Source organism: Paenibacillus sp. S29 (genome assembly GCF_049319765.1).
In the GTDB taxonomy this organism is placed as follows: Bacteria; Bacillota; Bacilli; order Paenibacillales; family Paenibacillaceae; genus Paenibacillus; species Paenibacillus polymyxa_B.
Map to the genome: position 1 here is coordinate 1 of NZ_JBMOUI010000017.1, position 57671 is coordinate 57671.

At 48.2% G+C, this 57671-nt stretch carries 34 protein-coding genes (1 of these 34 running past the window's edge); 1 reads left to right on the forward strand and 33 read right to left on the reverse strand.

The features are described 5' to 3' along the window. Positions 1 to 550 precede the first annotated feature (550 nt). The gene (locus ACL9RM_RS22890; RefSeq protein WP_069290773.1) at positions 551 to 1585 is read left to right on the forward strand and encodes an alpha/beta hydrolase; all 1035 of its coding nucleotides are present in this window, start codon (positions 551 to 553) and stop codon (positions 1583 to 1585) included. Between the two features lie 110 nt (positions 1586 to 1695). On the opposite strand, the gene ACL9RM_RS22895 is transcribed toward ACL9RM_RS22890, so the two are convergent. The 33 genes from ACL9RM_RS22895 to spoIIE all read right to left on the reverse strand — a co-directional run. After that, on the reverse strand, positions 1696 to 20058 hold the full coding sequence (locus tag ACL9RM_RS22895) for a non-ribosomal peptide synthase/polyketide synthase (RefSeq protein ID WP_422759397.1): 18363 nt from the start codon (positions 20056 to 20058) through the stop codon (positions 1696 to 1698). After that, the gene (locus ACL9RM_RS22900; protein WP_414126571.1) at positions 19979 to 25408 is read right to left on the reverse strand and encodes an amino acid adenylation domain-containing protein; all 5430 of its coding nucleotides are present in this window, start codon (positions 25406 to 25408) and stop codon (positions 19979 to 19981) included. Before ACL9RM_RS22900 ends, ACL9RM_RS22895 begins: the two co-directional genes overlap by 80 nt. Positions 25409 to 25501: 93 nt before the next feature. Then, entirely contained in the window at positions 25502 to 25909 is a 408-nt protein-coding gene (locus ACL9RM_RS22905) for a 3-hydroxyacyl-ACP dehydratase FabZ family protein (protein ID WP_025721676.1), read from the reverse strand. Between the two features lie 4 nt (positions 25910 to 25913). Then, the gene (gene fabF, locus ACL9RM_RS22910; protein WP_250267126.1) at positions 25914 to 27155 is read right to left on the reverse strand and encodes a beta-ketoacyl-ACP synthase II; all 1242 of its coding nucleotides are present in this window, start codon (positions 27153 to 27155) and stop codon (positions 25914 to 25916) included. 23 nt (positions 27156 to 27178) lie between these two features. After that, complete coding sequence (locus ACL9RM_RS22915) at positions 27179 to 28879, reverse strand: thiamine pyrophosphate-binding protein (protein WP_250267125.1); 1701 nt, start codon at positions 28877 to 28879, stop codon at positions 27179 to 27181. Beyond that, positions 28876 to 30099, reverse strand: coding sequence for an aldehyde dehydrogenase family protein (locus ACL9RM_RS22920; protein ID WP_103049295.1), 1224 nt, complete (start codon positions 30097 to 30099; stop codon positions 28876 to 28878). The genes ACL9RM_RS22915 and ACL9RM_RS22920 overlap by 4 nt, the downstream gene beginning before the upstream one ends. A 44-nt stretch (positions 30100 to 30143) precedes the next feature. Further along, positions 30144 to 31604: a class I adenylate-forming enzyme family protein gene (locus ACL9RM_RS22925; protein WP_250267122.1), complete on the reverse strand. Its 1461-nt coding sequence runs from the start codon at positions 31602 to 31604 to the stop codon at positions 30144 to 30146. A 12-nt stretch (positions 31605 to 31616) separates the two neighbouring features. Beyond that, on the reverse strand, positions 31617 to 32387 hold the full coding sequence (gene fabI, locus ACL9RM_RS22930) for an enoyl-ACP reductase FabI (RefSeq protein WP_013308164.1): 771 nt from the start codon (positions 32385 to 32387) through the stop codon (positions 31617 to 31619). A 590-nt stretch (positions 32388 to 32977) separates the two neighbouring features. Next, complete coding sequence (locus ACL9RM_RS22935; protein ID WP_250267120.1) at positions 32978 to 33511, reverse strand: hypothetical protein; 534 nt, start codon at positions 33509 to 33511, stop codon at positions 32978 to 32980. A gap of 293 nt (positions 33512 to 33804) precedes the next feature. Next, complete coding sequence (locus tag ACL9RM_RS22940) at positions 33805 to 35142, reverse strand: TrkH family potassium uptake protein (protein ID WP_061831233.1); 1338 nt, start codon at positions 35140 to 35142, stop codon at positions 33805 to 33807. 90 nt (positions 35143 to 35232) lie between these two features. Next, complete coding sequence (gene lysS, locus ACL9RM_RS22945) at positions 35233 to 36753, reverse strand: lysine--tRNA ligase (RefSeq protein WP_250267119.1); 1521 nt, start codon at positions 36751 to 36753, stop codon at positions 35233 to 35235. Positions 36754 to 36863: 110 nt separating this feature from the next. After that, positions 36864 to 37340 (reverse strand): transcription elongation factor GreA, encoded by a 477-nt coding sequence (gene greA / locus ACL9RM_RS22950; RefSeq protein WP_013308160.1) that lies wholly within the window; start codon positions 37338 to 37340, stop codon positions 36864 to 36866. Positions 37341 to 37554: 214 nt separating this feature from the next. Beyond that, positions 37555 to 38583: a tRNA dihydrouridine synthase DusB gene (dusB, locus tag ACL9RM_RS22955; protein WP_250259961.1), complete on the reverse strand. Its 1029-nt coding sequence runs from the start codon at positions 38581 to 38583 to the stop codon at positions 37555 to 37557. A gap of 45 nt (positions 38584 to 38628) precedes the next feature. Next, a complete protein-coding gene (locus tag ACL9RM_RS22960; protein ID WP_235306857.1) occupies positions 38629 to 38829 on the reverse strand; it encodes a helix-turn-helix domain-containing protein in 201 nt (66 codons plus the stop codon). Then, positions 38781 to 39329: a 2-amino-4-hydroxy-6-hydroxymethyldihydropteridine diphosphokinase gene (gene folK, locus ACL9RM_RS22965; protein WP_250259962.1), complete on the reverse strand. Its 549-nt coding sequence runs from the start codon at positions 39327 to 39329 to the stop codon at positions 38781 to 38783. The genes ACL9RM_RS22960 and folK overlap by 49 nt, the downstream gene beginning before the upstream one ends. Before the next feature lie 9 nt (positions 39330 to 39338). After that, complete coding sequence (gene folB, locus ACL9RM_RS22970; protein ID WP_023986457.1) at positions 39339 to 39701, reverse strand: dihydroneopterin aldolase; 363 nt, start codon at positions 39699 to 39701, stop codon at positions 39339 to 39341. Positions 39702 to 39745: 44 nt separating this feature from the next. Continuing rightward, entirely contained in the window at positions 39746 to 40612 is an 867-nt protein-coding gene (gene folP, locus ACL9RM_RS22975) for a dihydropteroate synthase (protein WP_165179767.1), read from the reverse strand. Next, a complete protein-coding gene (locus tag ACL9RM_RS22980) occupies positions 40609 to 41505 on the reverse strand; it encodes an aminotransferase class IV (RefSeq protein ID WP_250267116.1) in 897 nt (298 codons plus the stop codon). Before ACL9RM_RS22980 ends, folP begins: the two co-directional genes overlap by 4 nt. A 3-nt stretch (positions 41506 to 41508) precedes the next feature. Further along, the gene (gene pabA, locus ACL9RM_RS22985; protein WP_013308153.1) at positions 41509 to 42084 is read right to left on the reverse strand and encodes an aminodeoxychorismate/anthranilate synthase component II; all 576 of its coding nucleotides are present in this window, start codon (positions 42082 to 42084) and stop codon (positions 41509 to 41511) included. A 5-nt stretch (positions 42085 to 42089) separates the two neighbouring features. Beyond that, entirely contained in the window at positions 42090 to 43712 is a 1623-nt protein-coding gene (locus tag ACL9RM_RS22990; RefSeq protein WP_414126572.1) for an anthranilate synthase component I family protein, read from the reverse strand. 126 nt (positions 43713 to 43838) lie between these two features. Beyond that, positions 43839 to 44777 (reverse strand): cysteine synthase A, encoded by a 939-nt coding sequence (cysK, locus tag ACL9RM_RS22995; RefSeq protein WP_061831241.1) that lies wholly within the window; start codon positions 44775 to 44777, stop codon positions 43839 to 43841. A 120-nt stretch (positions 44778 to 44897) separates the two neighbouring features. Further along, positions 44898 to 45065 (reverse strand): hypothetical protein, encoded by a 168-nt coding sequence (locus ACL9RM_RS23000; protein ID WP_422759400.1) that lies wholly within the window; start codon positions 45063 to 45065, stop codon positions 44898 to 44900. Beyond that, positions 45028 to 45960 (reverse strand): peptidyl-prolyl cis-trans isomerase, encoded by a 933-nt coding sequence (locus ACL9RM_RS23005; RefSeq protein WP_414126573.1) that lies wholly within the window; start codon positions 45958 to 45960, stop codon positions 45028 to 45030. Before ACL9RM_RS23005 ends, ACL9RM_RS23000 begins: the two co-directional genes overlap by 38 nt. Before the next feature lie 20 nt (positions 45961 to 45980). After that, positions 45981 to 46865, reverse strand: a complete 885-nt coding sequence (gene hslO / locus ACL9RM_RS23010) for an Hsp33 family molecular chaperone HslO (protein WP_061831243.1) — start codon at positions 46863 to 46865, stop codon at positions 45981 to 45983. Positions 46866 to 47084: 219 nt separating this feature from the next. Next, positions 47085 to 47852, reverse strand: coding sequence for a type III pantothenate kinase (locus ACL9RM_RS23015; protein WP_013368697.1), 768 nt, complete (start codon positions 47850 to 47852; stop codon positions 47085 to 47087). A 6-nt stretch (positions 47853 to 47858) separates the two neighbouring features. After that, positions 47859 to 48749: a carboxylating nicotinate-nucleotide diphosphorylase gene (nadC, locus tag ACL9RM_RS23020; protein ID WP_061831244.1), complete on the reverse strand. Its 891-nt coding sequence runs from the start codon at positions 48747 to 48749 to the stop codon at positions 47859 to 47861. Further along, a complete protein-coding gene (gene nadB / locus ACL9RM_RS23025; RefSeq protein ID WP_414126574.1) occupies positions 48739 to 50352 on the reverse strand; it encodes an L-aspartate oxidase in 1614 nt (537 codons plus the stop codon). The genes nadC and nadB overlap by 11 nt, the downstream gene beginning before the upstream one ends. A 277-nt stretch (positions 50353 to 50629) precedes the next feature. Next, positions 50630 to 52669, reverse strand: coding sequence for an ATP-dependent zinc metalloprotease FtsH (ftsH, locus tag ACL9RM_RS23030; protein WP_254327492.1), 2040 nt, complete (start codon positions 52667 to 52669; stop codon positions 50630 to 50632). A 97-nt stretch (positions 52670 to 52766) separates the two neighbouring features. Then, the gene (hpt, locus tag ACL9RM_RS23035) at positions 52767 to 53306 is read right to left on the reverse strand and encodes a hypoxanthine phosphoribosyltransferase (RefSeq protein ID WP_025721686.1); all 540 of its coding nucleotides are present in this window, start codon (positions 53304 to 53306) and stop codon (positions 52767 to 52769) included. Positions 53307 to 53353: 47 nt separating this feature from the next. Beyond that, a complete protein-coding gene (gene tilS, locus ACL9RM_RS23040; protein ID WP_250267110.1) occupies positions 53354 to 54802 on the reverse strand; it encodes a tRNA lysidine(34) synthetase TilS in 1449 nt (482 codons plus the stop codon). A gap of 65 nt (positions 54803 to 54867) precedes the next feature. Beyond that, positions 54868 to 55806 carry a protein kinase domain-containing protein gene (locus tag ACL9RM_RS23045; RefSeq protein WP_061831248.1) on the reverse strand — a complete coding sequence of 313 codons (939 nt, stop codon included), beginning with the start codon at positions 55804 to 55806 and terminating at the stop codon, positions 54868 to 54870. Further along, entirely contained in the window at positions 55790 to 56539 is a 750-nt protein-coding gene (locus ACL9RM_RS23050) for a VWA domain-containing protein (RefSeq protein WP_023986444.1), read from the reverse strand. The genes ACL9RM_RS23045 and ACL9RM_RS23050 overlap by 17 nt, the downstream gene beginning before the upstream one ends. A 126-nt stretch (positions 56540 to 56665) precedes the next feature. After that, positions 56666 to 57671 carry the 3' portion of a stage II sporulation protein E gene (gene spoIIE, locus ACL9RM_RS23055; RefSeq protein WP_250267108.1) on the reverse strand. 1502 nt of this gene lie beyond the right edge of the window, so 1006 of the gene's 2508 nt are visible here — the last part of the coding sequence; its start codon lies off the right edge, out of view; its stop codon occupies positions 56666 to 56668.

Genomic DNA, 57671 nt, shown 5'->3' on the forward strand with positions numbered 1-57671 from the left:
AAAAATATCTCTTGTTTGATTTTGCAAGCAAAATCGTTTTACTCACTCGTTGTTCAGTTTTCAAAGATCAAACATTCTTTTCTCATTGATTCAGTTTTTCGCTTCATCAACTCTTATATCATATCATGTCCGAACCAACTTTGCAAGCATTTTTTAGAATCTTTTTTTGAAACACTCGCTCGCAATATTGTATTTCTTGGCCGGAATTAGAGTATACCATTCTGCATATTTAAATGCAACCCTTTTTAATGAATAGTTTTTACTATCTATATTGTTGTAATTTTACCCTGTGTACACTGTACTTTTGCCAAATGGACTTAGTTATCCGCATCCAAGAACGACGTGATATCCATTCAATGATCAAGAATACGCGGGTTGCTCATTACAACTCAAGTGCATATTCTGTTTTTTTCTTTAATATTGATGATTTGACAAAGAAAGGATGGGTAAAAAGATAAGGAGCTAGCCACAAACCATACGGTAGCAGCTATTGTTTCACGCAACTTTAGGTAATGATTAATTATAGCTGTATAGAGGAGTAGATTTTCTAATGAAGCAACGAAGGCGAACATGGACGAGAATTGTGTTTCTTATCATCTCTTGCTTATTGCTTTTCGTGATCTCCGGATTTGTGTATGAGTGGATTGCATCCAAGAAGGATAAATCACAATACCCACCTCCGGGGGAATTGGTCGATGCCGGGGGCTATCGACTTCATATTCGTAAACTCGGTAACGGTTCTCCAACAATATTGCTTGAATCAGGGAGCGGGGAAAGTAGCCTCTCCTGGAGAGATATTCCCGAAAAGCTGTCATCATTCGCCACCGTTGTATCCTATGATCGGGCAGGCTATGCATGGAGCGAGGAGGCAAATACACCACGCACCGGGGAAAACATCGTTCGGGAGCTTCATACTGCTCTAAAGAATGCGGACATCCGACCTCCTTATATCCTTGTAGGTCATTCCCTCGGGGGGATGTACTCAAGACTGTACGCGCAGACGTACAGAGACGAAGTGGCAGGATTGGTTCTGGTGGATGCCAGGCCTGAGAATGACGCCCGACGGACAAATAAGATCTATGCCAAGGAACGGCCTAAGGCCAATCCCTCCCCGTTAATATCCATTCTCCTAGAAAAATCAGGGGCTTTTCGCCTGTTCCCCAATTTTATGCTGACGGGTCGGGTCGAATATCAAGATAGAAAATCTTTTGTGAATATTGTCGCTTCTTCTAAATACTTTCGGTCTGTTGCAGAGGAGGGTGACCTAGCGAGCACTACCGAAGATGCCATACGGGGACAGCATCTGGGTAATCTCCCTGTACGTGTAATTGCTCGGGGCATTCAACAAGATTTGACTCAGTTCGGTATTAGTAAACGCGGAAATGATCAGATTGAACAAAGCTGGCAAATCGGACAGCGCGAGATGCTTAACATCTCTACAAACAGCAAATTAATTGTTGCCAAGAAAAGCGAGCATATGATCATCCATGATCAACCAGAACTTGTCATCCAAGTCATCCGTGAACTCATAACCAACACCAGTCACTTTCAGTCAACCACGTCTAAAGCATACACAGATGATTAGGGACTTTATATGTTAAGGACAGCTTAAAAAAACAAAAGACGCCCGAGTTCCTTCTATATAAAGGAATCCGGGCGTCTTTGCTGCCTAACACTTATTATGCTTGATTGAGCTTAGGACAAAATGGGCTTGTTATTAGATGAAGCCTCTGTGACCTTGCCAAGTATCTGTCTCAGTACTTTAGCATTTTCCCCAATAAAACCGGAATCAAGCAGCACATCATGCGTTCCGATGACTTCGTATTCTTTGTATTGACCAAGTGTCGCCTGTTGCCATAACAATTTATCTAATGATGTATCTGGACCAATACTATCATCCTCTGCAATCAGAGCATGGATATTCGCATGAACTTCACCTGCGTTAATAAGCTCATCGCGGTAGGTGGAGTACACCAACATTTTGTCCATGACTCGCTCCCTGTCCACTGGATCGGCGAGGAATGCTTTGTACTGGTCCCTAATGCTGTCCAGTACCGTCTCGACAATCTCTTCGAGCTCCTCTGGTGTCGATTCATCTTTGGACATCTTTCTCATAGCATCTACCATAATAATGTCGCTAACATGGTGACCTCGGCTTTCCATGGCTTTAGCTACCTCGAAGGCGAGATTTCCTCCAAGTGAGTACCCTAGGAATACATATGGGCCCTCTGCTTGAATATCCACAATGGCATCAATGTATCGATCCAGCATATCTTGACCCTGGTACCGATCGCCGATAAATTCCATTCCGTACACCTCGCAAAACCCTTCCAGCTCCTTGGCCATCTCATAGTACCCCAGAGAGTGGCCTACCCGTGGAGGGAAGCAAAACACTTTAATCGTTCCTTTTCCTGGGAAGCGTATAATTTCCATTTCTTGTTCGTCGGCAGCAGTTGTTGCCTGCAGCTTGAAAATTTCATGCGCCATTTCTTCCACAGTCGGCAGATTAAACACGGCCTGGAGTGGGAGATGGACGCCCATATTAGACGAAATCCTTTGGATCAAGCCCAATACTTTCAGGGAATGGCCCCCAAGGTCGAAGAAATGATCTCTGATCCCGATTTCCTGTACGCCGAGCACCTCGGACCAAATCTGAGCGAGCTCTACTTCTGTCTGCGTACGCGGCGCGATATACTCCGCTGTGCTCCGCAGAAGGGTTTCCGGTGCCGGTAGCGCTTTGCGATCCAATTTGCCATTCGGATTCAGCGGCATTTGTGCGAGCTGTACGAAGGCAGACGGAATCATGTAGCTTGGCAGCTCGCTGGCCAGTGCCTCGCGTAGTACGCCCGCTGCGAGCCCTTCCTCGGCCACAAAGTATGCGCAAAGCTGAGTACTTCCGCTGGAGTCAGCCAGTGCTAGAACAACCGCTTCTTGTACCGACGGCACCTTCAGAATTTGTGCTTCCACTTCTCCCAACTCAATGCGGTAACCGCGGATTTTTACCTGGTGATCGATCCGTCCCAAATACTCAATATTCCCGTCTGGCAACCACCGGGCCAAATCGCCTGTTCGGTAAATCCGTTCTCCCGGTTTGTACGGATGAGGAATGAACTTCTCTGCTGTCAGTTCAGGCTGATTGAAGTACCCCCTTGCTACCCCTTCGCCTGCAATACACAGTTCTCCTGGTACACCTACTGGTGATACCTGAGAGGCGCCGTCTATCATCCATACTTGGACGTTAGCGTACGGTTTGCCGATCGGCACATGCGTTAGAGCCGCAGTCTCAAGGCTCGTTGTATACCGAGTCGCATATACGGCTGCTTCCGTAGGACCGTAGATGTTTTCCAGTACTGCGTAAGGAGATACTTTATAATACTCTTCCACAAGTTTGGCAGGCAGCGTCTCGCCGCAGGCAAACAGGTATTTCAGAGTAAGGAATCCTTGGGTGCCGCTTTCTTTCAAGTATTGAACGAGCACACTGAGCATCGACGGCACCAAATTGAGATGCGTGATACGGTTCGTATCCACGGCCTCTAGCAGTGCCATCGGGTCTTTGTCCACGCCTTGTGGCAGGATCACGAGAGTCCCTTGTCCAAAGAACCAGCAGAACAGCTCCGGCACGGAGAAGTCAAAGGTGAATGTCGTTTTGAGCAGGAAACGGTCGCCTGCCAACATCGGATATTCAGCTTCCAACTGACTCAGCGTATGGACGGCAGCGCGATGTTCAATCATTACCCCTTTCGGCTTGCCGGTTGAACCTGACGTGTAAATGATATACGCCAGATGCTCCGGCCCCGCCATTGGCTCCAGATTCGAGCTATCCGCATGATACGCCTGCGGATCATCAAGTGCCAGGATCGTGCCAGTGAACGGAAAACGATCTTGGAGATGGTTCTTCGTCAGCAGAAGCTTCGCTCCCGAATCCTCCAGCATGTGGCGAATACGATCTTCTGGGAACTCCGGATCAATCGGTACATAGGCCCCGCCAGCTTTTAGAATGGCATGAATACCAATGATCATCTCAAGCGAGCGCTCGACCATGATGCCGACTGGTTGGTCCGGTCTAACCCCTTGGGCACGCAGCGTACGTGCGAGACGGTTCGCCTGCTGATCGAGTTCTCCATAGGTAAGCTCCGTTTCACCGTAAATAAGTGCTGTACGATCCGGTGTGAGCGCTGCTTTTTCCTCAAATATACCGTGAAGGGTCTGCTCACGCGGATAAGGAACTGCTGTATCGCCCCACACCTCTATAATCTGCGATTTCTCTTCTGGCGTGATCAACTCCAGCTCATCAATACGGATGGTAGGTTGAACAGCTACGCTTGTCAGAATTCTCGTCAAGTGTCCTTGAATGCGTTCCACGCTCTCCCGATCATAGACGCGGGCATTGTAACGGTACAAGAACTCCAGATTACGGCCCGGCAGCACAATGAGGTTAAAATCATAATTCGTCTGTTCAAACATCTGAACATCCGTAATTCTGTATTCAGCCTCTTCACTGGAAATTTTCTCTTCCAGATGCTCTTCTACCGGGTAATTTTCGAACACCATAATATGAGAAATCAAATCTTGCTTTTGTTCGCTCTGTGCTTGAATCTCATAGAGCGGATAGGAATCATAAGCATGTCCTGCCAAATATAATTCCTGCTGTCTTTTCATCACATGGGAGAACGAATCACTTCCCTCGGCCTGAACCCGAACCGGAACTGTATTGATGAAGAGACCGATCATACTTTCGATACCCGGAATCTCGGCAGGTCTCCCCGATACTACACTTCCGAAGACGATATCCTGGCTTCTATTGTAGCGCTGCAACACGATTCCCCAGGCTGCTTGCATCAATGTATTCATCGTCACCTGATGCTGTTTGGCCACCTGTTCCAGGCGATTGGTCAATTCCGCATCCAACGTGAATACCAGCTTCTCCGACACATAGGCTTCTGCTTTTGCTGATGGCTGTGTGATGGCTTGTGGCAGCTTCGTCTGCTGCTCGTAGCCTTCCAGGTACCCTCTCCAGTAAGAGGATGCCTCTTCCTCACCTTGCTTCTCCAACCATTGAATGTACTGGCTGTACGATGCTGCTGCAGGAAGCTCAGGTTCCCTTTGCTCACGTAGAGCTCCGTATGTTTCAAACACTTCCTGGAGCACAAGCGGCATACACCAGCCATCCAAAATGATGTGATGAGAGCTCCACAACAGATGGTAATGCTCTTTTGCAGTACGTAGGATAGCAACTCGCAGCAAGGCTTCATTCGCAAGATCAAAACCTCTCGCTTTGTCTTGGGCAACATAAGCTGCAAGACGCGCTTCTATTTCAGCGGATCCCAGCTCATGCAGATCCTCGTATACGAAGTCGCATGCTCTTTCTTTGAACACAATCTGTATAGGGAAATCGCCCCACCCGGCATGGAAATTCGTTCTCAATATAGCATGCCGTTTCATCAGATGTTTTAAGCTGCGTTTGAAATCCTCAGGATAGAATGCTCCCTGAATTTCAAATTTGGCCTGCTCAAAGTAGACTTCCGAATGAGGCTCCAGCAAGCTGTGGAACAACATTCCTTTTTGCATCGGCGTCAGTTTATACATATTTTCAATACTGCCGATATGCCGTGTCTGCTCTTCTATCTCCTCGATTTTTTCCAAGCTGATATCTTTGAGGAGTACATCGCTTGGTGTAAGTTCTGTTCTTTCCTTACTTACGCAATGTCCAATGACTTCGCTGAGACGGTTCTTCAGAATGCCAACAAACTTAGTCACGGACTCCCCGTCGAGCTGATGACGGTTATAGCTGACCGAAAGTTGAAGCTGTCCTTCGGCAATCAGTCCATTAATGTTCAATGCCTGATGCTGGACCATCTGCTCACTGACCTCAGGTCCTACTGAGTAAGGCGATACTTCCATCGTCCCTCCTGCAAGATCCTGGTCGAACTGTCCCAAGTAGTTGAAGGTAATCTCAGGTTCAGCCGAGAAGGAGGAGACGTCGGAACCGTCGCTTAAATATTTCAAAATACCATATCCGACACCTTTGTTCGGGATACGACGCAAGCCTTCCTTGACGTGCTTGATTCTGGCGCCGATCTCCAATTCCCCTCCCATCTCAAGGGCGACAGGGTATTGACTTGTAAACCAGCCTATTGTGCGAGTAATATCCAGTTCCGGCACAACAGGCTCCCGTCCATGTCCCTCCAGAAGGATGCCTACACGTTCGATTCCCGTCCACTCGTGAACAGCCATACCCAGAGCCGTCAGGAGCAGATCGTTGACCTCCGTATTGTAAGTGCGGTTCGCTTCTTTCAGGAACTGCTCTGTCTCTTCTGGTGACCATCTCACCGTGACAGCCTCACTGTCTTTGATGAGAAGAGCGCCGTCTACCTTGTCTTTGGGAAGAGGGACAAAACCATCTCCCTCTACCTCTGCCCAATAGCTGCGTTCTTGTTCAGCCGCCAGACTATTCGCAAATTGTGTGATTCCCTCAACCCATGCACGGTACGAATCGGTCTTCTGTGGAAGCTTGACCGCTTCTCCACGTGCTGCCTGCTCGTAGCCATCCTGCAGGTCCTCAAAGAGAATACGCCAGGATACGCCATCCACAGCCAGATGATGAATAACGATCAACAGATGTTCGCCTTCCGCACAACGGAACAGACCCAGTCTAAAGAGAGGTCCATCCTCCAGAGAGATGCTGCGCTGAATGGCTTCCGCACCTGCTTCTATTGCTGAAGCCGGGTCTGTCTCATCCCGCAAATCGTGGATTTGGAGGCTATAGAGCTCACCCTCACCCATGCTCCGGTTCCAGGCCTCCAATCCCTGCTCTCCTTGGCGGAACACCAGTCGTAAAGCATCATGATGCTCTGCAATTTTCCGAACAACCTCGGCGAGCGCATCGGTATTGAAGCCATCACGTCGGTACAACATGACCGACTGATTAAAGTGATGCAGATCCATCGACTGTTCATCGAAGAATCTGTGCTGGGCAGGTCCCAGTCTTACCGCTCCGTGTACCTCGCTTTGGTCCGCAATTCGGCTGACCACACTAACGCGCTGTGCCAGCTCTGCAATTGTCGGATAACCGAACAAATCCTTCATTTCAAGCTTATAGCCTGCTTGAAGAAGCCTTGAGGATACTTGAATGGATTTGATCGAGTCACCTCCAAGCTCAAAGAAATTATCATGAATGCCGACAAGCGGCACGCCGAGTACACCCTGCCAGATTGAAGCCAAAATGTTCTCCACATCCGTGCGCGGAGCGGTAAAGTCTGCTCCCGCCTTTATACCCGAGTTCGGTTCAGGCAGTGCCTTGCGATCCAGCTTACCATTCGGTGTCAGAGGCATCACGTCCAGTTGGACGAAGTAAGACGGAATCATATATGCAGGCAGTCCGGCAGACAGTTCGTCTCTCAGCTCGCTGACAGACATTTCGCGATTAGCTACAAAGTAAGCACACAGCGATTTCTGCCCATGAGCATCTGCCCACGCAACAACGAGAGCTTCCTCGACAAGTGGGATATCCAGCAACTTGGCCTCAATCTCACCAAGCTCAATACGATAGCCCCGTATTTTAACTTGATGGTCAATGCGTCCAATGTACTCAATGTCTCCATTAGGAAGGCGACGAGCCAAATCTCCGGTGCGATACATATTTCCTTCCGCAGCGAACGGATTTCTAATGAATTTATCTGCGGTAAGCTCAGGACGGTTCAGATATCCACGGGCTACCCCGTCCCCGGCGATGTACATTTCGCCCTCCACGCCTAACGGTACGAGACGAAGCTGATCATCCAGGATATGAATGTATATATTGTCTGACGGCAAACCAATCGGTACGGATTCACGTATATCCTTCGCAGGATCGTACAGGTGAATCATGCAACCGACGACGGTTTCGGTTGGACCGTATTCATTGTAGATTTTGATATTGCCACCAAAGAGGTCGGTAATCGTTTTTGACAAATGTGTGGTCAGATTCTCTCCACCTACAATGAGCTGCTGAATGCGACTTTCTGCTGGAATGGTCATATCTTTAATCAGACTGAGATGCGTCGGCGTCAGCTTGAGAATATCCACCGCATTTTCGCGCAAAATATGCTGAACAACCTCCGCCTTATCTATGCCATCATAAATCCGTACTATTCCTCCGTTAATTAATGGAGTAAAGATCGATGTCATCGTCAAGTCAAAGGAAATGGATGAATACAACGGGAAATCCGTTGGTTTTCCAGCACAATAGACCTTATTGGCCCACCAGATGTAGTTCACGATCCCTTTGTGGTTAATCATGGTTCCCTTCGGATTTCCGGTTGTACCCGAGGTATAGATTAAGTACACCAGATCGTTTCCTCCAACAGGAATATTGGGATTATCCACCTCGGTTCCGTAAATGTGCGGGGAATCCAATTCCATAACCGTCCCCTCAAATGAGGCTAACTCCGTCAGGTGGCTCTGTGTGAGCAGAATTTCAGCGCCAGAATCCTTCAGAATATACTGAATCCGCTCCTGCGGATATTCAGGATCAATAGGTACATAGGCTCCACCCGCTTTGAGCACACCCATGATGGCGACAAGCAGCTCTACAGACCGATCTGCCAACAGACCTACCACTTGTTCACTCCGTAGTCCTTGGTCTATCAAGGTGGAAGCTAGTCTGTTCGCCTGCTCGTTCAGCTCCCGATACGTGATCTGAGTGTCCCCATTTACAGCCGCAATCTTATCCGGCGTACGGACAACCTGTTCTTCAAACAAGGTATGCAGACCCTGATCACTTGGATAGGTATGGGCCTTGCCGCCCCAGTCAAGCAGGTTCATCCGTTCCTCGGATGTTACAATCTCCAGTTCCTGTATCGTCGCCTGCGGACGAGCAGCCACCTGATCGAGCATCTGCAACAAGTGTCCTCCGATACGTGCAATGCTTTCTTGCTCGTAAACCGAAGCATTATAGCGAATGCAGACCTTGATGTCTTCGCCTGGAATCACAACCAGGTTAAAGTCATAGTTGGTTTGTTCAAACATGGTGAAGTTGGCAACTTCGAGATTGTCCTCCGTTTGATTACCCGATTGCTCCACCTGCTCGTCGAGCGGGTAATTTTCAAAGATCATAATATGAGAAATCAGGTCCTGCTTTTGGGTTGTTTTCCCCTGAATCTCATACAGTGGATAGGTGTCGTAGGCACGACCAGCCAATGACTGTGCCTGTGTACGTTTCATCACTTCGACAAAGGCTTCGTCTTTGGATGACTGTACACGGATAGGTACTGTATTGATGAACAGACCCACCATATTTTCGATCCCTGCAATCTCAGCGGGTCTACCCGACACAACGCCGCCGAAAACGACATCCGAGCTTGCATTATAACGTTGAAGAATCAGTCCCCAAGCTGTCTGCATGAGTGTATTGACGGTTACGTGATTGCGCTTCGCGACAACATCCATTTTACCTGTCAAAGATGCACCCAGATGGAGAACATGCTCTTTTAGAACATAGCCCGCTTCTTTTGCTTGAGATTTCGTTTTACCTTCCGGCAATACAGTATTCCCGTCATAATCTTCGAGATATTGGCTCCAATACGTTGAAGCTTCTTGATCATCCTGTGCATCAAGCCACTCGATATAACGGCTATAGGGCTGAGCTGGCGGTAGGACAGGCTGTACTTGCTGTTTCTTGGCAGAATAATAATCGAACAGCTCCTGTGTAATGATCGGGATACACCAGCCATCCATGACAATATGGTGGAAGCTCCACAATACAAGACAGCTTTGATCCTTCTGCAAGACGGTCACCCGCATCAGCGGATCTTCTGACAAGCTGAACCCCTTAACCATATCTTCAGCAATATAAGCCTTGATTCGAGCTTCTTGTTCCTGCATAGATGCGTCGCGCAAATCTACGTAGTGCAGAGGGATTAACCGTTGCTTAAAGACAACTTGCAGCGGTACATCAGCAATGTTGTTGTAAAATCCGGTACGTAGTATGGCATGTCGTTGCACCAAAGCCTGGAAGCTCTCGAAGAAGATATCTACATCGAAGCTACCACGCAGCTCAAACGTTGCCTGTTCGAAGTATGAAGAGGAGTCCGGCTCCAGCAGGCTGTGAAACAGCATTCCCTTCTGCATTGGCGTCAGCTTGTACACATCCTCAATCTCTCCGATGTGAGCCGTCTGCGCCGTGAGTCGATCAAGCTGCTCCAATGTTAATCCTTGGAACAGAACATCACTTGGTGTAAGCTGTGAACGCTCCTGAGCCACACAATGACGGATGACCTCACTAAGGCTTGACTGTAATAATTCAGCAAAATGACTCACCGTCTCTTTACGATACTGCCTGCTGCTGCACGTAATCGTCAGTGATAGCTGGCCTTCAGCAATCATGCCATTCACATCCAGAGCATATTGCTGTGGTGTGAGGTCGCTGAGCGCCTTACCAACTGAATGTGTGGATAGGCTAAGGGCATTACCCTCCAGATCCTGATCAAACTGCCCAAGATAATTGAAGGAAATTTCCGGCTCCACGCCAAATCCGACACTTTTCTCCGGTGCCATATACTTCAGAAGACCGTAGCCGATTCCTTTGTGCGGAACCTCTCGCAAATTCTCCTTGATGCGCTTGATGCGCGCAGATACTTCCTGTCCGCCTTGCAGGTTCAGCAGAACCGGATACTGGGTTGTGAACCAACCGACGGTACGGGTAATATCCAGGTCTGGTACGATCATTTCCCGTCCATGCCCTTCAAGATTGACCAAAATCTGCTCCATGCCTGTCCAGCGCTGAATGGCTGCCCCCAGAGCAGTCAAGAGCAAGTCGTTCGTCTCCGTATGATACGCCCGGTTCGCTTGCCGCAACAGCAGGTCTGTTTCCTGCGCAGACCACGTTACCGTAACCGATTCAGTATCCCGGATGGTGCCCGGCTTCTGATCCTCATCCTTCGGCAGTGGGGCCAAAATCGCCTCTTCGATCAGCTGCCAGTATGCACGCTCCTTGTCCAGAGCAGGCCCTGCTGCATACTTCGTCGCTTGCTCAGACCATACAAGATACGAATCGGTCTTTTGTGGAAGGACGATTGCTTGTCCATTCAATGCCTGCTCGTACCCCGCTGCAATGTCCTCAAACAGGATGCGCCAGGATACGCCGTCAACCAAGAGGTGATGAATGACAATCAACAAATGATCGCCATCGTCACAATGGAACAGGCCTAGCTTGAACAGTGGGCCACCTTCCAAGTCAAAGCTTGCCTGAATGGCATCGGCTTGGGCCTGAACCGCAGCTGTCTGGTCTTCCGCCTGCCGCACATCGGCAATGTCCAATGTGTAGAGCTCGCCTTCGTCCGTTCCCCGATTCCAAGCTGCATACCCAGCTTCTGTAGACCGGAAAACCATACGCAGCGCGTCATGATGGATCGCAATTTGGTCCATTGTCAACCGGAGTGCAGCCTCATCAAAGCCGTCTTTCCGATAGAGCATGACGGCATGATTATAATGATGCGGCTCCGCTGTATGGCGTTCAAAGAACCAACGCTGAATGGGCATTAACTCTGCTGCACCTTTAATTTCGCCCTGTTCCGCTATACGTCCGGCTGCCTGAAGATACGGACTTAGCTCGGCAATTGTCGGATATTTGAAGAGATCCTTCATCTCTAATTTATATCCGGCTTGGAACAATCTCGAGGACACTTGGATCGCCTTGATGGAATCACCACCCAGATCAAAGAAATGATCATGGATGCCGACCTGGTGCGCTCCCAGCACACCTTGCCATACGGAAGCCAAGGCTTCCTCAGTCTTCGTCCTTGGCGGTTCATAAACCGCTCCAGTCTGCACATTGGCCTCTGGAGCCGGAAGCGCTTTGCGATCCAGCTTGCCATTTGGCGTCAAAGGCATCTGTTCCAATTGCATAAAGTAAGATGGAATCATATAAGTCGGCAGTTCGGCAGCCAAGGCTTTTCTCAACTCGCCTACCGTCAGCATCTGATCGGCAGTGAAATAGCCGACAAGCACTTTTTGTCCACTTCCATCCTCTCGGGCGAGCACAACGGCCTCCCTTACAGACGGAGCATGGAGCAGCTTCGCTTCCACTTCGCCCAGCTCGATACGGTAACCACGGATTTTTACCTGATGGTCAATCCGTCCCAAATACTCCATGCTGCCATCCGGCAACCAGCGTGCCAAGTCACCCGAGCGGTACATGCGCTCGCCCGCTTCAAACGGATGAGCGACAAACTTCTCTTCCGTCAATTCCGGTCGGTTCAGATAACCTCGCGCCAGACCTACGCCCGCTACATAGAGTTCACCTGGAATGCCAATCGGCTGTGGACGGCGTTGTTCATCTAAAATGTACGCTCGCAGCGTCGGAATCGTGGTGCCGATATTGCTGCGGCCCTGTTCAATTTCCAACTCTGTGATTTCCTTGTAGGTTACATGCACGGTCGTTTCGGTAATGCCGTACATGTTAATGAGCTGCACTTGCGGATACTTCGTTCTCCAGTCCTTGAGCAGGGCCGGGGCTAATGCCTCTCCACCGAAGATAATCATACGGAGGCTCAGTTCTGACGCTTGATGACCGAGCTCTTCCTGTAGCAACTGGTAGAAGTACGTCGGTGTCTGGTTCAAAACGGTGACCTTCTGATCCTTAAGCAATTGCAAGAAACGATCTGGACTCTTCGCGGTAAGCGATGGAACGATGACCAACCGTCCTCCGTTCAGCAATGCTCCGTACATTTCCCATACAGAGAAGTCAAAACAGAATGAATGGAACAGTGTCCACGTATCCTGAGGACCAAAATCAAACATATTTTTATCATTAAAGAGCAAGCGAACTACATTTTTATGCTCAATCAGTGTTCCCTTTGGCTTGCCTGTCGTACCCGATGTGTAGATGACGTAGGCAAGATGCTCCGGTCCGGCTGCAGGCTGCAGGTTTGAGACATCCTCCTTGTAGGAAGCCGTTTTGTCCAGACTTACGATATCCCCGGCGAAGGAGACACGTTGCTCCAGATGCGCTTGTGTCAGCAGTAGCTTGGCTCCCGAATCCTCAAGCATAAAGCGAATGCGGTCCTCTGGATATTCAGGGTCTACAGGGACATAGGCCCCGCCTGCCTTCAAGATGGCTAAAATTCCGACCACCATTTCAAGGGAACGATCCGCCATAATTCCAGCCAAACCGTCTGATTGCAAACCACGTTCCCTCAGCGTTCGGGCAAGTGCATTGGCCCGCTCGTTCAGCTCGCTGTAGGACAGGGTTGCATCTTCACATACGACTGCCACTGCATTCGGAGTACGTGCGGCCTGCTCCTCGAACAGCGCATGGATCGTCTTGTCACGAGGATAATCTGCCTTGGCTTCGTCCGGCGCTTTCATCAGCCTTGATTTTTCCTGAGGTGTCACGATATCAAGGGATGACAACGGCAGTGCCGGATTGGCGATGGCTTCCCGAATAAGCTGTACAAAGTGGCCTGCCATCCGCTCAGCAGTCTCTTGCTTGTAGATCGCAGTCGCATACTCAAGCGTGCAGTTCAATGCCCCGTCTGCTTCACTCACGGTCAGCGTAAGATCGAACTTGGCAGCCGGATGTACATTATCGTAAGGAGTGAAGCGCAATCCTTCTATTTCTTGTTCTCCCTGCTCGATATTTTGCAGGACAAACATGGTATCAAATAGTGGGTTACGGCTCAAATCACGCTGAAGCTCCAGCTTTTCTACCAGCTCCTCGAACGGGTAATCCTGGTTTTCATAGGCCCGCAGCGCTGTTTCCTTCACTTCCTGCAGATAAGCCTCGAAAGGCTTCTCTCCTTCTGGATAAGTACGAAGTGCCACTGTGCCGACGAACATACCGATGAGGCCTTCGAGTGTCGCATGGGATCTTCCTGCCACAGGTGAACCGACGATGACATCTTCCTGACCTGTGTACTTGTGCAAGAGCGCTGTATAGGCTGCCAGCAGTACCATGAACAGAGTGGAACCCGTTCGGGTAGCCAGCTCCTGAAGTGAAGCACTCAGAGAAGAATCAATTTGGAAGTCGATTCGATCGCCCGCAAAGCTTCGCACCGCAGGACGAACTTCATCTCCTGGCAAATCCAGCACTGGCAAGCTTCCACGGAAAGCATCCAGCCAGTAAGCTTCCTGGGCCTTAAGACGCTCGCTTCCGAGCTGCTCTTGCTGCCATACAGCATAGTCTGTGTACTGGATCTGTAGCTCAGGAAATACGTCCTCCTCTTGGTAGAAGCGGAGAAACTCTTCTATGAGAATATTCATAGAAGCCCCATCTGAGACAATATGGTGCATGTCAAACAATAGTAAATGGCGCTCATGTGCAATTCGAATAAGGCCGACCCGCAGCAATGGAGCTACACCTAAATCAAAAGGACGGACGAACTGCTGAAGGGTAGCTCCTGCCTCTTCCTCGCTCAACTCCGCATATTCCACAGTAAACGGAACATCCGTCAGGAGCTGCTGTACAGGTTCACCGTTCACAGTCACAAAACGAGTTCGCAGCGAACCATGACGATAAATTAGACGACGGAATGCCTGCTCTAGCCGTTCCCGATCCAAAGCTCCCTCAACGGTAAGGATACCCGGCATATTGTAGCTCAGCTCTCCACCTTCCAGCTGACTTAGAATAAACAGTCGTTTTTGGGCCGAGGACAATGGATAATGCTCTCTCGCTCCCGCTGTAGGAATTTCTTCGAAATTCAGCGGTGTATAGCCCTCAATGGCACGAGCCAATTCTTCAATAGTAGGAGACTCGAACACTGCTCTCAGACTAATCTCGCGATTCATTTCCTTGCGAATTCGTGAGACTAGCAGGGCTGCACGCAGTGAATGACCTCCAAAATGGAAGAAATTATCCTTCACTCCCGCGCTCTCTACACCCAGCACCTCTTGCCAGATTTCGGCTAATTGAATTTCCACAGGTGTCCTTGGAGCCTCAGATGAAGCCGCTGCCCATCCATGCTCGCCCTGCAGCGCTTTTCGGTCGATTTTTCCGTTCGACGTCAGAGGCATGTCCTCCAGTTGTATGAAGCGGGAAGGGATCATATATCCAGGTAACATCTCCGACAGAACAGCCCGAAGTTCGGATACCTCAAGTTTCTGAGCGGCTACGAAGTAAGCGACTAGATCTTTATAGCCGTCTTCGCCCTCTACAGCCATGGCTACGACTTCCTGAACGGACGGCACTCTGAGCATTTGTGCTTCCACCTCGCCTAGCTCGATACGGTAGCCGCGGATTTTGACTTGGTGATCTATTCGACCTAAGTACTCGATGGTTCCATTCGGTAACCAGCGAACCAGATCACCCGTCCGATACATGCGCTCTCCTGGAGCAAACGGATTGTCCACGAACTTCTCATCCATTAACTCAGGCCGATTATGATACCCCCGTGCTAACCCGATACTCGAAATGCATAGCTCTCCAGCTACACCTACAGGTTGCAATCTAAAATGGTCATCCAAGATGTACACACTATGGTTAGCAATAGGTCGTCCAATAGATACAATATCCGTTGCTTCCTCACTGTCCGGGACAGACCAGATGGTGGTGCATACGGAGTCCTCTGTTGGGCCATAGCCATTAGAGTAACGTACATGCTTCCTCCACTCTTCGATCAACTCGACCGATGCGGCCGATCCAGCGGTTAGCAGGCACCGCAGTGTTGGCAAACGCTCTGGATCAAGGTGGATAGCGTAAGCGGGTGGCAAAGTCGCTACCGTAATCCCCTTATCGTTCATGAACTGCTCGAACAGGGCATGATCTAAAATATCTTGTGTAGAAGGGATGCACAGAACAGCCCCGTGGCTCAGCGCCGTTAGAATTTCCGAAACCGATGCATCAAACGACAGGCTTGCAAACTGAACGATCCGATCCTGCGGTGTAACTTCGAAGTGTGCCCCATATACGTCCGAAAGATTTGGTAGTCCCCGATGCTCGACTAATACGCCCTTAGGCTGACCCGTCGTACCTGAAGTGTAGATCACATAAGCCAGATCATCCGGGCTAGCAGTATCCTCCAAATTCGAGGTGTCGGCATCATAGGTCGATGATTCATCCAGCAGCAAAACATTTTCCGTCCATCCGAGATGCTCCAAGAGATGGGCCTGTGTAAGGATCAGCTTCGCCCCGGAATCTTCAAGCATGTAACTGATTCGTTCTTTCGGGTACTCTGGATCGATTGGAACATAGGCACCCCCGGCTTTCATAATGCCGTAGATCCCAACGATCATTTCGAGCGACCGTTCAGCAATCAGTCCCACCAGGTCTCCCGTCTTGATTCCCTGAGTACGGAGCCTTCTCGCCAGTCCGTTGGCTTTTGCATTGAGCTCGGCATAGGTCAGACTCTCGTCCTCGAACCAAAGGGCAGTCGCATCCGGCGTTCGTCCCGCCTGTTCCTCCAACAGCCCGTGGAACGTGTTACAGTGCTCGTAAATGCCTTTTGTATTTCCCCATACGTTCAGAATCTGTTCTCTCTCCTGCGGTGTGACTAATTCTAGTGCATCCACGGAAATGGCAGGGTTCTCTACAATTTGTTCCATGAGGTGAACCAGATGGCCCTTGATTTGTTCAATTGTCACTGGGTCATAAACAAGTGCATTGTACTGGAACAGCAATCTCATTTCTTCGCCAGGGAGGACAATTAAATTAAAATCATAATTCGTTTGCTCAAGAAGCTCCGCTTCTTCAATCTCAAAGGCAGCCTCGCCACCACCCAGACGCTCTACCTCCTCCTCCACAGGATAGTTCTCAAACACCATAATGTGGGAGATTAGATCCTGCTTCTGATCCGTCTGAGCCTGAATCTCAAACAACGGGTAGGTGTCATACATATGAGAAGCCATATATTGTTCCTGCTGCTGCTTCATCAGAACTGTGAAGGGAAGATTCTCCTCTGTCTTCACACGAACAGGAATCGTATTGATGAACAAACCGATCATCCGATCAATGCCCGGAATTTCTGCTGGTCTGCCTGATACTACACTTCCGTACACGACATCTCGGCTACCGTTATAGCGTTGAAGCGCAATGCCCCAGAGGGACTGCAGCAATATATTCATCGTGACATGAGCATCCCTGGCCACCTTTTCAAGGCACCCAGTCAATTCCCTGCTGAGAGGATAATTCAGCTTTTCTGCTACGTAGCCTTCTCCCTTACTTGCCCCACCGACTTGAGGTAAAAGCGTCTGCTGCTCGTAACCGGCCAGATATCGGCTCCAATAGTTGGACGCAACTGCTTCATCCTGCTGTTCGAGCCATTCGATATATCGACTGTACGGATGAACCTCTGCCAACTGCGGCTCTCTTCCTTCCAGGAGGGCAAAATAGTGTTCAAATACCTCCTGCGTAATTAACGGAACACACCACCCATCCATGACGATGTGGTGAAAACTCCATAAGAGACGGAAGCTCTCTTCATCTGTTTGTAAAATGGATACACGGAGAAGCTCGTCTTCAGCTAGGTTGAAGCCCAGTGCTTTGTCCTTAGCACCAAATGTCTTCAGGTAAGCTTCGCGCTGCGATGCATTCATCTCCCGCAGGTCTTCGTACACCAATTTAGCGCCTCTGTGCCGAAATACAACCTGCAAAGGCTCGCTGCCCCATCCGCTGTAAAAGTTCGTGCGCAGGATAGCATGACGCTCCACTACTGCATCCAGACTGTGCCCGAAGGCGATCGGATCAAAGCTACCCTTAAAATCAAAGGCGGCCTGCTCAAAATAAGCACCTGTATGCGGCTCAAACATATCATGGAACAGCATGCCCTTCTGCATCGGCGTCAGACTATATACATTCTCAATATCGCCTATGTGGCTGGTCTGCGTAGAAAGCTCCTCCAGATCGGCAATGCTTAGACCCTTCGCAAGCACGTCGCTTGGTGTCAATACGGTTTTTTCTTGGGTTACGCAATGCTGGAGAAGTTCCCGCAGGCTTTCTTCAATATATCCAGCGAGCTGTTCCATCGTAGATGACTTATATTGTTTTCCGTTATAAGTAATCGTCAGAGTCAGGGCTCCGTCCGTCACCATGCCATTGATATCTAGCGTATAGGCTGGTTCCTCCAACAGGCTTTGCGCGCTTCCGGTCGGATAAGGAGAAATCTGCAATGAGCTTCCTTGCAAATCCTGATCAAATTGCCCCAAATAGTTAAAAGAAATCTCAGGCTGCAAGCTGAGGCTGCCTTCGTCCAACTGACTTGCCATCGTTTTGAGCAACCCGTAGCCAATACCTTTGTTCGGAATTCGGCGCAGCCCTTCTTTCACAGACTTGATCAATGAGGCCACTTCCGGGTTATTCCCCAAGTCTAAAATCACCGGATATTGACTTGTAAACCAGCCTACGGTACGGGTGATGTCGATATTCGGTATAATCGGCTCACGACCGTGTCCTTCCAGATTCACAGCAACCTTTCCGATGCCAGACCATTTGGATACCGCCATGCCCAGAGCAGTCAATAGCAGATCATTCGTCTCTGTTTGATAAGCACGATGGGCTTTTCTCAACAATTGGTCGGTTTCTTCTAGAGTCCATTGTGCTGTTACTACTTTGCTATCCTGTAAAAGAAGGCTTTCCACAGCCTCATCCTTCGGCAACTGTTCGAGTGGCTGATCCTCCAGCTCTCTCCAATACGCCCGATGAGTCTCCATTTCTGGACCTTCCGAATAATGAGCAAGGGCGTCTCCCCAGTCACGGAAGGAATCCGTCTTCTGCGGGAATGTCAGCGCTTGTCCTTGAATCACCTGCTCATAGCCTGCTGCAATATCCTCAAACAAGATCCGCCAGGATACTCCGTCCACCACCAAATGGTGGATCACGATCAGAAGGTGGTCTCCATCCTGACAATGGAAAAGTCCTAACTTCAGCAGCGGACCTTCTGCCAGATTGATACTGCGCTGAATGTCATCCGACAGCGATGTAATGGCTGCAGTCGGATCGGATTCATTCCGTAAATCAGCGGTGAACAGGCTATACAGCTCTCCTTCTTCAAGATCACGATTCCAAGCTTCGTAGCCATGCTCTGTCTGACGGAAAACCATGCGAAGGGCGTCATGATGCTCAGCGAGTTTTCTTAGCACCTGATGCAAGGCCTTTTCCTCAAATCCCTGTTCACGATACAACATAACCGCTTGATTGAAGTGATGAGGCTCTGCCTGCTTCCGTCCAAAGAACCACTGTTGGACTGGAGTCAAGCGAGTCGTTCCACGCACAACTCCCTGTTCAGCCATATGCACAGCCGTTTGAATTTCCGCGCCTAGCTCGGCAATGGTTGGCGATTTGAACAGCTGCTTCATCTCTAACCGATAGCCGGCCTGCAGTAACCGTGACGACACCTGAATAGCTTTTATGGAGTCTCCACCCAATTCAAAGAAATTGTCATGGATACCCACCTGTTCGGCACCCAGCACCCCTTGCCAGACAGATGCCAAAGCTTCCTCAGCCGGTGTACGAGGAGCTGTATACTTCCGTCCTGTATGCGCGCCTACTTGAGGAGCCGGCAGAGACCTGCGGTCCACTTTTCCGTTTGACGTTAATGGCATACGATCCATCTGGATAAAGTAGGATGGAATCATATAGCCTGGAAGTACCTGCGATAGGGAAAGACGTACTTCGCCTGCCGTGAGCGTACGATCCGCCACATAATAAGCGCAAAGCTGCTTCTCGCCAAGCTCATCCGCGCGAACGACCACTACGGCGTCGATTACTGACTCCACCTTGGCCAGTTGGGCCTCGATTTCAGGGAGTTCGATGCGGTAACCACGTATTTTGACCTGCTCATCAATTCTTCCTTTAAACTCCAAATTGCCATCTGGAAGCCAGCGTACCAGATCCCCCGTTCTGTAGCAGGATTCTCCGTCCTTCACAGGACTAGGAACAAATTTCTCTGCTGTGAGATCAGGACGATTGAGATATCCGCGCGCTACACCTTCACCGCCGACAATGAGTTCACCCCAAGCACCAATAGGCTGTAATTGCAGCGATCCATTGACCACATAAGCGGTAGAATTACTAATTGGACGGCCAATCGGCACGACCCAGAATCTTGTAGGTGGTGGAGAAGGTCGTATTCTCTGTCGGACCATAGCCATTGATAGGGACAAGATCAGGATTAGCCTCGATTACACGGTTCATATGAGATATGGACAGTACGTCTCCGCCGACCAGCAATGTTTTTAGCCCTTTGAACAGGTACTCATCCTGCAGGGAAAGCTGATTGAAAAGCGGTGAAGTGAGCCACATTGTTGTAATCCCGTACTTGGTAATGGCCGCTTTGAGCCTATCGGCAATCAGGATATCGTCGTTCTCCACGAAATAGAGCTGCCCACCGTTGAGCAACGCTCCCCATATTTCGAATGTAGAAGCATCAAAGGCCACGGCTCCTGTTTGCAAAATTCGTGTGGATTCATTCAGTTCCACATAGTTGGTCTCTTTGACCAGACGGACCACGTTCCGGTGTTCAACCATAACGCCCTTCGGTCTACCCGTCGTACCCGATGTATAGATGACATAAGCAAGCCCCTGCGATCCCTGAGCAGTCTCCGGCTGGGCAGGTTCAGCTGCATAGGCCTCTTCACTGCTAAGATCGACAATCGGTATACCGTAGTCTACACTTATAAGCTCGCCCTTTTGCACCAATAATAGCTTGGCGTCGGAATCATTAAGCATATAACGAACCCGATCTTCCGGGTAATCAGGATCAATCGGCACATAGGCTCCACCCGCTTGAAGCACCGCGAGCATACCAATGACCATCTCGATGCTTCGTCCGCCCATCACGGCCACAGGCTGCTCCCTCAACGTTCCCAAACGACGCAGTGTTTGGGCCAGTCGGCTCGCCTTGTCTTGCAATTCAAGGTACGTTAGCTGGACATCGCCGAATACAAGCGCCGTCTGCTCTGGTGTACGCATGACTTGTTCTGCGAACAGCTCATGAATGGTCTTGTCCCTTGGATAAGGAGCCGATGTCGCGTTAAATACTTCAACGATCTGTACTTTCTCCTCCGGTGTGATCATTTCTATCTCGGCCAGTTGCAACTGAGGATTGGCCGAGACTGCATGCAGAACCCGGAGCAAGTGCGTTGCAAGTCGCTCTACGGTTTCACGCCGATATAAAGCCGTACTATACTCGAGGCCAAAGGCTAATTTTGACCCCTTCTCCTCTACATTGAGGGACAGGTCAAATTTGGCTGTGACGGTGTCCATCAAGTAAGGAGTAAAGTGCACTCCGTCCATTTCCTGCTCTTCCTGCTCGGTATTTTGTAATACCAATAAGGTGTCAAAGAGCGGATTGCGGCTGACATCACGTCCTACGCCCAGCTTTTCGACCAATTTTTCAAAAGGGTAATCCTGATGCTCAAACGCCTTGAGCGCCGTTTCCTTGATTTCCAGAAGATAATCCTGAAAGGTTTTATCTCCTGCCGGGTAACTGCGCAAGGCCAGTGTGTTGACAAACATCCCGATGATGCCCTCAAGCTCAGCCTGCGGTCTTCCGGCTACTGGAGAACCTACGACGATATCCTCCTGTCCTGTATATTTGTGCAGTAGTACCGAATAAGCGGCCAGCAATACCATATACAGTGTAGTACCTGTACGGGATGCAAGCTCTTGTATCGCCTTATTGCCAGGCTCATCCAATGTAAAATCAATTCGGCTACCCTCGAAGCTCCGAACTGAAGGTCGTTGGAAGTCTGTAGGCAAATCCAATACCGGCAACTCTCCTTCAAAGGATTGCAGCCAATATTTCTCAAGATCTTGCCATTGGTTCTCTGACTGTTCCCGTTGCCATACGGCATAATCCTTGTACTGGATGTGCAGCTCTGGTAGCTGTTCTCCTTGATACAAATGAGTAAGTTCCTCTATCAATATTTGAATAGAAACCCCATCTGAAATGATGTGATGCATATCAAACAGCAACAGATGACGCTCCTCCTGGAGCTTCACCAAGCTAACACGCAGTAATGGAGCCTGGCTCAGATCAAAGGCACGAATAAAGTTGTGAATGAGCGTATCCGTCTCCTCCACCGAGGCCTCTGTGTAGTTCAACACGAACGGCACATTCCTATGCACACGCTGAACAAGTTCTCCATCCTGCATATAAAAGCCGGTTCTCAGGGATTCATGACGCTGGATCAGTGCCTGGAACGCAGACTCCAGCCGCGTGCGATCCAATGGTCCATCCACTGTGAAGACCCCTGGCATATTGTAGCTGAGCTCTCCCCCGTCCATCTGTCTCAGCACGTATAAACGCTTTTGCGCTGAGGACACTGGGTAAGCTTCGCTTTCCGTTGCCTGTGGGATGGATTCGTACATGGTCGGAATGTGTTTCTTCACAAGTTGCGCCAAGGATTCGACCGTAGGTGACTGAAACACCTCACGCAGCGAAATGCTACATCCCAACTCTTTGTGAATCCGTGAAACGAGCACTGTTGCCCGCAAAGAGTGACCACCAATTTCAAAGAAATTATCTCTGACACCTACGCGGGCAACGCCCAAGATATCTTGCCAGATGAGTACCATCTGAGCTTCCACAGCAGTTCTCGGAGCCAAATAAGCCTCGCCGGATTGTACGCTGCTTTCAGGAGCCGGCAACGCACGGCGATCCAGTTTGCCATTTGGTGTAAGCGGCATTTGCTCCAGCCGGACAAAATAAGAAGGAATCATGTAAGCGGGGAGTTCCGCCGCCAGCTGAGACCGCAATTCCCCCGGCGAAAGATCACTGGAGGCTACATAGTAGGCGCACAGCAATTTTTGGCCCTGTTCGTCTTCCCGTGCGAGGACAATCGTTTCTCGTACGCTTGGAGCCTTGAGAATTTGGGCTTCTACCTCGCCAAGCTCAATTCGGTAGCCGCGAATTTTGACCTGATGGTCGATCCGCCCCAAATATTCAATATTGCCATCAGGCAACCAACGAGCAAGATCCCCAGTTCGGTACAGCCGCTCTCCCGCCCGATACGGATGCTCAACGAATTTCTCAGACGTCAAATCCGGCCGATTCAAATACCCACGGGCAAGACCGTCCCCCGCAATGTATAGCTCTCCTGGAACCCCAACAGGCTGCAGGCGTCTTTGCTCATCGAGAATGTAAGCGCTAAGTGTGGGGATCGTTCTGCCAATATTGCTTTTCCCCGCTTCAATCTCATGTTCCGTGATTTCCTTATAGGTGACATGGACCGTTGTTTCCGTAATTCCGTACATATTAATCAGCTGCACATCAGGATACTTGACCCGCCAGTTTCTCAGAAGAGATGGACTTAAGGCCTCTCCACCAAAAATGATTTTTCTAAGGCCAAGCTCTGTCGAAGAGTGCGTTAACTCTTCCTGTAGCACCTGATAAAAATACGTCGGCGTCTGATTTAAGATGGTGACTTGGTTGTCTTTCAACAACTCCAGGAAAGCTGCTGGGCTCTTGGCTGTGAGAGATGGAACAATCACCAATTTCCCTCCGTAAAGAAGCGCTCCGTACATCTCCCAAACGGAGAAATCGAAGCAGAACGAATGGAACAGCGTCCACGTATCCTGAGCGTTGAAGTCAAATAAATTTTTATCGTTAAAAAGCAGTCGAACTACATTTTTGTGTTCAATCAGCGTGCCCTTCGGCTTGCCGGTCGTACCCGACGTGTAGATAACATAGGCCAGATGGCTTGGTCCCGAAATACTCTCCAGATTGGAAGCATCTCCTGTATACGTTGCAGCTTCGTCCAGATTCACAAGCTTTCCGTCAAAAGTGGTGCTCTCCCATAGATGACTTTGGGTGAGCAACAGACGGACACCTGAATCCTCCAGCATATAATGGATACGTTCTTCGGGATAATCGGGGTCAATCGGTACATAGGCACCACCTGCTTTCAAAATGGCCAACATCCCGATGACCATCTCCAAGGAACGGTCAGCCATAATCCCTACGAGCGTATCTGCTCCTACTCCCTCGGAGCGCAAATATCTCGCAAGCTGGTTAGCCTGCTCGTTTAGAGCTTGGTATGTAATGCTCTGCTCGTCCATCTGAACGGCTACGTGATCTGGCGTGCGCTCGGCTTGTTCCTCGAATAAGCCATGGATGGTCTTCTCACGTGGATAATCGACTGCGGCGCCTTCCGAAAGAGCCAAAATGGACTGCTCTTCTGGTTCACCCAATAAGTTTACCTCTGCAATAGAAAGCTGAGGTGAATGAATGATCTGCTCGGCGATCGTAAGCAACTGGGAAACCATGTCCTTAACTTCACTGCGTTCAAACAGCTCTGTCCGATAATCGACATCCAGTACCAGTTCGCCTTCATCCAGGATCTCTACAATATGAAGCACGAAATCGTTCACTTCGTCCCCGCAGAAATCATAATCTGTCAAAATACGCACATCATCCAAATCAACCCAATTGATAAGACGATATTCCATTGAAACGCCAAAAAGCCGCTGAATATCCTTGTTCCCATGCATTTCTCTAAGATCCTGAATTAACTGATTGTATGGATATTTCTGATGCCGCAGGACTGACATCTGATCTCTGGCTACATCCTGCAGGAAGCTCAACACATCCATTTCCTTTTTGACGTATGTTCTGGCAGCAGCGGTGCTGACGAACATACCTATCTTTTGCTTCTCTTTTTTGTTCCCTCGGTTAGCGAACGAAGTTCCAATCACCACATCCGGCTGATTCGTCATTTTGTGTATGTAGATATACATCGCACCCATGAAGAACTGGAACAAAGAAATTCTGTTCTGTTGGCAAAATGCTTGCAGCTCGTGATATAGCACTTCTGGTACGGTAAAATGCTCCCGAACAGCGTGGGTACTTAAAGATAACGGATTATATGACTTCCAACCCGTAAGCTCAGGCAAATCAGAAAATTTATCCAGCCAGTAAGCCTTATCCTTTTGGTATCTGTCAGAAAGTTCGTATGCATTCTCATCTGCAATATATTGAATATACGAGCAATCGTCGCCCAGCTTCGGTTCATTTCCTTGAATTAACTCCATGTAAAATGCTGTCAGCTGATTGCCATAGACCACCATTGATATTCCGTCAGAAATAATATGGTGCATCTTAATATTAATCCAATACTCTTCCTCGCTAATCTTCACAATTAAAAACTGGAAGAGCTCAGAATCCAGCAGGGGCAAGGGTTTTCTTTTGTGTTGCTCAAGTAAGGCTTCCACCTCAGATACACTTTCATAGTGGCTAAGATCCAGGCATTCCAACTGTCTCTCTTCATAAGGAACGACGTACTGCTGAGGCACTCCATCCACTGAGGTAATACGGATGCGGAACGCATCATACTGTTTGATAATCAAATTAATGGACTGCATAAAGGCTGCAATATTGATATGCCCCTTCATCTTAGCTGTACCGGAAAGCTGTGACACTGACGTATCTGGGTAGAGTAATTCGGTATACCATATACGCTTCTGCGCATTTGTTAAATCATATAACTGCATGTCATTCATCTCATTCACTCCTATTCCATGATGTGAATATCCTCCCGCTGCACCTGGCAGTCAGGAGGACAAAAGGACAGTTTAACGTGCGCTTCCACCCCGTCATTGATCCAGTGAAACAATTTCTTCCGCCTCAACCACCAATCGATCCCCTACGGAAGCCCGACCGCTTCCGAGAATATAGCCCCGCCGACGCTTGATAACTTCAAAATAGAGATCAATTCGGTCTCCAGGCTTGGCCAAGCTGTGGAATCGAATTCCATTGAGGTTAGTCAGGTATGAAATGCCTTTTTTATCAATCGCAGCGAATGCCGCTAATTGTGCAAGCGACTCCACAATCAACATAGGAGGCATGTATGGGTTAGTGTCAGTAATGAACCACTCACTCCAGGTGACAAGCTTGTATCCCTTCGCCCATTGCGACGTTTCGTACCCGGTCACGCCATCCAACAGAAGAAATGGGTACCGGTGCGGAAGCACATCCGGGATATGGATTAGCTCTTCGCTCACAGGCTTATTCCCCTTCCCACTTGCGAACAGCAAGGCAGACGTTGTGCCCTCCGAAACCAAATGAATTGCTAATCGCCGCGCGGACCTCGCGTTCCTGATATACATGCGGCACAAAATTCAATTCAGGAGCCTCAGGATTGTCGCAATTGAGTGTCGGTGGTACTTTGCTGTGAATCATACTCTGCACAGTCGCAATTAATTCGACTGCCCCTGCACCGCCCATTAAATGACCAGTCATGGATTTAATAGACGATATCGCCAAACGGGGGGCATGCTCCCCGAATACTTTTTGAATAGCATTAATCTCCATACGATCATTAAATGGCGTACTCGTACCGTGGGCATTGACGTAGTCGATTTCCTGCGGTGTTAAGCCGCCATCCTGCAGTGCGATATTGATCGCTTCTGCCGGGCCGGAGCCAGAGGGATCTGGAGCCGTGATATGATACGCATCAGTTGTGCATCCGTAACCCACAACTTCGGCCAGAATGGTGGCTCCGCGGTTCAAAGCATACTCCAACTCCTCCAGCACCAAGACTCCTGCTCCTCCACCGATGACGAATCCATCGCGATCCACATCAAACGGACGACTAGCCTTCTGCGGCTCTTCATTACGTCTGGAGAGAGCATGGATATTCGCAAAAGATGCCAGATCAAGCTGACTAAAATTGGCTTCTGCTCCACCGGCAACCACGACATCAGCCGTGCCGTACTGGATCGTACGTAATGCCTCACCAATGGCATTACTTCCTGTGGCACAAGCCGTAACCACAGCAAAAGAAGGCCCCTTGGCTCCAATAGCAATGGAGATTTCACCAGGTGCTGAATTAATCATCATCGAGGAAACAAAATAAGGAGAAACTCTTTTGGGACCAAGCTTTGTTAATTTCCCAAAGTTCTCCTCTATAACGTCGAGGCCGCCTGCCCCAGAGCCGACAATAACCCCCACGCGACTTGCATTCCGCTCATCAATCACTAATTTTGATTGCTCCATTGCCTGCCGGGCAGCCGCCAAAGCAAACTGAGTGAACTGTGCGACTTTATTAGCTTCCTTCTTGCTCATATATTGCAAGGGGTCAAAGCCCGTAACCTGTGCACCGATCTTTGTCGGAATGTCCGCTGTATCGAAAGCAGTGACAGGTCCGATTCCACTTTTTCCTTCCAACAGTGAATTCCAGAAATCCGTAAGATTAAGCCCGACCGGCGTTACGACTCCCTGTCCAGTCACTACAACACGTCTTCTCACTGTATCCACGTCCTTCATTGAAATTAATTCTTAGAAGCCTGTTGCTCGTAGAGAGGAAAGTCGCCATACACATGACTGATTTTTTCATGCACATCCGCAAGATCAGCATATACCTCGACGACCACAAGCTTGTTCTCCTGATACTTTTGCCAAGCAAGCTGAAGCTGTTCGCGTGCCTCTCCCTTACTCCGAATTGCAAGGCTTTCCACAAACTCGTACTGAGGAATTTGAATTCCTGTCTTGGCCGCCTCAGAAACAAACGGGAGGGACTGCCCTGTGAGATGCTTATAATTCATCTGATTCTGTAACCAACCATACCCACCATTATTGAGTACGAGATAGATTAACGGTATTTGATACTCCACCGCCGTCATAAAATCCGAACAGAAAAGATTGAACGCACCGTCACCTACGAGTGCTACTACTGGACGTTGTGTTGCCACGCTTGCTCCCAGAGCAGCAGCCGCACCGAATCCAAGACTCGTTTGATCACTAGGAACAATCGAAAAAGAGCCTTGGGCAAAGCGAAAATATGGATAAAAATAGGACCACATATCCTGCAATCCATTCTCTTGAAGAAGCACCAGATTTTCAGGGAACTCCGTCTGAATCATGTCCAACAGCTCAGGAACGTGGATTCCAGGGGTCTTTTTCAGCTCTTCCAAATAAATAGCCCTGTGAGAAAAAGCCTCCTGTTTACAGCTCCTAATCGTTTCAAGCCACACTCCATCAGGCTCCTGGCCGCGCCGTTCAAGCCACTGCTCCACCGCTGCATATCCATCACCAAGCACCTTGATACCCCTGTACTCGTGTGCAAAATCCTCCAGATTTACATTGACTTGAATCAAAGGTGTATCCTGTAGCAAAATATCCCACTCAAAAGTAGCCGTTTCTTCCAATCGACTGCCCAGTGTGATTACCACATCAGATTCCTTCCAGATTTGTCTTAGACTAAGATCTGTATAGAGTCCCGCAACACCACAGAAGAGTTTGTGGTCTTCATCAACTACACCCCGTCCCGAGGCGGTTGCGAACAAGGCCGCTCCATGTTGGTTAGCAAACTGCTCAATCACATCACCTGTACCTGACTTCATTCCGCCTCCGACTAGAATAAGTGGTCTGCGGGCGTTCTCAATAATTCCCCACGATGCATCCAACTCCCGACGAGACGGAGAGCACGACAGCTTTTCTGGTGGGGTAAACTGAAACCCTGTTGGCACAGGCTGGTCCATCAGGTTTTCAGGGAGTTCGATATAGACAGGACCTGGTGCTCCATTGATAGCCAAAAAGGCAGCCCGCTCCATCGCCCATACAAGCCGATCCACATGCTCGACACGATAAGCCCATTTTACGAGCGGCTTCACGAGTGAGATTTGATCCGCTTCCTGAAAGGATCGGGTACCCAGCTTGTCTCCACCAGTGCCAAGCGCCAGAAGCAGAAGCGGAGCGCCCAGGTTTTTGGCTTCCAGCAGCCCTGTGAGTGTATTACTGAGCGCAGGGCCTTTCCCCACAACACACACGGACATCTGGTTGGTGGTGAGCGCATAACCTGCTGCCATGAACACAGCATTACGTTGATCTTTGCATAGGATAAAATCCATACCGGATGAGGGGAGTGACGATACGATTTTGAGATCATCACTTGGTAATCCAAAGAGATGCTGAACCCCAGCCGATTTTAAGTAGCCAATGATGGCATCCCAGGGAAAGAAGCTCGCAGTCATACCAAACTCCTCTTTTCCGACAAATATTCTGCGACAATTTCTGAAATCAGGATCGGCTTCGAAATGAGCTTGAAATCGTAAAAAATATAGTTCGACATCGTGCCGTAGCCACCAAAAGGCTTATTACCTTGATCCACATCCTCAAGCGTCTGATTAATGGTCAGCGTGTGCTTCTTTCGCAGAACGTCAGTCAGGTGCTCCGATCCGTATAAGCTGCACCCCATTGCACGTTCACTGAAATAACTGGAGGAAATACGCTTGATCAATTGCTCGTCGTCTTGGTAGCTAACTACATTGAAGACTGGCGAAAAATACTCAATAATCTCCAGATTCTGATCCAATTCACTATATACAACCGTTGGCTCCATCTTTTTTGTACGGAAATCAATGCCGCCGCCGTAAATAATAAACTTATCGTTCGTGTTGAAATATTCGGAAACCGAATATAGCGTGTCTTTATAGAATATAGGGGTATAGTTTGCGTTCGGATCATCGTTGGCACCAAACACGAGTTGGTCAAGCTGTTGAATCAGCAGATCTTTGAAATGCTCACTCACATCTTGATGTACCAGAATGATGTCGGGGCCTAGGCAGTCTTGTCCAGAGTTGAACAATCTCATTCGGATCACATCGGTAACCGCCAGCTCCAGATCTGCATCAGGTCCGATGATGAAAGGATTTAGTCCTTGTCCGTAAAAAATGTAGAGCTGATCTTTTCGAATCTGTTTTTTGATCTTCTCTGCATTGGTATAGCTTCCCGTGAACACCACAATATCAGCTGGCATCACGGAATTCTCCATGAACACCTTCTGGCTAACTTTACGAATATAGATGGGTAATCCATGTACAGCCTGAAGCTTTTCATGCAGCATGTTGACGTACTCGTTTACGTGAGAAGAAGGGCGAAAGTCTATATTTTCAACGTACAGGGACGGAATCAAGAGGTATAATGCATAGGAGTACAAAATGACGTTGGAAGGCATAAATACAGCCATAGATCGTTGCCAGCTTGGCTGATAGGTCTGCACTTCTTGCAGAGCACCTTGAAGTGTGAGGATCGTGGAGTCAATTTCTGCATTGGCAGCCCGATAGGATGAAAATTGTGTGAGAATATCCATCACTTCCTGCCGATTTTCAATCAAATAATTGAGGCATTTCAGAATAGATTCATGCCTTTTCAGAAACAGTGTGTTTTCTGCCAGTTCTGGATTTATACTCATGGCACATTCTCCCTTTCCTGTATGCAGTTTTGGTATATATCTTGTTATGCTTTGCGAGAAGCAGCTTTCTCTAGAGCAACACGCTCCATCTCCAGACGATCTACTTTTCCATTGCGATTTAAAGGAAAATGATCGAGCGGAAGCAAAAGATCGGGAAACATGTATGAAGGGAGTACCTGACTCATCTCTTTGCGGAGCACAGGCACGACCTGTGAGGAATCACTTTCGATGAATGCGACAAGCAATGTCCCTTTAGCCTCATCCTCCAAGGTAATCACGCAGGATCGGTAGCCTAGCGAACCAATTCGGTCCTCAATATAGACCGGAGATACCATGTAGCCCATCCGGTTGACCGTCTTACCGCTGCGACCAATGACATACAGCATTCCGTCGTCCAGATAGCCCAGGTCCCCCGTCTTGAACCAGCCGTCCTGTAGAACGGATTGCGTCAGGTCTGGACGATTTAGATAACCTTCCATGCATCCAGCACTGCGTATCCACACTTCGCCTACGATACCGTCCGCCTGCTGGTTGCCTGTAGAATCTAGTATTTTCAGATCCACACCAGGTAATGGTAGGCCACAACCCTTCGGACACTCTAGCGTCCCCAGCGTAACGTTGCCCAGTTCAGAAAGGCCGTAACCATTCAGCAGGGGCTGTCCAAATATGTTGTTAAATTTCTCTTCAAGGTCCTGGGTAAGTGGGGAACCGCCTACGCACCACATGCGCACCGGAGCTTCCTTGACCATTTCCAGTTGTTCGGGTTTTCGGTTTAGCATACGCAACAAGGTGTAAAAAGCAGAGGGGTTAGCGTCTACGACCGTCGCCCGGTCTTTCGTAATACTTGCAATGACGCTCCAGAGGTTTTTTGGATTGCAGATGATGAGAGAACATGAAGTTAACCACCAGGAGAAGATAAGTGAGATTCCATAAAAATGAGAAAAAGGCACAACGGGGAGCATATGGTCAGACGGTAGGTAGTTCATGGCGTGTATGGAATGCCTGATATTCTCCATAAAAGCTGAACCAGCTTTCACGATTCCCTTGGGTTTTCCCGTCGTACCTGAAGAATACAGAATGAGCGCATCTGACCTCTCGCACCACTTGTTAAAGTCGAGGGCTTCAAGCTTTGGCTCTCCCACCCAATCCGGGTGTACTGCTTCTTCTTGAATCAGATCTTGAATCAGAATAACGAGAGCATGAGGAAGTTCTAAATCGGAATCCGTAAGGATGCAACAGGCATCCGCTTCATCATAGATTTGGGCCACCTCATCGAGCACAGTCTGCTCGTCCACCACAGTCACCGAAACAGCAATATTGCACAGGGAGAACAGAGACACAACAAACCAATAGGAATTGGCCGCTTTCAGAATCACTCTACCGTCTTCGGGAATTCCTCTGAGCGTCAACATCCGGGAGAAGATCGTAACGTCTCGCTCCAGACGCTCCCTAGTCATAACTCCTTCAGGTGAGATAATACGGCAATCCGTATGCGTAATAAGCACAACGTTCCCTCCTTACATCCCCGTAATATGGTATCCAGCATCTACATGGATAACTTCACCCGTAATGCCTCTCGATAAATGGGAAAATAGGAATAACGCCGTATCTCCGACTTCCGACGTATCAACCGTCTTGCGTAGGGGCGTAGTTTCTTCAATATGTTTGAGCATTGTGTTAAAATCTTTAATGCCATAGGCAGCCAAGGTCCGTATCGGACCAGCGGAAATCGCATTTACACGAATGCCATATGTGCCCAGATCATTCGACAGATAGCGCATGCTGGCTTCCAGTGAAGCCTTCGCCACACCCATAACGTTGTAATTTTTGATCGCACGTTCTGCGCCAATATACGTCATGGTGACGATACTTCCACCCTCTGTCATCAGCGGGTATACTCGACGGGATACAGCAGCCAGAGAATAGGCACTGATTTCTTGGGCAACAGCGAACCCCTCGCGAGAAGTGTCAACGAACAAGCCATCCAAGTCCTCAGCCTTAGCATAGGCGACACTGTGAAAATAACCATGCAGTACGCCTACTTTTTCTTTTAGAAAATCCGCCAATGCATCAAGCTCTTCATTGCTTTGTACATTACAAGGACAGACCAGTGCTCCCGGAATGGTTTCAACGAGCTTTAGTACCCGCTCTGCAACCCTCTCATTTTCGTAAGTAAAAATGAGCTGTGCTCCTTCAGCAGCTAAAGATTGAGCTGTCCCCCAGGCAATACTCCTGTTATTAGCCACGCCCATAATCAAAATGTTCTTACCGCTCAGTAGTACTGCCACAGAAACCACCTTTCTTTTTTACATTTTTAAACAAAATAACAACTTAATTGCGTATGTCTACATTTATAGACATATGTAATCTTTCCTGGAATATTATCGCGTTAATTGCCAAACTTGGATAGGCGACGTTTTAGGCAAATCACAAAATTTATTTTAAAATTTGTGTGAATGGGTAGAACACTACTCCGCAGTTGATTTTAGCTATAATCTCGAGCCCAATTTTTTCAAATTCCAAGCGCCTCCATACTAGACCCATAAATTCATTTTACAACGATCCTTCTTACTAAGGTCTGGAAAACACATCGTGTATGCTGTCTGTCATCTCACAAGAAATAGTTGTGTTGCTTCTGTTGGTCTGTGTTCAAATCGAAAGGAATACATGTGTGTGAAAAAAGGTAGCGAGGCAAAAACAAGGTGACTGTCAAAGCGAGTTAAACATAAAATCCGCATATTTTTGTAAATATTTACATTACGATGACAGAATCACCCCCCTACCGGAAGTAACCACTTCATTTTCACCAACAATGACTCTTCCGATTTGAACATCCTGAGTGACCAGCCAGATATCATCTAAGTGTAAGCCTTAACCTTTATAGACTACGCTTTTGTTTTTTGGGAGCTACAGTATAGCTAAAGGAGACAACAAAGTCGATTGCCAGAACGATTGCCCATGTTTGCATAATGCCCTCCAAAGACATCGTACGCTGAGGATCATCAACATACACAATGATGGCGAGCAACAAAGCATTACCTATAGCCCAACCCAAAAGGTGAAGCAACCATCCTATCCGTTCCTCTTTTGCATGAGCAGCACCATACTTGCGTTCAGGCTTGGGTCCCTTACCAAACCAATGGGAGAACCGTACATCCGCCCACTTAATTAACCTATGACCAAATGCTACTGTAATACCAAAATAACAGGCCGCCAAGCCAGTAGCAGTCGTAATCTCCATGCCACTTTTCACCGTGATGAACACCGCAATCAGTAACAGGATATCAATAATGGGGGTAAATAGTAAAAGAAGACCGCCTAACTTCTTCAAGCCAAACATATACCTTGCGATCAAGCCTGCAACAACAAAAACCCAAAATAAAACTTCAGCACTAATAATAAATAAATACATAATAGATGATTCCTTTCAAATTAGAAATTGGTATTTACCAAAACTATCCCCCTTTCATGCCCACTATCATACAATATTATACATAATATTCCTAGTATTTTGTCTATAATTACATAAAAGGAAACAAATAGCCGTTTTTTTCTGCGAAAAACAGTATCTGTTCAGATCATTTCGTTTTGTTCTCAAAATGGGCATTTTACATGATATGCTACCCATAAAGAATTATGATGATCTGAAATGAAAAAAGATGTACCTATGCTAATCAGCACGGGTACATCTTTTCTACAGATACACTATCCAATTACAATATGCCCTTCGGGACGACGGTACAATGTCTTGGTCGAGCGTGGACGAATGGCATAGGCAATCGTAAGAGGACCAATCCGACCAATAAACATGGTCACACAAATAATCAGCTTGCCTGCATCAGACAATCCTGGCGTTACTCCTACGGACAAGCCTACCGTTCCGATTGCGGAAGCAGCCTCAAATGCAAGGGAGAGAAATGGGGCATCCTCTGTCATTAGGAGCAGTACAACCACAATCGAGAATATAAATAGGGCCAGTACAATAATGGTAAGCGCCCGCATCATGATATCGTTAGGGACCCTGTGGCGGAAAAACACAATTTCCTTCTGTCCTCGCATGACGGCGATTAGCGCACCTACCATAAGCAGGAACGTAGTCGTTTTAATTCCTCCTCCCGTGGAGCCCGGAGAAGCACCGATAATCATCAGCAACATAATAAAAAACTGACTTGCCTGCCTTAACCCGCTGATATCGACTGTGCTCGTACCTGATGATCTCGTGGAGACCGATTGAAAGACCGCTCCATATACTTTGCCTTCCCAGTTCAACGCGCCCAAGGTTCGTGCATTGGTAAACTCAAAAATAAATATAACCAGCGCACCAATCACAATGAGCACTCCCGACACGCTAAGTACCATTTTGGAGTGTAGAGACAGTCTTCGGGTACGGCGAAAATCGAACAAATCACTAAGTACAAGGAAACCCAAGCCTCCAGATATAACGAGCACAGATGCAATCATATTGAAAACAAAATCTCCAGCGTACTGTTGGAAGCTAGTCCCAAACAGATCGAATCCCCCGTTATTAAAGAGGGATACGGAATGGAATATTCCATAATAGATCGCTTGTCCGACAGGCATCTCTCGCATCCACCGCAAAGCCAAGACGACAGCAGCTATCGCCTCAATGGTAAAAGAAAAGATCAGCACCTTGCGAATAATACGCACGATCCCTTCCATGCTATCGGCATTAATAGCCTCCTTAAGCAGCAACCGATCCTTTAACGATAATCGCCGCCCCAACAACAGCGCAAACAAGGTCGCTAAGGTCATAAACCCCAGACCGCCTAGCTGCATCAGCACCAAAATGACGGTTTCGCCAAACATCGTATACGTTGAATCGACGTCAACAACAACCAGTCCTGTGACACAAGCGGCTGAGACGGACGTAAAAAGCGAATCAATCCAATGCGGAGCATGACCACTATGATTGGCAACAGGAAGCATCAGTAGCAAAGTACCCAATGCAATAATCAATAAATATCCGATGACCAATATAAAAGGAGGCGATGCGAACCGACTAAGCTTGACGCTGCGTTTCATTAGAGTATTCTCTCCATCCGTTCTTATGAAAAAGAGGAACAAGACACGGGAAGCCCGGCTGATCCTCTATATTCATAATGTTATGTTATTCTACTGTTGGTTACGCATATGCGGGAAAAGCAGCACATCGCGAATGGAAGGCGCATCTGTCAGCAACATAACCAAACGATCGATGCCGATGCCCAGTCCACCTGTTGGTGGCATCCCGTATTCCAAGGCGCGGATAAAGTCATCATCCATTTCATGCGCCTCGTCGTTACCATGCTCACGTTCCAGCAATTGTGCTTCAAAACGTTGGCGCTGGTCGATTGGATCATTCAACTCAGTGAACGCATTCGCATGCTCACGAGCAACCACGAACAACTCGAAGCGATCCGTAAACCGCGGATCTTGTTCGTTTTTCTTGGCCAACGGTGAGATTTCAACCGGATGTCCAGTAATAAAGGTCGGTTGAATAAGCGTTTCCTCTACGAACTGCTCAAAGAATGCATTCAGAATATGGCCAAATGTCATATGCGGTTCAACCGAAACTTTATGCTCTTTCGCAAGGCGATGAGCTTCTTCATTACTCATCTGCATGCTAAAGTCTACGCCTGTTACTTCTTTAACAGCATCAACCATGGAGACTCTGCGCCATTGCGGCGTCAGATCCACTTCCTGGCCTTGATATTGAATGTGCTGTGTGCCCAGTACTTCCTGCGCAATATGTGCAACCATGTTTTCCGTCAATTGCATGATATCTTTATAATCAGCATACGCTTCATACAGCTCAATCATCGTAAACTCAGGGTTATGGCGGGTCGAAATACCTTCATTACGGTAAACACGACCGATCTCATATACTTTCTCCATTCCGCCGACAATTAGTCGTTTCAAATGGAGTTCAATAGCAATACGCATATAAAGCTGCATGTCCAATGCATTATGGTGCGTAACAAATGGCTTCGCTGCCGCCCCGCCAGCAATAGAATGCAATGTTGGAGTTTCAACTTCCAAATAGCCGAGCGAATCGAGATAACGACGCATGGATTGAATAATACGGGACCGTGTAATGAACGTTTTTTGTACTTCAGGGTTCATAACCAAATCGACATACCGCTGACGGTAACGCAATTCAACATCCTTCAGGCCATGATATTTCTCTGGTAATGGATACAAGGATTTGGACAAGACCTCAATATCCAGCACTTTGATTGTCGTTTCGCCTGTTTTGGTCTTGAAGAGCACACCCTTAACACCAACAATATCACCCAGATCCAAAATACCAAATGCTTTATATTTGGATTCAGGTACCGTGTCTTGACGAACATAAATTTGAATACGTCCGCTAAGATCCTGTATATGAGAAAAGCTGGCTTTCCCCATCACACGTTTAGCCATAATACGGCCTGCTATGCTAACTTCAATATTCTTTTCTTCCAGTTCTTCCTTAGTCAAACTGTCATACTTGCTCAGTAGTACGCCCGCTTCAGCTGTGCGTATGTATTTGCGTCCAAAAGGATCAATGCCCAGTGAGCGAAGCTCGTCCAATTTGGCACGACGAATTTGCAATAATTCACTTAATTCCTCGCGATTTTCTTGTGATTCCTGGTTAGTAGTTTCATCCGACATGGTGCTAAATCAGCTCCTTCAATATGAATAGACGGGCCGGGGTCCGTCCGGGTGTAGAGAAAAAAAGCTTCCACAAGGAAGCTTTTACATTAAATTCCAAAGTCCGTGTCTTATTTCTTGATATCCACGATTTTATATTGAATAACGCCTGCTGGAACGGTGACATCCACAACAGTTCCCTTTTTCTTACCGAGAATTGCCTTGCCAACCGGACTTTCATTCGAAATCTTGTTTTGTAGCGGGTCAGATTCGGCTGAACCTACGATAGCATACTCTGTAATATCTCCGAATTCCAAATCTTCAACGGTCACAGTTGCACCTACTCCCACAACATCGGTGTCAATTTCATCACTATTGATAATGCGGGCATTGCGTAGCATCTTTTCCAACGTAATTACACGGCCTTCAATAAAGGCCTGCTCATTCTTCGCATCCTCATATTCGGAGTTTTCACTAATATCTCCGTATCCGATGGCTACCTTAATCCGTTCAGCCACTTCGCGGCGTTTGACAGACTTTAAGTTCTCAAGCTCATCTTCGAGCTTTCTAAGACCTTCCTGTGTCAGAATGACTTCTTTATCGCTCATCTTAACCGATTCTCCTGTCATGGGAAAAGTTTAAAAGTGCATCGGAATGCACGCTTTCAAAACATAATATGCCACTCTGAGGGAATGAGAACATTTCCTGCTGTTGTCTTGAGAGCTGCACACAATTTGTAGCATACATCAAGATTTTATACTGAACGATTATAGGGCAAGCAATTGGAAAAGTCAATCGCGTGCACAGGCCGGAACAGCTTCCTTATTGCGCAACAGCAGCAGGAGAAGCAGCGCTTGTAGAAGGCTCATCGTTATCTACCATGTGCAATTGAGATACAAATTGATCCAAAATGCGTACCATATCGTCGCGCTTTGTTTCTTCCATAATGACATCCTTAATACGTGCCGAACCTTTAAACCCTTTGAGGTACCAAGCCAGATGCTTACGCATTTCACGGACAGCTACTGCTTCACCCTTCAATGCAACCAGACGATCCATATGCAGAATGGCAATACGAATTTTTTCTTCCGGTGAAGGATCGGGCAACAGCTCGCCCGTTTGCAGGTACTCAATCGTACGGTAGAGCATCCACGGATTCCCCAGAGCACCACGTCCGATCATAACGCCATCACAATTGGTCAAATCCAGCATACGGCGGGCATCTTCCGGTGATGCCACATCACCGTTTCCAATTACAGGAATGGAAACTGCTTCTTTAACTTCTTTTATAATATCCCAATTCGCATGTCCCGTATACAGTTGCTCCCGTGTACGGCCATGTACGCTAACGGCCTGACCTCCGGCACGTTCAACAGCGCGAGCGTTCTCTACGGCATAAATATGCTCGCTATCCCAACCAATACGCATTTTCACGGTAACCGGCTTGCTTACCGATTCCACTACCGCCGATACCATCTCATAAATCTTGTTTGGATCAAGCAGCCAACGAGCGCCTGCATCACATTTGGTCACTTTGGGAACCGGGCAGCCCATATTGATGTCAATAATATCTGCATTCGTCTCCTGGTCTACGACTTTCGCAGCTTCCACCAAAGATTTGCGGTCGCCTCCAAAAATTTGCAAGCTAAGCGGCTTCTCGCGCTCATCTACAAACAGCATCTCACGTGTACGCTTGTTGCCGTGAATGATGGCCTTATCACTAACCATCTCTGCACATACCAAGCCTGTACCGAATTCCTTGGCGATCAAGCGAAAAGCAGGATTGCACACGCCTGCCATGGGTGCCAAGACAACTTGGTTTTTCATTTCAATATCGCCGATTTTCAACATATCTGTTCACCCCTTTATTCCTTCTTTTATATCGTATACTTATCGTCAATCCGTCAATTCCCGGACTTCAATCTCTAGCGTTTGGGCGATGATGTTCAGCATGTCTGGGTCTACTGTACGATTGCCTCGCTCCACAGCACCTAATACAGTCAAAGATATACCAGTACGTTCTGCCAACTCCTGCTGTGTGAACCCTTTTAGCTTCCGAAATGCGCGGAGTCGCTGCGCCAGCTGCATGTTTTCCAAAGCTGTATGCCGTCCTTTCCATCCACAGAATTCAATGCAGTATGCACGATACTGTACAGACCGGACGGATCTTGGTTCGGAACGATGTCAGCCAAAGGAACCAGCACAAAAGCACGCTCCAACATACGAGGGTGAGGAAGCTCCAAATCCGGTGTAGCCAGTTGCGCCGCTCCCATCCATAACAAGTCCAGATCAATGGTTCGTGGACCATTAGGAATATGTCTTACTCTCCCCAGACGACTCTCCACCTCCAGCATATATACCAGAAGCTCCTCTGGAGCAAGTGTTGTAGATACGGCTACCGTCATGTTCAAAAAAGAAGGTTGATCCAGATACCCAACAGGTTCTGTCTCGTACAGGCTGGAGCACCGCAGCACCCGTATACCCGGATGTTCGTCCAGCGCCGTAATGGCTTCATACAGGGTATGCTCGCGCTCCCCCAAATTAGCCCCTAAAGCAATATAAGCCTCTGATCCCTCAGAGGTCGAATGTGCATTCATGTATCGTTCCTACTTTCTTGCGCGATAAAGCTCAACCGTCACGCCTTGAAAATGAATATCAAACGGCGGATGCGGCTTCGTGACTTTGACAGTCAGTGCATTGACACTAGTATAAGTGTCCAGTAGGGAAGATGCAATACGTTCGCCCAAAGCTTCAATCAATTGGTAAGATTCCTTTTCTACAATATCTTTAACGGTGTAATGCACCTCGGCGTAATTAACCGTTTTGTCCAAAGCATCCTGCTCACCCGCTTCACGCAGATCAAGCTCCAGTTCCAAATCAATATAGAAACGCTGCCCCAGCTTGCGCTCCTCTGGAAAAACGCCATGATATCCGTAATACTCCATACGATGCAAAACCATTTTATCCATCGTGGGTAGACCCCCTGTTTTTTATTAGATTTTTCTAAATAGGCTCAACCACCATAACTCAGTGCATTTTTAGACCCGTACACCATCGCATCACACATACGTACGGTGCGCTTAATTTGTGCCACATCATGTACACGCACAATCTGGCACCCTTGAGCAATGCCAAAAGCAACAGTAGCCGCCGTGCCCTCCACCACATCATTCACAGGCAAATCCAGTGCTGTACGAATAAATCTTTTGCGTGACGTAGCCAATAACAGTGGAAAGCCTAGCTGACTCAATGTATCGAGAGAAGTCATGGCATGGATATTTTCATCATAATCCTTGGCAAAACCGATGCCTGGGTCTAAAATGATCTGTTCCTCACGTACCCCCGCATCCAGCGCTAATCGGATACTCTCTTTCAAATCAGACAGCATATCAGAAACCAAATCACTATAATTACGATCATGACGATTATGCATCAAAATGACCGGACAATCGAATTCCGCAGCTACACGTGCCATATCGGGGTCTGCCTTAAACCCCCACACATCATTAATGATATGTGCACCAGCTTCAAGCGCCTGCCTGGCTACTTCGGCTTTGTAAGTATCTATAGATAACGGAATGTGCGGTGCGATACGATGAATGGCCTGGATGACCGGAATGACCCGTGCCAGCTCCTCTTCCACACCTACCGGATCATGACCCGGACGGGTAGACTCCCCACCAATGTCAATGATATCAGCTCCATCTTCCACCAGCTTCAATGCATGTAAAACAGCAATCTCGGGACTATAATGTAATCCTCCATCGGAAAATGAATCCGGGGTCACATTCAGTATACCCATGATCTGTGTGGAATGTCCGAGCGTAAGCTCGGCATCCCCCATTCGGTAACTACGTTGATAAAGGGTCGGTATGTTCACTTGATCCCTGCTTTCTGTCTATAATCGTGCAACAGCAAAGCTGTTATGGACCTGGGTTGCGTCAAGGGAACCGATACATGGTTCGTTGCTCCACCCGGCTCCAACAACAAATCCACGGGCCGTATTTCTTGTATAGAGTTGGTCATAAAAATTTCATCAGCCTGTTTCAGCTCGTCCCAGCGGTACAGCCCCTGCTCACAAGGAATGTCTCGCAGATGCGCCAGCTCTAAAATGAATTCACGCGTAATGCCTGGCAGAATTCCTGTAGACAAGTCAGGGGTATACAGCGTATTATTCCGCACAAAAAACAGATTGCTGACCATTCCCTCCGCCAGAAAACCATTGGCCGTAAGCATCATTCCTTCAGCCTTATAACGGACAGCCTCGGCATACTGCTGAAGTTCCCGCTTTGCAAGAATATTATTCATATAATGGAGCGACTTTAAACGAACCTCACCCTCTGGAGTGTTTCTGCGGGTTCGCAACAATTGAAGCGCCGATGGGGAAATGGATTGCCCGGTTTGTGTATTGGTAGAGGGCAACGGTTTCGCAAACAAAATATGGTTGGGGCGCGTATAGTCCCCCGTCGGCAATCCTAGCACCTCTTCGCCTGCTGATACGGTGTAGCGGATATAGGCTTCATCCAGTCCATTCGCCACCATCAGATGTTGGATGTGTCTCGTAAGCTGCTCCTCATCCGGTTGAAAAGGAATGCCGAGCATTCGGCAACCTTCCTGCAGTCGATGCAGATGCCGATCCAGCAAGAATGGGACACCCTTGTAGGTGCGGAATGTTTCAAACAAGCCCATTCCGTATAAAAAGCCGTGATCACTTACGTGAATCACGGCTTTTGCGGCTTCCGTGAGGACGCCGTTGACTCCGATATATTTCATGAATCAGACGCCTACCTTGCGTTTTAGGAAATTGCGTAATAGTTGATGCCCGTAATCCGTAATAATGGATTCTGGATGGAACTGAACTCCTTCTACGGCAAATTCTTTATGCCGCAAACCCATAATTTCACCTTCCGCGGTTTCTGCGGTAATCTCTAGACACTCAGGCAGACTCTCGCGCTCCACCAGCAATGAGTGATACCGGGTTGCTGTGAACGGAGAAGGCAAGCCTTCAAATACCGATGTATTGTGATGAAGAATCGGTGATGTTTTACCGTGCATGAGTCGTTCAGCCCGGATAACCTTACCGCCAAAAGCCTGTCCGATGGCCTGGTGGCCGAGGCAAACGCCAAAAATCGGAATGCGACCTTTAAAATGGCTGATCACATCCAATGATATCCCTGCCTCATTCGGCGTGCATGGACCCGGCGAGATCAAAATATGCTCTGGTGCCAGCTCTTCTATGCCTTTCACATCAATCTCATCGTTCCGTTTTACGGTTACTTCTTCGCCAAGTTCACCCAAATATTGAACAAGATTGTACGTAAACGAATCATAATTATCAATCACCAAAATCATACGACTCACCCTCCTGTGATACCGCTTCTGCTCAAAGCAGCTTCTTCTTCACCACATTGTACCGCCTTCATGACAGCTCTGGCCTTGTTCCGACATTCCCGATATTCCCTGTACGGGTCTGAATCAATGACGATTCCCGCACCTGTCTGTAAATAGGCAGTGCTGCCTTTAACAGCTAGTGTTCTTATTATAATATTTAATTCCATATTGCCGTTATAGTCAATCCATCCAAGGGACCCTGTATAAGGACCCCGACGAACGGGCTCTAATTCTTCAATAATTTCCATGGTGCGCACCTTGGGTGCCCCGGTAATGGTTCCGCCTGGAAAGGTAGCAGCAATTACATCTATAGCTGTACGACCCTGGGCTAATTTTCCCTCAACCTGAGATACCAGATGCATAACGTGCGAATAGTATTCGACAGTCAGCAGTTCAGGCACATGCACCGATCCGTATTCAGCAATCCGTCCGATATCGTTACGCTCCAGATCGACGAGCATAATATGCTCGGCGCGTTCTTTTTCGCTTGATAGAAGCTCTGCTGCCATAGCGGCATCTTCATCCGGTGTTAGCCCCCTTCTTCTCGTACCTGCAATAGGTCGGGCGCTCACACGTCCATCCTCCAGCTTCACCAACAATTCTGGCGAGCCACTGACGATCCGTAAATCTGGCATACGCAGCATACCCATATAAGGGGAAGGATTCAGCAGACGAAGCCATTCATATATATTTTCAGGGAGGGCTGTAAGGGCACGTTGCTGACGAATCGACAAGTTAACCTGGAATACATCCCCTTGGGCAATGTATTCCTGCACACGTCTTACGGCATGTTCAAAATCTTGTTGGTTGAATGCCGCTGTCCAACCATCAGATTCTTGATGAGCAGCCTCTAGCCCCTCTTCGGCAAGCCTAGCACAACGACGAGGGTACGCAGGATCAATCTCTCCTGCATTTATGATGTTATTCCACTGAATCAGCATACGTTCTGCACGTTGGGCAGCTTCCGCATAATGCTCGCAAAGTATGGGATTTGGCTCATCCCGTTTAACGGGATTGGTCAAATCGGTATCACGGTTGCCTTTATCGGAATGCGCAGGAGCAGGCATATGAACAGCACAATATATGCAGGATTTTTCGTGATCATAAATCCATAGCTCATTCACCCTCATCCATACATAATCAGGTATGCCCGTATCGTCTGCAGCTTGAGATGGCAAACGCTCCAACGAGCGAGCTACATCGTAGCCAAGATAACCCGCAAATCCCCCAGAGAAAAAAGGCATGCCAGGTACACGCGGTGCACGATAAGGAGCGATCCAGTTGTTCATGACTTTCAAAGGTTGACCATGTATATCTCCATGTTTCCCACTTTGCAAATCAGTCCAAACTGCATGTTCTCCCTTGCCTTCCAATATAGCAACCGGATTTAAGGCCAGATAGGTGTACCTCCCACCTTTAGCGCTCTCCAGCAAAAAGGCATATGGCGACGAATCCTCCCAAGCCTTCCGCCACGATGACGGTAGCCCTCCCACAGGTAATGGGTACTCAGCGATATAGGGAAGTATGCTCCAGCCTTCCTCCTGCCAAACCTGCCACTGCGCCTCCGTCACTCTAGCTGTCGATTTCATCCGTGTGTGCTTCCCCTTCCCTACTTTTCAATAAGTCTACATTCTCTCCTTAAAAAGAAACCCCCACCCCCCTGCAACAGGGAAATGAGGGAATCCTTACGTATAGTATACACAATTACGACATAATTACAGCTCGAAATTGTATAGTGGCGTACTCAGGTAACGTTCTCCATTACTTGGAACAATGACAACGATCCGTTTACCCTTGCCCAGTTGCTTAGCAAGTTTCAAAGCCGCATGAACAGCCGCGCCAGATGAAATACCGGACAAAATGCCCTCTTCCTTGGCCACTCTACGTGCTACCTCGAAAGCTTCATCGTTTTCTACATGAATAATTTCATCATAGATATCACGGTTTAAAATTTCAGGAATAAAGTTGGCACCCAGCCCTTGGATCTTGTGGGGTCCTGGCTTACCGCCTGCTAACAGCGGGGAAGAGGCAGGCTCTACAGCCACAACTTTAATATCAGGGAATTCTTTCTTAAGCACTTCTCCGGCACCAGAAATGGTTCCGCCAGTGCCTATTCCCGCTATAAAAGCATCCAGAGTTCCGCCAATGGAACGAATGGCTTCCACAATCTCAGGACCAGTCGTTTCACGGTGAATTTTGATATTAGCTTTGTTCTTGAACTGCTCAGCAGCAAAATAATCCGGATTTTCACTCAGCAATTCTTCCATTTTCTTAACGGACCCATTCATGCCTTCTGATCCTGGTGTTAACACAAGCTCAGCTCCATAAGCACGCAACAAATTACGACGCTCTATGCTCATCGTTTCTGGCATAACGATGACTGCCTTATAGCCCTTCGCAGCAGCTACCATAGCCAAGCCGATTCCTGTATTACCGCTTGTTGCTTCAATAATGGTACCGCCTGGCTTAAGCAGACCTTCACGTTCAGCTTCTTCTACCATGCTAATCGCAATACGATCTTTTACACTGGAGCCTGGGTTCTGATATTCCAGTTTCAAATAGATTTCAGCGCTATCTTCCGGTACGATCCGGTTGAGGCGAACAAGGGGTGTCTCTCCGATAAGTTCGGTAATGTTATTAACAACTTTAGCCATGATAATTCCTCCCTGACTGTAGATGATATATTAAAAATTGCGAAATCATATTGTAGATGATTCTTAGTCAATTACTATAATTTAGTGCCGTTCATTAATTTCCGATAAAAATAGTTGGTTTTATACGCTAATCATAACAATCTTCAATTCCAATGTCAATACGAGTGAATAAGCCGCGATGCTGTCAACCCGCGTTATCAGCATCGGGCTTCCTTCAAACCAATATTCCTTCACTACGTTACAGAGAAGCTTAGGATGCATTCTTTCCAGATAAAATACGCGCTCCATATTTATCACGCAGACCCTTCTCGACCTCTTCCAAAGGAGCGGCTTGTGCAAGCGCAAGAGATCGGCGAATTTGCTGCCGGATCTGCTGCTTATCTGGAGAATTCTTCAACCTTACATCCTGTACATAAATGACAGCATAGCCATCGTTAACAGAGATCGGACCTGCAACATCCCCAGAGCTTAGCTCTCTCGCCGCCTTCATGATCGCCTCCGGTTGCAATGGATCATATTCATCCACCCATCCCAGCTGTCCACTGCTATCTTTGTCGAAAGGCTTACCTGCATGCTCTTGAATCAGCACATCGAAGCTCTCCCCCTGCTTAACCCGATCTAGCAACGCTTCTGCTTCCTCCGCATTATCCACATAAAGAGCTGCCAATTGGATCTGCTTACCGACGGCAAATTCCTCAGGATGCTGCTCCCAATACTCGTCAATCTCCGCTTCCTGAACCTGAATACCCTGAGTAGCTATTTTCTCCAAGCCAATCCGGTATTCCGCTTCATTCCGCAAATCAACCGGACCTAAGCCAAACTGTCGCTGCATTTCATCAAAATAGGCATGATCTGAGTCATACCCTCTACTATCCTGCTCCAGCACCTGCTGTAGATCCTCTTGGGTGATCTTGATACCGAGACGCTTGGTTTCAGCCTGCACGGCTTTACGATTCAACATTTGCAACAGCGTATTGGTTCCATATCGCTTTTTCAGTTCCGCTACCCACTGTTCCTCCGATATGCCTTCCTGACCCATCTCCGCCACAGTATGATCGCCGTCATCCTTGCTTACATCACCCGGCTTTGACAGCCCCCGAAGCATGATAAGACCACCCAAGGCGGCGACGCTAACGGTCAGAATAATGACAGCTGTCCATAATCCTTTTTCCCGTGTAGTCATCGCTTGCACCGCCCATCCGGTTAGGCTTTGGCTTGATCTAACAGATTTTGCAATTCATCTTTATTAAACTGATAAGCCTCATTACAAAAGTGGCATACGACCTCAGCCTGTCCTTCTTCCTCAATTAACTGTTCTAATTCGCTTTCTCCCAAACTGATCAATGTTTTTTCCACGCGCTCACGTGAACACTCACATTGAAAATGAATATCCAATTCATCGAGAATCCGAACGTCCGGCAGCATCCAGCGCAGCATTTCATCAAGTTCCAACCCTTGATCCAGCAAAGCAGTAACGGGTGGAATGGAGCTGACTGCATTTTCGATCGCAGTAATCTCATCATCATTCAAGCCTGGAAGCAACTGAATAATAAATCCACCGGCCACAATAACCGAGTTATCCGTATCTACCAGCACACCCAAGCCCACCGCTGACGGGGTCTGTTCCGATTTGGCAAAATAATAGGTAAAGTCCTCACCCAGTTCACCGGAAATAATCGGAGTACTGCCGCGATACGGTTCTTTTAACCCCAAATCCTTGATGATATGAATGAACCCCTCTGTACCTACGGCACCCGCTACATCCAGTTTGCCCATACTATTGCTCGGCAAATGCACATGCGGTTCAGTAACATAACCTCGCACTTCCCCTACAGCATTGGCATCAACGACGATTTGCCCAATCGGTCCATCACCTTTAACTTGAATGGTCAATCGCTCTTTGCCTTTTAGCATAGAGCCCATAATAGCACCTGCTGTGAGTGTTCGCCCCAAAGCAGCGGTTGCCGTAGGATGAGTATCATGCCTTCTCCGCAATTCCTCTACCAATTGAGTTGTCCGAACAGCAAAAGCTCTAACCCTTCCATCCATGGCTGTGCCACGAATAAGACGATCCTGCTTATTTTCCATATTGATATCCTCCCCTATTCTCCAGGACAGCTATGCTGCTTATTTTCGTTAGTATGGCTCATCATTGAAGCATAATTTCCTATTATATAAACAACCTGCATCGACAGATCACGCGAATTGTTCAAAAACGTAACATATTTCAGTATAGACGAAAAACGCCGCTAATCCAAACCGATAAGATCATCGGTTGGACTCAGCGGCAGCTTATATCCACTTTTTTTATTCAGCGTTACGTTGGTAAATGATGCGTAATCCTTCGAGCGTCAACATCGGCAACACTTTCTGAATGCTCTCTGTCTCTGATGCGATTAGCTCTGCAAGACCTCCGGTAGCAATAACCGTAGGCTCCACCTGCATTTCTTCCTTAATGCGCCTCACAATGCCATCCACTTGCCCAGCATAACCGAAGATAATCCCAGCTTGCATGGCATGAACCGTATTACGACCAATAACCTTTTTGGGTTTCTCCAACTCGATGCGGGGCAGCTTGGAAGCCCGTTGATACAGTGCCTCCGTCGAAATCCCGATCCCCGGCACAATGACACCGCCCAAGTAGTTTCCCTTATCGTCAATACAATCAAACGTCGTCGCTGTTCCAAAGTCCACCACAACCAGCGGCCCGCCGAACCGTTCGACAGCCGCGACAGCGTTCACGATCCGATCCGCACCTACTTCACGAGGATTCTCATAACGCAGGTTAAGACCAGTCTTGATTCCCGGCCCGACGATTAACGGCGTTTTGCCTATGTATTTATCGCACATTTCTTCTAATACACGGACCAATGGCGGAACGACAGAGGAAATAATCACTCCCTGGATGTCATCCTTTAATACGCCACCCATACTAAAAAGATTATGTATGAGTACGCCGTATTCATCTGCGGTTGCCTGTCTGGAGGTACTGATCCGGTAATGGTGCAAAAGCTCCCGCCCTTCGTATATCCCCAGAACAATATTGGTATTACCTACATCCACTACAAGAATCAATGGGTGTCACCTATCTTTCTTTGCGTTAAGGTCAAGGCTGATATCCAGGTTATGAAAAGAGTATGTCAGCCTGCCTACAGAAATCACATCTACGCCACTCTCAGCCATCTCACGCACTGTATCCAGCGATACATTGCCCGAGGCTTCTGTTTTGACATGTGGTGCCCGTTCCCGAATGAACCGAACGGCTTCCTTCATATCTGGGGCAGACATGTTATCCAGCATAATGATATCCGCCCCAGCTTCCAGGGCTTCCTGAACTTGTTTCATGTTTTCCGTCTCTACTTCAATCGTCATCGTATGCGGTATATTAGCGCGCGCTCGACTCACAGCTTGTTCAATCCCACCTGCGCCCTTAATATGGTTATCCTTAATCATAACAGCATCGTACAGGCCAAAACGATGATTCGAGCCACCGCCTACACGAACAGCATACTTCTCCAGCAGTCGATGTCCCGGTGTTGTTTTACGTGTATCCACCAAGCGAGTGGACAGACCATGCAATTGATCTATAAAAGCCCGAGTCCGCGTGGCAATACCAGACATCCGTTGGAGCAGATTTAACGCCAATCGCTCCCCGGTCAGGATTGCATGGGTACTCCCAGTTACTTCTGCCAAAACGCTCCCCTTTTCAATCCACTGTCCATCGACTACCAGCGGAGTGAACGACAAGGAAGGGTCCACTACCTGAAATACAAGGGCAGCCACGGGTAACCCCGCAACCACGCCGCTCTCCTTGGCATGAATGACAGCCTTGGATTGGTGGCCCTGCTCAATCGTCCAGCGCGTGGTCACATCGCCAGAGCCCGTATCTTCTCGCAGCCAGCTGCGAATTTGTGCCGTCAGTTCTTCCTGATATCCACTAAACTCTCCATAAAGCTCGCTGTTAGATGTCATGAACGTACTCCTCCGTTATCCCTTGCTCACGTCGCTGCTGAACATGCTTTCGCCAGACGCTATCATCTGTCTCAGGGAAATCCTCGCGATAATGCGCTCCCCGGCTCTCCTCACGTAGCAGCGCACCATCTGTTACTAATAAAGCACAGGTGAGCAAATTGGCAAATTCGATCTCTTCCCGGCTAGCGATCACAGCCTCAAAAATAGGCATTAGCCCTTGCAACTCATCTAATGCTGCTTGCAGCCCTTCGCCGTGCCGACGAACTCCAGCATAACGAACCATTGCTTCTTGCAGCCTATGCCGCTGCTCCGCGACGGATGAGGCCGGGAGCTCTGTACGGTTATCGCTATAAGATATCAACGTATGGCCGACTAGCGGTGGCAATGAATGCAGTCGCTCAATAATCCTGCTGGCGAATACAATAGCTTCAGATAACGAATTGCTCGCCAGACGATTAGCTCCGTGAACACCTGTAGAAGAGGTTTCCCCGCAGGCGAACAAACGCGCAATGGAGCTTTCCCCGTGTAGATTAGTCTGAACACCACCCATCATATAATGGGCAGCAGGCGCAATGGGGATCCAGTCTGTCGTCATATCCAAACCAAATGACAGACATGTCCGATAAATGGTTGGAAAACGTTGCTTCACCCGCTCAGGCGGCTCGTGTGTAATATCCAGGTATACAAACGCAGCTTGGGTGCGTTCCATCTCATGAATGATAGCACGAGCTACGATATCTCTGGGTGCAAGCTCCTGCCGGGAATCATACTTGTCCATGAAGCGTTCTCCGTGAATATTGCGTAATACGGCTCCTTCTCCCCGTACAGCTTCGGAAATTAGAAACCTTGGAGCGTCCGGATGGCACAACGCCGTAGGATGAAACTGTATGAATTCCATATCCCGTACAATCGCCCCCGCACGATATGCCATAGCGATACCATCCCCGGTTGCAATATCCGGGTTGGTCGTATAACGGTATAATTGCCCGCTACCTCCTGAGCACAAAATCGTTGCATTAGCAGTGATATACGACCTTTCCCCACCTGGCTTTTGGACGAGGGCTCCAATACACTCACCATGCTCCGTCAGCAGATCAATTACCATGCATTCTTCCCACACTTCGATACCGGGATGGGCAGCAACCTGGTCTGATAAGGCACGCACAATTTCATAACCGGTAGCATCTCCATTCGCATGCAAAATACGCCGGTGACTATGCGCTCCTTCCCGTGTCAACGCTAGTTCACCATCCACACGGTCAAAAGCCGTTCCCATACGTATTAACTCTTGAATACCAACTGGACCTTCATGGACAAGCGTACTGACCGCCTCAGATTCACACAGACCTGCTCCAGCAATCAGAGTATCTTCCATATGATAGGCTGGTGTATCCTCGTCCGATGTGACAGCAGCAATGCCGCCTTGAGCATAACGCGTGTTGCTTTCCATCAAAGTCTTCTTGGTAATCAGCAACACTTTCCGATTCTCCGCAGCCTTAATCGCCGTATATAAGCCCGCAATGCCCGAGCCGATAATTAACACGTCGGCCTCCAATCGGGTCAATTCCGCTACATCAAAATCAACTAGATATCTTGGAATCATGCCTTCACCTGATTTCACAGAAGAATAGCGCACACCATAGGTTCTACAGTATGCGCTCACGTATATGTTCAAAATGATAGAGAGTCGATTGCAGCGACTGTTGGCTTTTATACGCTAAGAAGACGACAGCCGTTTATTTAACAATAAATGTACACAACGTTCCGATGTCTGTCAAATCACGTTAGCAATAATCTTCCATTTAAAAAACTCCGGAAAACCAATAATACCTGGTTCCCCGGAGCTTACCTATACGCTTATTCAACTATCCATCGGATGATTAGGGTGTTGTCGGTGGAGTACCACCGGAGTTGCCCGAATTGTTATCATCCTCTGGCTTTTTCAGATTAGGGATATCATTCGGTTGATCCGTTGTATTCTTAGGCTCGTCATCCTTACCTTGAATACGTACACGGACGTCTCCAATGTTGTCGATCACAGGCTCACCATTTTCTGGTGTTCCTTCTCCCTCCGTTGCGCCACCATCCAAAGAACCTGTCTCGATCAAACGTTTGATTTGTTCAAGTTCCAGAGTTTCTTCTACCAGCAAGGTTTGAGCAATCAAATGAACCTCTTTGGAATACTTGGTCAGGAGTTCTCTAGCACGCTCATAAGACTCAGTGATGAAGCGATTCATCTCCTGGTCAATCTGATAAGCGATCTGATCACTGTAGTTCTGCTCATGACCGATATCGCGTCCAAGGAATACTTGGCCTTGTGAAGTACCGAACTGCATCGGACCAAGCTTCTCACTCATACCATATTCTACGATCATGCTGCGTGCAATGCTTGTCGCTTGCTGGAAGTCGCTATAGGCTCCCGTTCCGATCTCACCAATGAACAGTTCCTCGGATACGCGTCCACCCAACAATCCAGTGATTTTGTCCAGCAATTCCTGCTTAGTTGTCAACATGCGGTCTTCCTTCGGAAGCATGATGACATATCCGCCTGCACGTCCACGTGGAATAATCGTTACCTTGTGAACCATGTCGGCATTTTCCAAGAAGAAACCAATAATCGTATGGCCTGCTTCATGATAAGCAACAATTCGTTTCTCGCGGTCACTGATTACGCGGCTGCGTTTTTCTGTACCTACGATAACACGGTCGATAGCTTCATCTACTTCTCGCATCGAAATATCTCTGCGGTTACGACGAGCCGCCAACAAGGCAGCTTCGTTCAACAGATTTTCCAGATCAGCGCCCGTAAAGCCTGTTGTACGTTTCGCAATTACGTCCAGTTTAACATCCTTCGTTAATGGCTTGTTGCGAGCATGTACATACAATACTGCTTCACGGCCTTTAACATCTGGACGGTCAACCGTAATTTGACGGTCAAAACGTCCTGGACGAAGCAACGCCGGGTCTAAGATATCCGGACGGTTTGTAGCCGCTACGATGATGATACCTTCGTTTGCGCCGAATCCATCCATCTCTACGAGCAATTGGTTGAGCGTCTGCTCACGTTCATCATGTCCGCCACCCAATCCGGCGCCACGTTGACGTCCAACGGCATCAATCTCATCAATGAAAATGATACAAGGTGCGTTCTTCTTCGCATTCTCGAACAAATCACGAACACGGGAAGCACCGACCCCGACGAACATTTCTACAAAATCAGAACCCGAGATGCTGAAAAACGGTACTCCGGCCTCGCCTGCAACAGCTCTCGCCAAGAGTGTTTTACCCGTACCTGGAGGGCCCACTAACAGAACACCTTTTGGAATACGAGCGCCCACAGCTGCAAACTTGCGTGGGTCCTTCAAGAATTCTACGACTTCGACAAGCTCTTGCTTCTCTTCGTCAGCCCCTGCCACGTCCTCGAACGTAACCTTCTTCTTCTCTTCGTTATACAGACGGGCTTTGCTCTTGCCGAAGTTCATAACTTTGCCGCCACCGCCCTGTGCCTGATTAAACAGGAAGAAGAACAACAGGAACATGATCACCAAAGGAATGATAGAAGTCAAAAACGTCAGCCAAATGCTTTCGCCTTCCATTTTCTTCTGCACGTATTCAAACCCGTTCGTTTCGCTGGCATTCACCAGTTCACTTAGTGCTTGATCCGTTGGTGGAACATATACGGAAAAATTGGTCGATTTAGCATTAGCCGGCTGCTTCTTATATGCACCGGTTACAAGATAGGCGTAACCGTCAAATTGGACCGTTACTTTAGAGATGTTATTAGCTTTAACCTCTTGCCGTAATTGGTCATATCTAGGGAGATCGGAGGCTTCGTTACTGTTGCTAACAAACTGAACGATACCCACCACAACTAAAAAAAGAATCAAATAAAAACCAGAATTCCGGATGAACCGATTCATCCCCTACCTCCTCTCGAGACACTTAAGTTATTTTACCATAGCCTGTAAGTCCTTCTCAACAAAGGGCCTTATTTAGTCCTAGGACTGGAGGCTGAGATTAGCTGGTGTAGATTTCCGGCTTTAAAATCCCTATGTATGGGAGGTTCCGGTAGTGCTCGGCATAGTCCAGACCATAGCCGACAACAAACGCATCTGGAAGCGTAAATCCAGTATAATCTGCTTCAAGATTAACTGTCCGGCGTGCAGGCTTGTCGAACAAGGTTACGACACATACCGAATTGGCATTACGGTTTTTAAGCAATTCAATCAAATGCGTCAGCGTCAGGCCGCTGTCGATAATATCTTCGACAATCAGAACGTCGCGTCCTTCCACAGATGCGTCCAAATCCTTAATGATTTTGATGATACCTGAGGATTTTGTGGATGCTCCATAACTTGATACAGCCATGAAATCAAGTTCCAACGGCACTGTAATGGTTTTAACCAAATCAGCCATAAAGATAAACGCACCTTTCAGTACGCAAATCACCAATGGATTTTTACCTTCATATTTCACGCTGAGCTGTGCACCCAATTCCTTAATTTTACTCTGAATTTCTTCTTCGCTGATCAATATTTCCTGAATATCATTTTGCAACGGTGTAAACCTCCTAAGTTTATACTATGAAAGCCGTTCCTGCGCAATTACCGGTGCCCCGGACTCTCTCGTCTTTGCCATGACATATATATAACCGAAGACGTGTGCTTTTGCACTGCGGCATGTACAGAACGTCGTACGCCCGGAATCCAGAGAATAGCTCCAGCGTGGTCGCAGACGATGGGAGTAACGGAACGCATTGAAGGAGGTATTTTTTCATCAATAAAAATATCTTTAACCTTTTTTCTTCCGTTTAATCCCATTACATACATGGTATCTCCAGGTAATCGCGAGCGTACAGTCAAAGGCAGACTCAATTGATCTGCGTCGAACCACGCTTCCTCCTTATTCGCCGGATGGTCCGCATCCGAATAGGAAGCCCTTCGCCACCGAAGTATACCACCTGCCTCAGGCAACTCTAGCTCACCGGAAAGAGGCAATACACTTAGTCCATAGCACCATTCGCCCATAACGACTTGCGTACGGTCAAACAAAACCGCCTGGTCATATTCGCGGACTCCAACCGCACCGCCTCCCAAGTCCAAACTCCATGTAGACGATGCCTCTTGGAGAAGTCTTAGTCGAACGGTCTCAATTTTACGAAAATCAAAATTTTCACTGTCCGAAGGCAGATAATTTAATATTAGTTTAATCAACCTCCGTTGTAAAGCAACGGATAGCTTACGGTATGAAGCGATGGGAAACATGTACCTGCCATTATCCAAGCGCACCATTTTCTCGTATGCCGACAGCGTGGATGCCTCCATAAAGTCATTTTCGTCAGCCATCGTTTCGGCCAGCCGGTTTAGGGACGGTGTCAGTCGCTCATTATATTGCCCCAAAAAAGGAAGCACATCCATGCGAATGGCGTTACGACGGTATTTGGATGATAAATTAGTGCTGTCTATCACATAGGAAAGATCATAAAAGTTACAAAACTCAATCAGGTCAGCCTTGTACATACGTAGCAGCGGGCGAATGAGTTGCACATTTTTTTCCCTGCGCGCCAAACGCATACCTGCCAAACCTGCTGGGCCGCTACCACGTAGCAAGTGCAAGAGAACCGTTTCGGCTTGATCGTCGCCGTGGTGAGCCATTGCAATATGCTGTGCTTCCCACTTTGTAGCCATATCATGTAAAAAGCTGTAGCGCAGCTCGCGGGCTGCTTCCTGTGGCCCCTTCCCGCTCTCCTTCATATAAGCGGGTACATCCACCCGAGTCATTTCAAATGGAAGTTCAAGCTTTTGGGCAATATTGCGTACCTCTTCAGCCTCCGCATCCGATTCCTCTGGTCTGAAGCCATGATGAACATGAGCGCAGACGAGTTGTAAAGGCATATGTATAACGGATATTTCATGTAAAATGTGCAAAAGGGCCACCGAATCCGGCCCACCGGATACAGCAACCACAATGCGGTCTCCGGGGCTCCACAGTGAATGATCTCGCGCCAAGGCGAGCACTTCCTGCACAACACCGGTCGGTTTTGTTGTTCCCATTCACGACCCTCTTTTCTCCCGACCGTAAAAATGATGATCATCTGTTATCTTATGTAAGTCTGCTGCTACCTTAACGCAATCCAGAGCGCTCCGGCAAGCAGCAAAAGCGATACCGTGAAAGCATATCCCAGCCAGCGTGGGTTCCCTTTTTTGACCGACGATTGCCTGACATGTGCGGAAGCCAAACGTGACCAAGATCGGGCCGCTGCACGAGTATCGGAATATTCTCCACGCACTGCACCCAGCAGCCATTCGGCATAGGGGCGCAATACACGGCTACGGCGAATGATGACCGTCAATTCTGCCGTATTCCGCAGCTGTGGCAGCCTACTCGCAGCGGTCTTTAATGATTCGCTCTCCAATATATGAATCGTTAGAAGAGCGAAGGCAAACAGGTCATACTGGGAATCAGCATTTCGGCTGCCAGCATTCCAGAATCCCCTATCATACCACTCTGTGAATTGTTTAACACTCCGACCAGCAAGAGACACCCCGCCGTAGTCAATTAATTCAGCCTCTCCATAGGCATTGACCAAAATATTCTGCGGCTTCAGGTCGCCAAACACCCATCCTGCCTGATGGAGATCCGCCAGACGATTCAGTATACCGGTTCCAGCCACACCATACCATTCCGGCCCTTTGGCTGCCACAAAACGATGAAGCGGATCACCCTTAACATATCGCATAACATAAAAGGGGATTTCTCCGCTGCGTAACACTACATCATCCACCTCGAACAAAAAGGAAGGATTTCCATTTCGCTGAAGGGCGGCCTGAGTCCCCTGAGACTGCAATGTGGTCAGCACATTAATCTCCGATTGCAGATCAAGCGTGTTCTTCCCCATTTTCAGAGCAAATTGCCGATCGGCCTGTGCTTCTTTTACCAAATATACAGTTCCGTTCGCTCCCCGGCCCAGCAAGCGCTGGATGACATAGCTGCTCCGCTTCCACTTGCCCTTGATGACCGTTCCGGGTGCAAGAACGGGATCAGACGACGTAGTCACCGAGCATCCCTTCTCCTTTGCCATAGGATTCTTCCAGATCTTTCTGTTCTCCTAGTGTAACATATCGGTAATAATCAATCACTTGTAAAATGGCAGGACCTGTCGGTGTTGCCCCTTTCATCCGCAAGCGTCCAAATATCGATTTGATCTGGTTAAGCTCAGAGGTCCAACCGATATCCATGACTGCGTCTTCTCCCATTTTACCGCCCGGAAAATGAAATACAGATATACGGCTGTGTCCGCTTCTGGACTGTAAACTGAGCAGCAAATCGCGGATGCTGTCCTCTACAGCAGGCAGCTTGGGCTTCATGCTCGCACTTGCATCAATGAGCAAAGCAATCTCCAGGGTGCTTGTTTCTGTCAGTTCATCCATCACCTCAACCACTTGGGCTCGTTTGGCCGGAGGAAGTTCACCGATATGTTTGGCGCCACCCTCACCCAGAATGTGCGTTAACTCTCTATTAACCGCCTGCTGAATGGTTTGAACCACCGTTTTTCGCGTCATCATCTGCATGGTCTGCGCCAACTGTTTTGTCCCTACGATTTGGCTAAACCCTCCCCCTGCTTTAGCAATTTCTTGAATCTCCGCACTTCCAAGCTCGCCAATAGTTCCATAATCTATGACTCCGGCGACGTTCACTGTAATACCTTCCCGTAAAGCCTGGGCAGCCGCCATGACTGGACTAACACCTACATTTGAGCATCCGTCTGTAATGATCAAAATTTGCTTCATCGTTTTTTGACCTCCGCTTCCTCTTAATCTATCCCGATAGATTCTATCTTTGCCTAATCCGGAACGATTCAAACGAAGGATGCGGATTTTTAAAAATGGGTAAGGAATTTCCCGGGCAATGTCGGCTTAGCTAACCGTCCGTGGACGTTCCAACCACCTCATGCCAGGTACATGGAGAGTTGCCCATTCTGGGCGGAAGTGGTCGATTTTACTAACAACTACAGTCATATCATCATAGATTTGATTTTGCTGGTATCGAATAACCCGTTCTAGCAAACAGTCGGCCAACTGCTGAGGATCTTCGCTTTCAATTTCCTGAATCATGCGTTTCATCCATATTTCCTTATTAACCGCGTAACCCGGTGAGTCGTATATACCGTCTGTAATCATAATGAGAATATCGCCCGGCTGGAGCTGCAGTGATACCAAATCAATTTCAATATCCTGTATAATGCCAATCGGCAAGTTGCTGGCAGATACAGGGATGACCTCCTCCCCTCTTTTAATAAAGCTCGGCGTAGACCCAATCTTCATAAAAGTTGTCTGGGCCGTGTACTGATCAATCAGCGCCATATCGACCGTAGCATACATTTCTTCAGGTGATCGCAGCATCAGGACAGAGTTAACCGACTTGATCGCCAACTTTTCGTCCATACCCGATTGCAGTAATTCCTCCAAAATGTTAAGTGCTGCACTGCTTTCTTGCTGCGCGCGCTCTCCGTTCCCCATACCATCACTTAATGAGACTGCAAAAGTCCCGTTCCCTAGCTCCATCATGCTGTAGCTGTCTCCTGAGAAAAAATCGCCTCCTTTGGCGGCACTAGCTACCCCTGTAGCAATCTCATACGTTTTAGCGGAGCCGAACATGACTGTAGCCAAGCCTTGGCGGCGATCTGCCTCCGTTTCGCGCATCACAGCTATATGCTCGTCCAGTATGTCCGACAGAAGTGGAGCAATGATTTTCCGACATTCATCAAATCCCCTTGTATAGGCATGGACAATCTCGATTTCTACCTGACCTGCATCCAGGTTAATAATCTCGATGGATTGGATGGACAAGCCCAGTCTATCAAGAGCCTCTCGTATTTGCTCCTCCTGCCGATGCATGGTCTGTCCTTCCCGCTGAATTTCT

Coding starts and splice junctions, on each gene's coding strand:
- ACL9RM_RS22890 (WP_069290773.1), top strand. CDS start 551: ATGAAGCAACGAAGGCGAACATGGACGAGAATTGTGTTTCTTATCATC.
- ACL9RM_RS22895 (WP_422759397.1), bottom strand. CDS start 20,058: ATGGCTATGGTCCGACAGAGAATACGACCTTCTCCACCACCTACAAGA.
- ACL9RM_RS22900 (WP_414126571.1), bottom strand. CDS start 25,408: ATGAATGACATGCAGTTATATGATTTAACAAATGCGCAGAAGCGTATA.
- ACL9RM_RS22915 (WP_250267125.1), bottom strand. CDS start 28,879: ATGACTGCGAGCTTCTTTCCCTGGGATGCCATCATTGGCTACTTAAAA.
- ACL9RM_RS22920 (WP_103049295.1), bottom strand. CDS start 30,099: ATGAGTATAAATCCAGAACTGGCAGAAAACACACTGTTTCTGAAAAGG.
- ACL9RM_RS22935 (WP_250267120.1), bottom strand. CDS start 33,511: ATGTATTTATTTATTATTAGTGCTGAAGTTTTATTTTGGGTTTTTGTT.
- ACL9RM_RS22940 (WP_061831233.1), bottom strand. CDS start 35,142: ATGAAACGCAGCGTCAAGCTTAGTCGGTTCGCATCGCCTCCTTTTATA.
- lysS (WP_250267119.1), bottom strand. CDS start 36,753: ATGTCGGATGAAACTACTAACCAGGAATCACAAGAAAATCGCGAGGAA.
- greA (WP_013308160.1), bottom strand. CDS start 37,340: ATGAGCGATAAAGAAGTCATTCTGACACAGGAAGGTCTTAGAAAGCTC.
- dusB (WP_250259961.1), bottom strand. CDS start 38,583: ATGTTGAAAATCGGCGATATTGAAATGAAAAACCAAGTTGTCTTGGCA.
- folK (WP_250259962.1), bottom strand. CDS start 39,329: ATGAATGCACATTCGACCTCTGAGGGATCAGAGGCTTATATTGCTTTA.
- folB (WP_023986457.1), bottom strand. CDS start 39,701: ATGGATAAAATGGTTTTGCATCGTATGGAGTATTACGGATATCATGGC.
- ACL9RM_RS22980 (WP_250267116.1), bottom strand. CDS start 41,505: ATGAAATATATCGGAGTCAACGGCGTCCTCACGGAAGCCGCAAAAGCC.
- pabA (WP_013308153.1), bottom strand. CDS start 42,084: ATGATTTTGGTGATTGATAATTATGATTCGTTTACGTACAATCTTGTT.
- ACL9RM_RS22990 (WP_414126572.1), bottom strand. CDS start 43,712: ATGAAATCGACAGCTAGAGTGACGGAGGCGCAGTGGCAGGTTTGGCAG.
- cysK (WP_061831241.1), bottom strand. CDS start 44,777: ATGGCTAAAGTTGTTAATAACATTACCGAACTTATCGGAGAGACACCC.
- ACL9RM_RS23000 (WP_422759400.1), bottom strand. CDS start 45,065: ATGGAGCGCGTATTTTATCTGGAAAGAATGCATCCTAAGCTTCTCTGT.
- ACL9RM_RS23005 (WP_414126573.1), bottom strand. CDS start 45,960: ATGACTACACGGGAAAAAGGATTATGGACAGCTGTCATTATTCTGACC.
- hslO (WP_061831243.1), bottom strand. CDS start 46,865: ATGGAAAATAAGCAGGATCGTCTTATTCGTGGCACAGCCATGGATGGA.
- nadC (WP_061831244.1), bottom strand. CDS start 48,749: ATGACATCTAACAGCGAGCTTTATGGAGAGTTTAGTGGATATCAGGAA.
- nadB (WP_414126574.1), bottom strand. CDS start 50,352: ATGATTCCAAGATATCTAGTTGATTTTGATGTAGCGGAATTGACCCGA.
- ftsH (WP_254327492.1), bottom strand. CDS start 52,669: ATGAATCGGTTCATCCGGAATTCTGGTTTTTATTTGATTCTTTTTTTA.
- tilS (WP_250267110.1), bottom strand. CDS start 54,802: ATGGGAACAACAAAACCGACCGGTGTTGTGCAGGAAGTGCTCGCCTTG.
- ACL9RM_RS23050 (WP_023986444.1), bottom strand. CDS start 56,539: ATGAAGCAAATTTTGATCATTACAGACGGATGCTCAAATGTAGGTGTT.